Genomic DNA, 57068 nt, shown 5'->3' on the forward strand with positions numbered 1-57068 from the left:
AGCGAGGGCCCGGTCATCGACATCGGCTGCGGCCCGGGCCGGCTGGTCGCGGCGCTGGCCGCGCGCGGGCACCGCGCCCTGGGCATCGACGTGAGCGAGGCGGCCATCGGACACACCCAGCGGCTCGGGGGATCGGCGCTCCGGCGGAGCGTCTTCGAACCTCTGCCGGGCGAGGGACGCTGGGGCACCGCCCTGCTCATCGACGGCAACATCGGGATCGGCGGAGACCCCCGGGCGCTGCTCCGCCGGGTCGCGGCCCTGCTGGCGCCGGGGGGTCTCCTGATCACCGAGGCGGCCGCCCACGACGTGGACGAGCAGGTGCAGGTGCGGCTCGACGACGGCCGGGGGACGGCAGGGGCCACCCCTCACTTCCCCTGGGCCAGGGTCGGCGTGTCCGCCCTCCTCGCCTACGCGCGGTCCGACGGCTGGAAGGCAGCCGATCAGTGGGTGGCCGACAGCCGTCCCTTCCTGGCCCTGCGGCGGGCGCGCACGGTGCGCAGCACGAGCCAGAGGGCCGACACGGCGAACAGCGCGGCCGTGATCAGCAGCCAGTTCCCCAGGAACCTGCCGGACGACATCCCGCTCGCCAGCTCGTAACGCCCGGAGCCGCCCACGATCAGCGGGAACCACACGAGCAGCAGCAGGCCGGACAGGAACAGCGGTACGCGTACGAAGCCGACCAGGCCGGACCGTCGCGCTCGGGGCACCCGCAGCGCCCGGTCCGCCGCCGTGTACAGCGGCACCAGCACCAGGTCGTGGACGAGCGCTGCGCCGACGAACCACACCACGATCAGGAAGGTGTCCCCGTCCAGCAGCCGCACCGCCGCGTAGCCCGCGAGGGCGAACGACGCGGCCATCAGCAGCAGGTGCAGGGGCCCTTCTCCGTACCACCTGCGGAACACCCTCATCACAGCTCTCCGAACGTCAGACGGGTCACCCATTTGGTGTTCATCACGCCGGGGGCGGCGGGCACGATGACGCGCGCCGGGTAGCCGTGGTCCATCGACAGCGTCTCGCCGTTGACGCCCAGCGCCAGCAGCGACCGGCCGTCGCGCACCTGGTTGTCCCGGAGCGCGACGGTCCGGAACGGCCCGCTGCGCTGGAGCGACTCCACCAGCACCCCCGGCGCGTCGTCCCCGTACCCCGCGAGCCCGGCGAGATCGCGCAGCCGCACCCCGCGCCACCACTGGTCGGAGGTCGACCAGCCCTCCACGCACGCGATCGGCAGGGCCGCGCTGAACTGCGCCATGGCTGCGAGCTGTTCCCGCGAGAGACGGATCTCCCCGGCCGGTCCGACCACGGTCAGCCGCCAGCGTTCCCCCGTGTCGGCCGGCACGATGCCGGCCTTCGCGGCCGTCTTGTTGATCTGGAAGCCGTTCGGCCCCGGCCCCGGATCGGCGCCGCCGCGCGGGGTCAGCAGAGCGGTCTTCCGCAGCGGGTCGAAGCTCCGGCCCGCCGAGGTGAGCAGGAGGAGCAGTGACCCGGTGCCCACCATCGCCAGCGCCCCGCGCCGGGAGACGGTCGGCTCGGCAGGGTCAGGTGACGCCAGTTCGTCCTTCTCACCCGGGGGGATCCCGGCGCGCAGCACGCGCAGCGCCCGGGGGAGCTTCAGCGCCGTATGGGCGGCGAACGCGGCGAAGAAGACCCAGGCCCCGTAGAAGTGCAGCGGATAGAACGAACCGGGGAAGACGTACTCCAACTGGATGTTGAGCAGCCCGGTGAGGAACTCGAAGAGGGCGCCGCCCACCAGCAGCAGCAGGGAGAGACGCTCCAGGGCGTGTCCCACCGACCGTGCCGGCGGCAGCCTGAAGAGCTTCGGGACCACCGACCACAGCTTGGCGAGCAGCACCGGCACGAGCACGATGCCGAGCGTGACGTGCACCCCCTGGTTCAGCCGGTACAGCCAGTGGGGGCCCGTCGGCCAGTCGAACAGGTAGAAGCCCAGCCACCCCTTGTCCGGCGTCTTGTCGTTCACGGCGGCCAGACCGGGGTTGTACGCCGCGTACGAGAACAGTCCCGTCACGAACATCAGGGTGAGACCGGCGAGGAGCACCACACCGAGTACCGCCGTGAACCTGACCCCGCGCACCGGGCTCCGCCAGGAGGCGGGTTCCGTGGGCAGGGGCAGGGAGGAGAGATGTGCTGCGGCTTTTCGCCGTGTGTCGCCCATGGACCGACGTTAAGCCGAGGACACCGCTGCGGCCCGGTTGCGACTCCTGACGAAAGTCTGACGTCGCCGTTGTGGCCCCGTGCCTCCCGTCGCGGGATCTGACGGTTCTGTGACGCGGCTGCGTCGCACCGCACCGGAGGCCCGTCCGGTGCGTAGCGTGCCTGCGTGACGACCGAGGAACGCACCGACCCCGTCCGGCCGCTCGATCCTGCCGGACCCGCCCGCCCCACCGTGCCCGTGAGCCGTACGGGCGGCCGCCGGGACCTGACGGCCGCGGCCGGGGGAGTCCTGCTGGTGGCCGTGGCCTGTGCCGTGGGATGGGCCGTCCAGCGGAGCAACGGCAGCCTGCAGGTCCACTGGCCCCCGCTGCTGGCCTCCTGGGACCCTCACATCGGCCCGGGCACCCCCGCCGCGCTCGCCGTGGCGGTGGCGGTCGTCGCGTACGGCCCCCGCGTCGCGGAGCAACTCCCCTGGCGCCGGCTCCTCCTGGCCTCGTGGGCCGCCTCCGTGGCCTGGATCCTCTCGCTGGCCCTCATCGAGGGCTGGTACCGGGGAGTCGCCCGCCGGCTGACCACCAAACACGAGTACCTGCGGGTGATCGACCGCTTCGACGACATCGGATCGGCCCTGCGCGGATTCACCGACCACATCGTGATCGGCCCGCCCGGCAACTGGCCCGCCCATGTGGCCGGACACCCGCCGGGCGCCACGCTCACCTTCGTCGGCCTGGACCGGATCGGCCTCGGGGGCGGGGCCTGGGCGGGGATGTGGTGCATCGTGCTCGGCGGCTCCGCCGCGGTGGCCGTCATGGTCGCGCTGCGCGCCCTGACGGGCGAACAGCTCGCCCGGCGGGCGGCGCCGTTCCTCGTCCTCGCCCCCTTCGCGGTCTGGACAGGAACCTCCGCGGACGGCTACTTCGCCGCGGTCGCCGCATGGTCCGTCGCCCTGCTGGCCCTCGCCGCCACCCGTGGTGTCCGGTTCCCCGCGGCCGCCGCGCTCGGCTCTGGACTCCTGTTCGGGTTCACCTGCTACCTCAGCTACGGCCTGACGCTCGTCGCGGCCCTGTTCGCCGCCGTCCTGGTGATCGCCCGTACGGCGCGCCCCCTCGGCCCGTTCGCCGTCGGCGCCCTGGCCGCTCCGGTGGCCTTCACCCTGGCGGGATTCAACTGGTGGGAGGCCTACCACCTGCTGGTCGAGCGCTACTACCAGGGCGCGGGCGGAGTCCGGCCCTACTCCTACTGGGTGTGGGCGAACCTCGCCTGCACCACCCTTGCCGTGGGCCTCGCAGCCGTCGCCGGGCTGCGCCGTACGGCGGCCGCCGCCCCCGCCGCCGTACGCGCCCTGCCCTCAGGCACCACCACCGCCGTGCAACGGCTGTCCCTCGTCACCCTGACCGCGCTCCTGGCCCTGCTCGTCGCCGACCTGTCCGGGATGAGCAAGGCCGAGACCGAACGCATCTGGCAGCCGTTCATGGTCTGGCTGCTGCCCGCCACCGCCCTGCTGCCCACCCGTGGCCGGCGCGGCTGGCTCACCGCCCAGGCCGCCGTGGCCCTTCTCGTCAACCACCTGCTGTGGACCGGATGGTGAGGCGCGGCCCCGCAGCCAACCCACGCCCGCGACCGCTCAGTCGCGCACGCAGAACTCACGGTCGCTGAGCCACTGGCCGAACCAGTCGCTCAGCGGGACGGTGATGCACCATCCGAGCCCGTTCGGGTCCGGGGCGGGAACGGTCGGCGTGGGCTTGTCGGGCTTGGGCGCCGTCGGCGTCCCGCTCGGGTCGGTGGCGGGCGTGGAGGGCTCGGCGTCCGGCAGCCCACTCAGCATCTCGCGGAACACCCGTGAGGACTCCGGGTTCTCCGCGCACTGCCACACACCGTGCGGGCAGTAGTCCGTGATCGTCTGGTACACCGGTTCGTGCAGGTCGATCCACTCCAGCATGCGGCGCATGTACTCGGGGTTGTCGCCGTTGCGGAAGAGGCCCCACTCGGGGAAGGAGATCGGCTTGCCGTGCTCGGCCGCGAAATCGACCTGCTTCTGCAGGCCGTACGGCTCGTTGACCTGCTCGTCGAAGGTCCGTGCCGGAGGCTGGTCGTAGGAGTCCATCCCGATGATGTCCACGACCTCGTCACCCGGATAGCACTCCGTCCACGGCACGGCGTCCCGTCCCCTGCTCGGTGCGAAGTCGAAGCGGAACTCCTGGCCGGACACCGACCGCATCGCAGTGACGATACGAGTCCAGTACGCCTTCCACGCCACCGGGTCGGGACCGCACCGGTGCGTGTACGTGGTCCCGTTCATCTCCCAGCCGAGGACGATCACGGTGTCCGGCACGCCCAGCAGGACGAGCCGCTCGGCGAGCCTGCGGAAGTGGGCGTCGAACTCTCCCGCGGCGCCTGCCCTCAGCAGACCGCGCACCTCGCTGTCGGAGACGCGCTCCTCGTTCCGCTCCAGCATCGGGGTGTTGAGCACGAACATCCGGTCGTCGGCGGCCCTGCGCCAGGCCGCCCAGGAGGCGAGGAAGCCCGGGCGTCCCTCGATGTTCTCCCACAGGTCGCCCGGGAGGTAGCTGTGCCCGACGCGCAGTTCCGTACCGCCGAGCCAGCGCGACAGCTCTCCCATCCGCTGGACGCCCTCCGGCCCGTAGTGCAGATAGGCGCCGATGGCGGTGGTCCCGTCCGGTGCGGGCACCCCCCGCCCGGAGCCCTTCCCGGCCTGCGTGTCCGAGCCGTCGTGGTCGGTGAGGACCGCGCCGCCCACGAGGAGGCAGAAGGCGGTCGCCCCGATGCCGAAATTGATGAGACGGCGCTGTACCGGCACGGCTCCTCCTTGGATTGCGGCCTGTCTTCGACCTTGTCGACCCTAAGGAGAAAGATTCAACAATGGGCGGTGGGACCGCCCGTGAATAGACCATTAGCGACACGCGGCGGTTCGGAGCGGGCCGTTCGGGTGACCTTTTCGAAGGTGAAGGGAAGTGAGCCGACGCGATTGTCGAAATTCGAATCGACCAGGACCGGTTCGGCCGAGGTCCGGATGCCGTCCAGCCGTGTGAGCATCTCCCGGAAGAGCGCCTTCATCTCCAGTTTCGCCAGATGCGCCCCCAGGCAGTGGTGAGGACCCCCGCCGCCGTATCCGAGGTGCGGATTGGGGGACCGGGTGATGTCGAAGGAATCGGGATCGTCGAAGACGGACGCGTCGCGGTTGGCGGACGCGTAGAGAAGGACGACCTTCTCCCCGGGCAGAAAGGTGTGGCCGCCGATCGCGCATTCGGCCGCCACCGTCCGGCGGAACTGGATGATCGGCGTCGAATGGCGGACGATCTCGTCGACCGCGCCGTCGGCGTGGCGCTCGAAGTCGGACTCCAGGAGCGCGCGCTGCTCCGGATGCGCGCTGAGGAGCACCAGCCCATGGGCGATGGCGTTCCTGGTGGTCTCCACACCGGCCACGAGCAGCAGCGAGAAGAACGCGCCGAGCTGACGCGAGGACAGTGCCCGTCCGCCGACGTCCGCACGGACCAGGGCGGAGATCACGTCGTCCGCCGGGACGCGGCGCCTCTCGCGGGCGATGCCCGCCATCTCCAGCTGCATGCGGGCCAGTGAGCGCAGGCCGCGCCCCGGCACCCGCAGCCGGGCGCGCCCGCGCCTCTGCACCCCGACGTACTCCGAGGCGTGGTCGATGCGCGCCGCGATGGCGGCCCGGTGCCGCGCGGGGATGCCCATCAGGTCGCAGATCACCTCGAACGGCATACGGGCGGGCGCCGAGCGCATGAAGTCGCCCGGGCCCTCGGCGGACATCTCGTCCACCAGCCGCCGGGCGACGGCGCCGATGTTCTCCTCGGCTGCGGCGAGCAGCCTCGGGGTGAAGGCGCGTGAGATGGTCCTGCGCAGCCCGGAGTGCTCGGCGCCGTCCATGTTGACCATGGAGTTGCCGAACACTGCCTTGGCCCAGCGCGCGGGCTCCGGGAAGGTGACCCCGGGCGCGCTGGCGAACACCTGCGGCTGCCTGCTGGCCGCCTTCACGTCCGCGTGCGTCACCAGCGCGTGGAACGGGGTGCGCGACCCCGTACGGGGCGTGAAGCGGACCGGTGCCCCCAGTTCCCTCAGCCGTGCGAAGGCGGACAGACGTTCGGACCTTGGCAGCCGCCAGAAGGCCGGGTCGGCCAGATCGGGGACGGCTGTCACCCGCGTGCTGTCCGTGGGCACCTGTGTCGGCGCGTTCATCACAACCTCCGGGAGCTCGGACCGCCATGCTGGCCCGGCGGGCGCCGCCGGGCGGCCGACACGGCCGGGACGGTCGGAGAATTCCCACGGTCGCCCGATGCCCGGCGGACGAGAACCGTTCGCCGCCCGCCTCGTTGCGCACTCGAGCGAGACACCTCGCAGCAGCGGACAAGAGGGAGGTACACCCACCATGAACCCGACCACGGGCCCGAGCGGGGAGCCGGCGGGTACCGCGCGGCCGGCCCGCCGCGCGGTGCTGCGCACCGTCTTCACCGCGGCCGCCGTCGCCGGGACCGGCGGCGCGCTCGCGCCGGTCCTCGTCCACGGCCCGCAGTCCCCGTCCCCTTCCCCGGGACGCGACGCCGTGGGGCCGGAGCGCTTCTCCGAGCGGTACAAGGGCCGTGAGATCAGCGGCAGCGCCGCGCCCGTCGTGCCGGCCGGCGCGCAGTCCCACGCCCGCGGTGCGGGGGCCTCCGCCGCGGGGCACGGCATCGACGTCCGTGTCGACGGGCGGGCCCTGCACGTGATGCGGCGCGCCGACGGCAGCTACCTCAGCACCGTCAACCACTACGAGTCGTTCCCGACCCTCCTGGAGACGGCGCGCGCGGCGGTCGACGAACTCGGCACCGCCCGGCTCTCCACGGTCTCCCCGCACACCATCTGAGCCCCTAAGGACAAGCACGGGTGTACAGCCGCAAGAACCAGCGCGATCTGACGCGCACGGAGAAGAAACGACTCGTCGACGCGATCCTGGAGCTCAAGCGCTCGGGACGCTACGACGACTTCGTCAGCCTGCACCGCGAGTTCTACGTCACCGATGCCGAGAGCAGGCCACGGCCCGCCCACATGACCCCGTCCTTCTTCCCCTGGCACCGCAAATACCTGCTGGAGTTCGAGGAGGCGCTGCGGGGCGTCGACCCCCGTGTGTCGATCCCGTACTGGGACTGGACGCGGGACCGCACGCCGAGCGCCTCGCTCTGGGCCGAGGACTTCCTCGGCGGCAACGGAAGGCCCGGGGACCGGCAGGTGATGACCGGGCCGTTCGCCTACCGGCGGGGGAACTGGCGCATCAGCGCAGGCGTCACCGACGACCCCTTCCTGCGGCGCAACTTCGGCCGGCCGTCCTCACCCGTCACCCTGCCCGGTGCCGCGGAGGTGGAACGCGCGCTGGGCGACCCCCTCTACGACGTCCCGCCCTGGAACAGCCTCAGCGCCACCGGCTTCCGGAACCGGATCGAGGGCTGGGGCATCAGGGGCGGCAGGGGCGTGGCCAACCACAACCGGGTGCACCGCTGGATCGGCGGGTCGATGGCGGGGGCGGCGTCACCCGACGACCCGGTCTTCTGGCTCCACCACGCGTACATCGACCTGCTCTGGGCGCGCTGGCAGAAGGCCCATCCGCGCTCCCGCTACCTGCCGGCCCGCGCGCTCCCCGCGGACGACCCGCAGGGCGAGTGGGTCTTCCCCCTCGACCGGCCTATGCCGCCCTGGGACGCGGTGCCCTCGGGGCTCATGGACCACACCCGGTTCTACCGCTACGTCTGAGCGCGCGGCTCCGCCGGGAACGGACCGGGCCTCCCCTCCCGCGCGGAGGCGGGGAGGGGAGGCCCGGAAGGTGCTGCGGGGAGATCAGTGGCCGTAGCCGTACTCGCCCTCACCCTTGTCGTCGTGGCTGTCCTCGTGGACCTCCTCGTGGCTGTCCGACACGTTCGCGCAGGTGTTGCCGAACGCCGGGTTCAGAAGGGCGATCACGTTGACCGTGTTGCCGCACACGTTGACCGGGATGTGGACGGGCACCTGGACCACGTTGCCCGAAAGGACACCGGGGGAGTGGGCGGCGACGGCGCCCGCACCGGCGTCGGCGGTCGCCATGCCGGCGCCGCCGGCGATCAGGGCACCGGTACCGGCCATGACGGCGGCCACCTTCGAGATACGCGACATCAGTTCTCCTTGAGAGGTTCGGGACCGGCTGCCGAGCTGCGGCCGGTATGCCTGGACAACGCGGGAGTCGACAGACGGTAACGGATCGACGCAAAAGTCATCATCCCGGCTCAACTCCGGCCGATGAGCGCAAGCCCGGCAGCGGGAAGCTCGCCCACCCGGCCACGCCAGTCCCGTGCGGCGGGGAAGCGGGACTTCACCGTCTCCGCGGCCCGGTCACGCACCGTCACCTGGGCCTCGCGCAGCCGCAGCAGCGGGACCAGTGCGGAACGGGCCAGCAGCAGACGCTGGTTGACGACCGGCACGGGAGCCCAGTTGCCCTTGTACTGCTCCGCGCCGCGCAGCAGACTCAGCACCCCGCGGTCCAGGGCCCCGGCCTCCCGCGCGATCTCGCGGAGCAGCAGCGAGGACACGTCCACCTTCCGTTCCCTGAGCCGGGGATCGGCCCCGTAGAGGTACCCCCCGGCCAGCCGGGCCGACCGGAAGGACAGGTCGGCCGCCACCACCTCCCCGTCGAGGAGGAACTCCCGGACCGACGCCTCGCCGTCGCGCACCATCCGGCGGGTGGAGCGCACCAGGTGGGCGCAGAAGCGGGGCCGCAGGTGCTCCGGGTTGACCCCCCTGCCGAGCCACTGGAGTTCGTGCAGGCGCAGCAGGGTGCCGATCGCGCCCGCGACCCGGTGCACCGGCGCCGGCCGGCACTCGATGCCCAGGGTGTCGATCCGGCGCAGCTTGGCGCGGGCCCGCTGGGCGCGCGAGCCGGTCATCCGGCCGATGAGCGCCTCGATCGGCTCCGCGGGCAGTTCCATGCACGTCGAGTCCGTGAGGCTGCTCCGGGCGCCGGACCAGGCATCGAACAGCAGGTTCGCCGAGGCGTCGGGACGTACCTCACGCAGGTCCACGACGGCGTGGGCGGCGGCCCGGTGGAGACCGCGCTCCAGCGCGGTGACGGCCGCGGCGGCGTCCTCGCCGTCCACCAGGATGTCGAAGAAGTCGGAGATCGAGCCGCCCATCGGCACCAGCAGCGGCATCGGGCGGTGCGCGAGCATCAGCGGGGCCGCGCCGATCAGCCGCCCGTCCCGGCGTGCCAGCAGGACCCTGAGCCGGCCGGAGGTCCCGTACGAGAGCCACCAGGAGTGGAGCCACGCGTGGCTCTGGAACGGGGTGGCGGTGGGGCAGCGGCGGTGCAGCGCGTCCCACTCCGCCGCGAGGTCCGCGAAGTCCGGCAGGTCCCGGCAGAGGGTGACGGTGAGCCGCCCGCGACGGTCGGTGTTCATCGCACGAGCTCCCTCTCCTCGGCGGTGCCGCCCTGGGACGGGCCGGGTACCTGAGCCGTGACGTCCCGGCGTCCGGGGCGGGGGCGGACGAGCAGGACCAGCCCGCCGAGCAGACCGCCCGCGCTGGCGCCCACGGCCGTTCCGAGCGGCACCGACGGGGACACGGGGTCGACCGGCGGCACGGCGTGCGAGAACTTGATCAGCTTCACCCCGGTCTCCTTCGCGACGTGGCCACTGCTGACGACCACGGCCTCGGCCACCGCGTTGGCGATGTCCGCGGCACGGTCCCGGTCCGCCGACGTCCCGGTGACCGCGATCATCGGAGAGTCGGGGGAGGTCTCGGACCGTACGTGGGTACGCAGTTCGCGCACGGGCTCCCCGGCGGCCCCCCTGGCGTACGTGAGCGTGGCGTCGCTCGTGGCCAGCCGCCCGTACGACTGCGCGTACCCCAGCGCCGCGGCCGGGTCGATGTCCTTGCCGGCGGTGACCACGGCGTAGCTGGTGGCCGCGTACCGGGGCGTGGCGAGCATTCCGTACGAGAACCCGCAGGCGGCTCCGAGCAGGACGCAGGCGGGCAGGGGCCACCAACGGGGAAGCGGGGATGCGGGGCGCAGCCTGCGGAACCGTCCGGGGACGGCCGGCTGCTGCTCGGGCGACTCGGTCATGGGTGTGCTCTCTCGGTCGGGGTGACTGGGGCGGTGCCGACGGCTCGTGCGTAGACGTCCATGAGGCGCCGGCTGCTGAGCCTGATGTCGTAGTGGTCGACGGCGGGGGGCGGGGGCAGCCGGCGCGGGCCGTCCTCCATGCGGCGCCGCAGAGCGGCGGTCAGCTCACCGGTGGGGTCCTGCGCGCCGGAGCCGATGCGGGTGGTGCCCGGCACCCGGGCCGCGGGGAGGTCCTCGATGGCGGGGCAGGCCGCGTACACCACGGGCAGCCCCGCGGCCAGGGCCTCGACCACCGCGAGGCCGAAGGACTCCTCGCGCGACGCGGAGACGAACGTGTCGAGTGCGCTGAGCACCTCGGGGATGCCGGGTGCGGTACCCGGGGCACCGCACTCGCCGAGGAACCTCACCCGGTCGGCCGCACCGAGCCGCGCGGCCAGGGCCCGGAGCGGCCCGCCCTCCGGTCCGTCGCCCGCCAGGACCAGCCAGGCGCCGGGGAGGGCGGCGACGGCCCGGATCAGCACGTCGAAGCGCTTGCCGGGGACCAGCCTGCCCACACCCCCCACCACGAACGCCGAGCCGGGCAGGCCCAGCAGCGCCCGCGTGGAGCGCCGCCGCTCGGCGTCGAAGCGGAAGGCCTCCACGTCGATGCCGTTGGGCACGGTGTGGATCCGGGCGGCCGGGACCCCCCAGGCGCGGAGCCTGCCCGCGACGGTGTCCGACACGGCGACCGTCGCCGCGCCGAGCCGCTCGGTGCGCAGATAGAGCTCCCGGGTGCCGCGGGTGAGCGGCCGCCCCTCGATCTCCGCGCGCCCCAGCGAGTGCTCCGTCGACACGACGGTGGTCCCGGCGAGGCGCGCCGCGATCCTGCCGTAGACACACGCCCGGTACAGGTGTGTGTGCACGAGGTCGTACGAGCCGCCGCGGATGAGCCGGGCGAGCCTCGGCACGGCGCCGAGGTCCCGGTTGCTCCTCATCCCCAGGTCCCGTACACGGACGCCGTCGGCGCGCAGCCCTTCCGCCACCGCCCCCGGATTGGTGAGCGTCACGACGTCGCAGCGCACCGGCAGATGACGCAGCAGCAGACGCAACTGCTGCTCCGCCCCGCCGACCCCGAGGCCGGTGATGACGTGCAGCGCCCTCACTCCGCCTCACCCGGCCCGCAGGAACGGTGCCGCAGCCGGTGCCGCACCTCCTTGGCCCGGAGACGGGCACCTCGGTCGGCCTGGCTGACGTGCGTGCGCGGGAGGGCGAGCGGCCCCGCCAGGGAGCCGGGCACGAGAGCGCACCCGTAGGCGTAGCCGGCGTCCCGGACGGACTCGGCCACCCGCCGGTCGGCCGTGCCGTACGGGTAGCAGAAGCCGGCCGGCGGCTGACCGAGGATGCGGCGCAGCGCGTCCCGGCTGCCGTGCGTCTCCTCGCGCAGCTCGTCGCCGGGGAGCGCCGTCAGGTCCTGGTGGAGCAGGCCGTGCGAGCCGACCTCCATGCCCGCCGCGGCGACGGTACGGATGCCCTCCTCGGTCAGCAGCGGTCTGCGCGGGCCCAGGGGATCCCAGGTGTTGGAACCGCCCGGACGCCCCGGCAGGACGAACACCGTCGCGGTGCAGCCGTGGGCGAGCAGCACCGGGAGCGCCTCGTCGACGAAGTCGGCGTACCCGTCGTCGAACGTCAGCCCGACCAGCCCGCGCCGGCCGGCGGCCCGCGCGCGCAGCAGCGCGGCGATCCCCACGCCGGTCAGCCCCCGGCGCCGCAGCCAGGTCAGCTGCTCGTCCAGGCGGTCGGCGGAGACGGTGATGCCGTACGGGTCGTCCGTGGGGTCGCTGACCGAGTGATAGGTCAGGATCCACGGCCAGGACCCGCGGAGGAGTGTCCTGGCGCGGGGCGGTGAGGTGTCAGCGGCCATGGGGGAACCTCCGTCGGATGAGGGCCAGCAGGTGCACGGCTTCGGGCGCTCGGAGCGCGAGCCCGGTGAGAAGGAACGCCGTCGGGACGACCACGCAGCCGGCCGCCAGACCGGCCGGAGCTCCCGGCACCAGGTCGGTGGTCAGCCGGCAGGCGGTCACCGCGACCGCCGCTGCGGCGGCCGGGCGGGCGAGGGAGAGGACGACGGCCCCGGAACGTACGGCGACCGCCCGGGAGCCCAGCCCCAGGAGCATCAGCAGGGCGGCCGTGCTGATGCCGACGGCGTTGGCGGCGGCGATGCCGTCGACGCCGAACGGGCCGGTCAGGAGCAGTCCGGCGACGGTGGTGACGACGAGGCCGGCGCCCATCGCGCCGAGCGGGTACCAGGTGGGCCGGCCCGCCGAGAAGAACGGCCGGCACAGGGCGCCGACCAGGGTGTGGCCGAGCAGACCGAGCGCGTAGACGCGCATCACCCCGGCGGTGGCGGCCGTGTCCGCCGCGTTGAAGGCACCCCGCTGGAAGAGGACTTCGACGATCTGGGGCGCACAGCCGAGGACCGTCGCCGCGCCGAGCAGCACCACGGTTCCGGCCAGGGCGAGATCCCGCTCCACCCGCCGCCGGGCGCCCTCCCCGTCCCCCTCGGCCATGGCCCGGGCGACGACGGGGAAGGTCACGGTGCAGATCATCATGGACAGCACCATCGGCAGCTGCGCCACCTTCTGCGCGTAGTTGAGGTGGGAGATCGCCCCGTCCGGCAGCGACGAGGCGAGGAACCGCTCGACCAGGACCTGCGCCTGACGGCACACCACGAACAGGACGACCGGTGCCAGGACCGTGGCACCGAGCAGCGCCGGGCCACGCTCCCGCGGCGCCTTCCGCCCCCGCCTCCACGGCACGAGCCGTACGAACGTGGGCAGCAGGGTCAGGATCATCAGCAGGCTGCCGGCGGCGACCCCGGCGGCCGCGGCGCGGACCCCCCAGAGGGAGTGCAGCGCCAGGGTCGTGCCGATGATGCCGATGTTGTACGCGATGTAGACACCGGCCGGGGCCATGAAGCGGCCGTGCGCCCGCAGCGCCGCGCTGAAGTACCCCGTGATGCCGAAGGTGAGGACCGTGACGGCCGTCAGGCGCGTGCAGTCCACCGCCAGCCGGGGATCGTCGAGTCCCGGCGCCAAGACGCCGACGGCCCAGGGGGCGCCCCACACCAGCAGGCCGCCGGCGCAGGCCAGCGCGGCGAACAGCCGGGGGAGGGTGCCGGCCACCAGCGCGCGTACCGGATCCTCCCCGTGGCCTCCGGCGGCCCGCCGGGCCAGCGCCAGGCTGAACGCCGGTACGAGCAGCAGGGCCATGCCGTCCTCGATCAGCAGCGTGGCCGCCATCTCCGGCACGGTCCAGGCGATCAGGAAGGCGTCGCTGGCGTGACTGGCGCCGAAGAGCCTGGCGACGGCCTGGTCCCGTACGAGCCCCAGCAGGGCGGCGACCACGGTCAGTCCGGCGGCTCCGCCCGCCGCACGGGCCAGGAAGCGCCCGGACCGTACCGTGCTGTCGGGCGGGGACGCCGCCGTGACCGTCTCCTCCGGGGCCCGGCCCGTGGCGGTCCCGCTCACGCGGCGCTCGTCCTCTCCGGTCCGGCCAGGGCCCACCACGCGGCGAGGCCGAGCACGATCCCGGTCAGGACGGTGGAGGGGCCGCCGATGTCCGCGTAGAGGAAGTCCACCGTCTGCCAGGTCATCAGCCCGACGGCGGCGAGACCGCAGTCGACGGCCGAGGCGCCCCGGGCCCGGGTGGACACGAGCCGGCGCACCCCGCCGACCAGGAGCGCGGCCCAGGACCCCACCAGTGCGACGAAGCCGACGAGCCCCTGCTCGCTCAGGACGAGGAGGTACATGTTGTGGGGGGAGAGCAGGGGCTGCCTGCGGAACTCCTGCCCGGCGCCCGCCGTGTCGCTGCCGGAGGAGAGCCCGATCGAGGCGTGACCGTCCCGGTGCGCCGGGAAGCCCTTCAGGCCGACGCCCGTCGCCGGCTGCTCGCGCCACATGCCGGCCGCGGCCGCCCACATGGTGTAGCGGTCGTTGACGGAACGGTCGGGCGCGCTGGTCACCTCGGTGATGCTGGTGAGCCGCTGCGAGATCATCTCGGACCCGACGCCGAAGCCGCCGACGAGCACGACCCCGGCTGCGACCAGCACCGCCAGGGCGCGGACGGCCTGCCGGAGGCCCGTCAGCGCGATCACGGAGAGGACCGCCGCGGCCGTCGCGATCCACACCCCGCGGCTGAAGGACAGCGTGAGCGGGACGACCAGCAGCGCGGCGGTCGCCCCGGCCAGGAGCATCGGACGGCGGGGTGTGCCGGCCGGGGCGCGGAGGGCGTACGCGACGGCCACGACCAGCCCGTAGCCGACGACCGTGGCCATGCCCATCACATCGCCGGGGCCGAACGTGCCGACGGCGCGGATGTCCTCACCCATGTAGGAGGCGCCGGAGCCCGTGACGTACTGGTGCACGCCCGTCGCGCCCTCGATCACCCCCAGGAGGACGAGTGCGCCCGCGACGGCCCGGAAGCCCTGAGCGTCCCGGACGAGGAGAAGGACCGCGGCCGGCACCAGGACGAAGATCTGCAGGTACCGCACGAACCCCGGCAGAGCCGCCACGGGATCCGAGGCGGTGACCGTGGCCAGGGCCAGGCCGACCGCCGGCAGTCCGAGCACGACCGCCGCCGCCGGTGTGAGGGGGCGGCGCCGCAGGTACAGCAGGAGGCCCGCGCAGACGAGCACGGCCGCGCCCGAGAGGAGATCGGCCGCCGGTACGCCGAACACGGTCCCGGTCCCGCTCCCGTCGGCCGGCACGGCCACGAGCAGGACGGTCACGATCAGCGGAAGCACCGGCCACCGGCGGCCCCACCCGCTCGGGGGTGTCTTCTCGCGGGAGGCCGGTACGGCGGGCGCCGCGGTCAGGGTGAGGGTCACGGGTCAGCTGCCTCCGAGCCGGAACACCGAGCCGGCCGTGCGCGCCAGCACGCACATGTCCTGCCACAGCGACCACGTCTCGATGTACCGGTTGTCGAAGCGGGCCCGGTCCTCGATCGAGGTGTCACCGCGCAGACCGTGCACCTGTGCCAGCCCCGTGATGCCGACGGGCATCCGGTGCCGCATCCGGTAGCCCGGGTGCATCCGGCTGAACTGCTGCACGAAGTACGGTCGTTCAGGGCGGGGGCCGACCAGGCTCATGTCGCCGCGCACGACGTTCCACAACTGCGGGAGCTCATCGAGCGACGTCCTGCGGAGCAGTCGGCCGGCGCGGCTCATGCGCCCGTCCGCCGACACGTTCCAGCGGGTGGCCGACTCGTGTTCGTCGGCGGGTCTGAGGGTGCGGAACTTCAGCAGGACGAACGGCCGCCCGGACTCCCCGATGCGCTCCTGACGGAAGATGACGCCCGGGCCGTCGCACACCCGCACGGCGAGTGCGCACGCCGCCATGACCGGGGACGCCGCGACCAGGGCGACCGCCGCCAGGACGGCGTCCATGGCCCGCTTCACCCGGTGCGCCACCGGACGCGCCGGTCCGGCGTGCAGCGAGTGGGCCGCGAAACCCCATACGTGGTCCGGTCGGGGCGTGGTCCGGGACCGCGCGACCGTTGCCTGGTCGGTGATCAGCCAGACCCGGCAGCCGTGCCGCGTGAACAGCGCGAAGAGCTCTTCCCCGTCCGGCACGGTCTCGGGCGGGACCGTGAAGACGGCGTGCCGGACGGAGTTCTGCACGACCGCACGCCCGGCGTCCTGCACCGATGCGAGCGCAGGCAGCGGTGCCTCGCCGGCGGGCACGTCCGCCGGCTCGCCCTGATCCGCTCCGGAGCCCACGACACGGCCCACCGGCCGCATCCCGTACCGCGGGCGTTCCTGGAGGACGGCGACGACCCGGTCGGCGACCGGACCGTCGCCCACCACCAGGGTGGAGTGCGGATGCCGTGCCGCCGACCACCTCCGGCACCGGTGCACGACGGCCCTCGCCCCGAAGCCGACGAGGATCTGCACACCGGCCGCGCAGCCGAGCGCCGTCCAGCCGGCCGTGTGGCGCGGGTCGTACGCGGACACCGCCTCGGCGACGACGTACCACTGCACCGCTGCCAGCCCGGCGAGCGCGGGCAGTTCCGCGAGGGCGGAGGGGGACAGCCCGGTCCGGTAGAGACCCCGGTAGGCGTTGAGGAGCAACTGGACGGCGGCCTGCACGAGGACGACGACCGGTGGCCACGGTCCCGGGGCGACCAGGGCCACGGCCAGGCCGAGCGCGAGCATGTCGCAGGCCATGAGCGCCGCCGGGGCCCGGCGGCGCGTGACGCTACCGGCGGCCCGTGCGGCCGGAGCACCCTCCGTGCCGTTGCGCGGAGGGCGGATCGCGGAAGCCGCACGCCGTACGGCAGTTGCCTGGGCGGCTCGGGGGACAGGTGCACTCTCCGTCGTCATCGCTGGGTGCGCTTCCTCGTCGTGGGGCGGGACTGGCCGACAAGTTCCTGGTAGAGGCGTTGGACCGCTCCGGCGGTCCTCGTCACGTCGAAGACGGACCGGGTGCGGCTCTGTGCCGTACGGCCCAGATCCGCCCGAAGCGCCGGGTCGCTCAGCAGCCTGGTCAGTGCCGCCGCGAGGGCCGACGGGTCCTCGGGCGGCACGAGGCAGTGGGGCAGGTGTCCGGGGGGCAGGCTCTCCCTGGCCCCGTCGACGTCGGTCAGCAGGACGGGGGTGCCGCAGGCCATGGCTTCGAGGGGGGCCAGCGCCATCCCCTCCCAGCGTGAGGGGAGCACCAGCAGGTCCGCCGCGTGGATCCAGGGCCGTACGTCCGCGCTCGCCCCGGTGAACAGCACACCGGGGGGCGCCGTGCGCCGGAGTTCGTCCCCGTACGGCCCGTCGCCGACCAGGACCAGCCGGGCACCTCCCACCGCCGCCGTGCGCCAGGCCCGCAGCAGCACGTCCTGGCCCTTCTGCCGGCTCAGGCGCCCGACGCACACGACGAGCGGCACCCCGGCCGGCATTCCGCCGGGCAGGGGGAGCGAGGCACGGGCCGACGCGGCGGCGTCCCCGGCGGTGGGCCGGAACCGGCCGAGATCGATGCCGTTGTGGATCACCGACCAGCGTGCACTGATGCCGGCGCGCTGGCCCGTGCGGCGTTCCGACTCGCTGACACAGAGGATCCGGTCGCTCCACCGCGCCCCGAACCGCTCCCAGGCCGCGGCCAGCCCGGCCGCCCTGCCCTCCAGCGCCTCGAACGACCACGCGTGCGGCTGGAACACCGTGGGAACCGTGCCGCGCACGGCCAGCCGCCCGGCGAGCCCCGCCTTCGCGCTGTGCACGTGGATCACGTCGGGAGCGCAGGTCCGGACGAGCCGGTTCGCCGTGAGCACCTCCCGGCCGAGGCGGGGGCCCGGAGCCCGGTCCGCCGGCCAGGCGCACACTCTGGCCCCTGCGGTGGCTGCCCCGGCGGCCAGCGGCCCGTCCGGCGGGCAGGCCACGACGGGCCGCAGTCCGGCCCGGACCTGAGCCGCCACGAGGTCGGTCACGACTCGTGCGACTCCTCCCTCCACCGGCTGGACCAGGTGAAGGACTGTCAGGCGACTTTCATCGGAGCAACTCTTCTGCAGCACGCACGGCTCTCTTTCGCAAGCCCCCGAAGAGCCGGTTCGGGAAAACACCGGCGGCAAGGAATGTGGTGGCGGAGATCAAGCGGTAAAACCGAAATGCACTTTGACAGACCACGCGTACGAAAACGCGGAGGACTCGCGCACGTGTCCCCATGGATTGCCTGCCCGTCAGGCCTCCTACCACCGGTTCCGTGTATGCGGATTCAGGCGTCCCGCCTCCGGCCACGCTAATCCTGCGGCGTGTCAGACCGCTGCGGCCGACTATGTCCGCGGTCGTACCGCATGATGACCTGCCGTGCGCATCCGGCCGTGTCCCGGGGAATCGGATGCGTCTCACCGCAATGGACCGAAAATGCCGAAGAGTTGCACGGCGAAATTCCCGGAGCCGTTCCGCCGCGGCCTTTTCCCGGCCCCGCCGCGTCCGTCCGCGCGCCGCCCGCGCCGCCCGTCCCGTCGGGGCGGACCGCTCCGCACCGGGCGCGGCTCCGGGCAGGCCCCGTACCCGGGAGGGCCCCCGACGAGGCAGTATCGGGTACGTCTCGTGATGATCGTCCGCCCGGTGGCGGTCCGCGAACGGCCGATGAGGGACAGAGGAGAAACGATGGTTCACGAACGGGCCGGTCAGCCGGCGCAGCCCGGAGACCTGGTGGACGTGGCACGGCTGGTGACGGCCTACTACACGGTCCACCCCGACCCGGCCGAGCCCGGCCAGCGTGTGGCGTTCGGGACCTCGGGCCATCGCGGATCGGCGCTCGCGGCGGCCTTCAACGACGACCACATCGCCGCCACCACCCAGGCCATCTGCGACTACCGCACCCGGCAGGGCACCGACGGGCCGCTGTTCCTGGGTGCCGACACCCACGCACTGTCCGAACCCGCCCGGATCACGGCCGTCGAGGTCCTGGCGGCCAACGGCGCCACCGTCCTGATCGACAGCGACGACGGGTACACGCCCACCCCGGCCGTGTCCCACGCGATCCTCACCTACAACAGGGACCGCACGGCCGGCCTCGCAGACGGCATCGTCGTCACCCCGTCGCACAACCCGCCTGCCGACGGCGGGTTCAAGTACAACCCGCCGCACGGCGGCCCCGCCGGTTCGGACGCCACCTCCTGGATCCAGGACCGGGCCAACTCCCTGATCGAGGGCGGGCTGAAGGAGGTCCGGAGGATCCCCTACGCCCGGGCGCTCGCCGCCGACAGCACCGGCCGGCACGACTTCCTCACCGGCTACGTCGACGACCTCCCGGCCGTCCTCGACCTGGACGCCGTACGCGACGCCGGGATCCGCATCGGTGCGGACCCCCTGGGCGGCGCCTCCGTCGGGTACTGGGGCCGGATCGCCGAACGCCACCGCCTCGACCTCACGGTGGTCAATCCGCTCGCCGACCCCACCTGGCGGTTCATGACGCTGGACTGGGACGGGAAGATCCGGATGGACTGCTCGTCCCCGTACGCCATGGCGTCACTGATCGAGCAGCGTGACACGTACACCATCGCCACCGGCAACGACGCCGATGCCGACCGGCACGGCATCGTCACGCCCGACGGCGGACTGATGAACCCCAACCACTATCTGGCCGTCGCGATCCGCTATCTCTACTCCCACCGGGAGGGCTGGCCGGCCGGTACCGGCATCGGGAAGACCCTGGTCTCCTCCTCCATGATCGACCGTGTCGCCGAGGACCTCGGACGCCGGCTCGTGGAGGTGCCGGTGGGCTTCAAATGGTTCGTCGACGGACTGTTCGGCGGCACCCTCGGCTTCGGCGGCGAGGAGTCGGCCGGGGCGTCCTTCCTGCGCCGTGACGGCCGGGTGTGGACCACCGACAAGGACGGCATCCTGCTCGCCCTCCTGGCGTCGGAGATCACCGCCGTCACGGGCTCGACCCCCTCACAGCACTACGGCGAACTCACCGCCCGGTTCGGCGATCCGGCCTACGCCCGGATCGACGCCCCGGCGACCCGGGAGCAGAAGGCGGTCCTCGCCCGGCTCTCCCCGGAACAGGTCACGGCCGACACGCTGGCCGGAGAGCCGATCACCGCCGTGCTCACCGAGGCACCGGGCAACGGAGCCGCCGTCGGAGGGCTCAAGGTCTGCACCGACAGCGCCTGGTTCGCGGCCCGGCCCTCCGGCACGGAGGACGTCTACAAGGTGTACGCGGAGAGCTTCCAGGGGGCCGGACACCTGGCCAGGGTCCAGGACGAGGCCCGGTCCCTGGTCTCCGACGCACTGGGTGCCACGGACTGAACGACGGAGGGAGGGCGGGCCGGGAGACGCCCGGCCCGCGCTCTCCGGGGCTCCGTGACGCGGCGGCGGTCACGCCTCGGGCACGGTCCGGCCGATCTGCCGGATGAAGGCGGCGTTGTCGGGGGTCCTGCGGATCCTGTCCAGCAGCGTTTCGAGGGCGCCCTGACCATCCCTCGACCGCAGGGCACGCCTCAGGCCCCGCACGGCGGCGAGTTCCGCCGCGGGCTGCAGGAGTTCCTCCCGACGGGTCCCGGAGGGGTTGATGTCGACGGCGGGGAAGACCCGCCGGTCCGCCAGCGACCGGTCGAGGCGGAGTTCCATGTTGCCGGTGCCCTTGAGCTCCTCGAAGAAGTAGTCGTCGGCGCGCGAGCCGGTGTCGACCAGCACGGTCGCCAGGATGGTGAGCGAACCGCCCTCCTCGGCCAGCCGTGCCGCTCCGAACAGCTTCTTGGGGCCCGACAGCGCCGCGGCGTCCACGCCCCCGCTCAGGGTGCGCCCTCCGGCACCGGCGCTGTTGTTGTGGGCGCGGCACAGCCGGGTGAGTGAATCCAGCAGGAGCACGACGTCCTGGCCCTGCTCGACGAGGCGCTTGGCGCGTTCCAGGGCGAGTTCGGCGAGCGCGATGTGCTCCTTGGCCGGCCGGTCGAACGTGGAGGAGTACACCTCGCCCCGCACGGAGCGGCGCATGTCGGTGACCTCTTCGGGGCGTTCGTCCAGGAGGACCACCATCAGGTGGCACTCGGGGTGGTTGACCGCCACCGCCGCGGCGATCTGCTGCAGCAACACGGTCTTGCCGGTCCTCGGCGGTGCGACGATCAGTCCGCGCTGGCCCTTGCCGACAGGCGCGACCAGGTCGATGAGGCGCGGCGCGGGGCCGCCGCCGGGCGTCTCCAGGCGCAGCCTCTCCCGCGGGTGCAGCGGGGTGAGGTCACGGAAGTGCGGACGGCTGTGGAGTTCGTGAGCCGGGCGGCCGTTGACCGACTCGACGAGGGAGAGGGTGCGCGGGCGCTCGCAGAGCCCTTCGAGGACATCGCCCTTGCGCAGGCCGTGCCGGCGGATCAACGCGGGCGGCACCTGGACGTCGTGGGAGGAGGGACGGCCTCCAACGGTACGCAGGACGCCGTGTCCGTTGTTCGTGGTGTCGAGGACGCCGGCGGTGCGGACGGGCTGGTTCTGTGGTGCCACGGGGCGTTCGAGTGTGCTGGTCATGGTGGGTCCTTTCGCGGACATGGCGAACGAGAGGTCCGGAGAGGGCGAGGCGGCGGAATCACGCCTCGTGCGAAGGGCCTGGACAGCCCGGACCGGACGAAGAGAAGTGGTGCAAGAAGCTGGATCGCCGGTCCTCCGAGGACGGGCACAACAGCGGGGAGAAGCATCGGCGCCCGATGAGGGCGTCCACGAATGCTGATCGCACCGTACCACGCATGGAGGAAAGGAGGAAGGGGGTGGCCTTTCCCCGCTGTGATTCAGCCTCCGGCCGTGGCGAGTCCGCGGCGCAGGTCGAGCAGCATCACGTCATGGAGGGCGGCGGCTGTCCCCCAGGGCCGCGCCTCGCCGATCTTGCGGTAGCCCCGTGCCCGGTAGGCGGCCGACGCCGCCGTGCCGCGCGGGTGGACGTTCAGCAGGATCCGCTCGGCCTCGACGCCGACGAGCAGCGTCCCGTGCAGGGACCGCGCGACGCCTCGCCCGCGCCACGGCCCGCGCACCGCGAGTTCCATCAGACCGAAGGTGCGGTGTCCGTCCTCCCGCCGCATCTCCTCGGGCACCCGCTCGGTCAGTTCGTCCCACCGGCCCGTTCCGGGGGCGAGCGACCAGCCGTACGCCATGCCGACGGGCTCACCGTCCTGGCGGCGGGCCATGGCGCGGCACGGAAGGCGCGCTTGCGGCTCTGCGAGGGGGAACGGCGGAAGGCGGCGGCCGCGTCGTCCTCGCTCTCGCCGTAGGGAGGCCCGGCGAACGCCTCGGCGTAGATCAGCCGGAACGCGGCCTCGGTCCGTAGGGCGCCCGGTCCGTCCATGCGCTCCGTCGTGATGCTTCCCTGCCGTGCCGAGTGATCCCCCTCGAACGGTCCTGCGGGACGAGCCCACCCCTGTCCGCCCCGCGCCGCCGCGCCCCCGCAGCCCGGTACGGCGTCCGACGGCCGGCTCTCAGCCGTCGCCGCGGAACGCCCGCAGGATCTGTTCGGCGGCCAGCGTGGCCGTCAGCTCGCCGTCACGGACGCGTCGTTCGACATCCGGGGTGAGCGTGCGCACCGCCGGGTGGCTGCGCAGGCTCTCCAGCAGTTCGTCGCGCACCATCGTCCAGGTCCAGTCCACCTGCTGGTCACGGCGTTTGGCCGCCAGCCGTCCGGTGGAGTCCAGGAGCGCACGGTGCTGCTCCAGCCGCTCCCACAGGGTGTCCAGACCGGTCGACTCCCTGGCACTGCACGTCAGCACCGGGGGAGTCCACGCGGCGTCCACCGGGTGCATCAGGCGCAACGCGCCCGCCAGTTCGCGGGCGGCCGACCGGGCGTCGCGTTCGTGCGGGCCGTCGGCCTTGTTCACGGCGATCACGTCGGCCAGCTCCAGGACCCCCTTCTTGATGCCCTGGAGCTGGTCGCCGGTCCGGGCCAGCGTCAGCAGGAGGAAGGTGTCGACCATGTCGGCGACCGCCGTCTCCGACTGGCCGACACCCACCGTCTCCACCAGCACGACGTCGTAACCGGCCGCCTCCATCACCACGACGGACTCCCGGGTCGCCTTGGCCACCCCGCCCAGCGTGCCCGCAGTGGGGGAGGGGCGGACGAAGGCCCGCGCGTCCACCGCCAGCCGCTCCATCCGGGTCTTGTCACCCAGGATCGAACCGCCCGTCCGGCTGGAAGAGGGGTCCACGGCCAGCACGGCGACCCGGTGCCCCAGACCGGTCAGCAGGGTGCCGAGCGCGTCGATGAACGTGGACTTCCCCACGCCCGGCACCCCGCTGATCCCGATGCGCCTGGCCTGTCCGGCGTGCGGCAGCAGTTCGCTCAGCAACCGCTGTGCCAGCACCCGGTGGTCGGGGCGGGCCGACTCCACGAGTGTGATCGCCCGCGCGACGAACGCGCGCTTCCCGTCCAGCACACCCTTGGCGTAGGCGTCGATGTCGATGTTCGCGGCCACCGTCAGCGGCTCACAGCTCGTGGCCGAGCGCGGAGGCGAGCCGCGCGACCAGGTCGTGAGCGGCGTCCGGGATCACAGTGCCGGGCGGGAACACCGCCGCGGCGCCCGCCTCGTGCAGCGCCTCGATGTCCTGGGGCGGGATCACCCCGCCCACCACGATCATGATGTCCTCGCGGCCCTCGGCCGCCAGTTCCTCGCGCAGCGCGGGTACGAGGGTGAGGTGGCCGGCGGCGAGGGAGGAGACGCCGACGATGTGCACGTCGGCCTCGACGGCCTGGCGGGCGACCTCGGCCGGGGTCTGGAACAGCGGGCCGACGTCGACGTCGAAGCCGAGGTCGGCGAAGGCGGTCGCGATCACCTTCTGGCCGCGGTCGTGGCCGTCCTGCCCCATCTTGGCGACGAGGATGCGCGGACGCCGCCCCTCGCCCTCCTCGAAGGCGTCGACGAGTGCGCGGGTGCGGTCCACGGACGGGGACTCTCCTGCCTCTTTGCGGTACACCCCGGAGATCGTACGGATCTGGCCCGCGTGCCTGCCGTAGACCTTCTCCAGCGCGTCCGAGATCTCCCCGACCGTGGCCATCGCCCGGGCGGCGTCCACCGCGAGTTCCAGCAGGTTGCCCTCGCCGCCGGCGGCGCGGGTGAGTGCGCGCAGCGCGTCCTGGCAGGCGGTCTCGTCGCGCTCCGCGCGCAGCCGGCGCAGCTTCTCGATCTGCTGGGTGCGTACGGAGGAGTTGTCGACCTTGAGGACGTCGATCTTCTCGTCGGTCTCCACCCGGTACTTGTTGACCCCGATGACGGGCTGGCGTCCGGCGTCGATGCGGGCCTGGGTGCGGGCGGCGGCCTCCTCGATCCTGAGCTTGGGGATGCCGGCGTCGATGGCCTTGGCCATACCGCCGGCGGCCTCGACCTCCTGGATGTGCTGCCACGCCCGCTGCGCCAGGTCGTGCGTCAGCCGCTCGACGTACGCGCTGCCGCCCCAGGGGTCGATCACACGTGTCGTGCCGGACTCCTGCTGGAGCAGGAGCTGGGTGTTGCGGGCGATGCGCGCGGAGAAGTCGGTCGGCAGGGCGAGGGCCTCGTCGAGCGCGTTGGTGTGCAGGGACTGGGTGTGGCCCTGGGTGGCGGCCATCGCCTCGACACAGGTGCGGGTGACGTTGTTGAACACGTCCTGTGCGGTCAGCGACCAGCCGGACGTCTGTGAATGGGTTCGCAGCGAGAGCGACTTGGAGTTCTTCGGGTCGAACTGCTTCACCAGCTTCGCCCAGAGCAGCCGGGCCGCACGGAGCTTCGCGATCTCCATGAAGAAGTTCATGCCGATCGCCCAGAAGAACGAGAGGCGGGGGGCGAACGCGTCGACGTCCAGGCCCGCTTCCTGTCCGGCCCGCAGGTACTCGACTCCGTCGGCCAGGGTGTACGCCAGCTCCAGGTCGGCCGTCGCACCCGCCTCCTGGATGTGGTACCCGGAGATGGAGATGGAGTTGTAGCGCGGCATCTTCTGCGAGGTGTACGCGAAGATGTCGGAGATGATCCGCATCGAGGGGCCGGGCGGGTAGATGTAGGTGTTGCGGACCATGAACTCCTTGAGGATGTCGTTCTGGATGGTCCCGGCCAGCTTCTCGGGCGGTACGCCCTGTTCCTCGGCGGCCACGATGTACAGGGCGAGCACGGGGAGCACCGCGCCGTTCATGGTCATCGAGACCGACATCTTGTCCAGGGGGATGCCGTCGAAGAGCTGGCGCATGTCGTAGATCGAGTCGATGGCGACGCCGGCCATGCCGACGTCGCCCGTCACGCGCGGGTGGTCGCTGTCGTAGCCGCGGTGGGTGGGCAGGTCGAACGCGACGGACAGGCCCTTCTGGCCGGCGGCGAGGTTGCGCCGGTAGAAGGCGTTGGACTCCTCGGCCGTGGAGAATCCGGCGTACTGACGGATCGTCCAGGGCTGGTTGACGTACATCGTCGGGTACGGGCCGCGCAGGTACGGGGCGATGCCCGGGCGGGTGTCCAGGAAGTCGAGCCCCTCCAGATCCCGCCCGGTGTACAACGGCTTGACGTCGATGCCCTCGGGCGTCTCCCAGAGCAGCGCGTCCTCGGAGCGGCCGGACGACTCCTTCACCGCCGCCTGCCAGCGGTCCTCGGAGACTTCCACGGGTGAGCCCCCGGTCAGGGAGACCTCGGAGAAGTCCGGCACAGGGTTCAGGGGGGACCCGGTGGTCCCGGGGGTCTGCATCACGCCACTCCCATGCGGTCGAGTTCGGAGGAGAGGACGGCGACCACGTCGCAGCCGGCGAACACATGGACGTCGGCTCCTGGGTACTCGCCCGGCCGCCCTGCGAGGAAAATCCGTTGCGCGCCTGCTCCCCGGAGGGCGGCGGCGACGGTCTCGGCTTGTTCGGCGTAGAGCGTGTCCGTCGAGCACAGGCAGGCGATCGACGCCCCGCCCGCGGTGAACGCGGCGGCAGCGGTCGACGCGTCCACCGGGACGGGGGCGTGGACGGGCTCGATGCCGCCGGCCAGGAAGAGGTTCGCGGCGAACGAGGCCCGTGCGGTGTGCACCGCCGCCGGTCCCAGCGCGGCGAGGAAGACCTTGGGGCGGCTCCCGGTGGACGCCAGGTGCCGGTCCGACCTGGCCCGCAGCGCCTCGAAGGCCTCGTCCCGCCGGACCTGGGGCAGCCCGCCGGCCGCCGCGGCTGAGGGTGCAAACTCGCGTTCCACGGGCCGCTCGGCGAGGTCGGGGAACTCGCTGACCCCGGTCACCGGCTCCTTGCGCCGGGCCAGGTCCTTGCTCCTGGCCGCCCAGGTGGCGGCGAGCCGCTCCCCGACCATGCCGGAGCGAAGGGCAGCGGCCTGGCCGCCCGCCCGCTCGATCTCCTGGAAGAACGCCCAGGAGGCGGCGGCGAGTTCCTCCGTGAGCCGCTCGACGTACCACGAACCACCCGCCGGGTCCGTCACCCTGGCCAGGTGGGACTCCTCCATCAGGATCGTCGAGGTGTTACGGGCGATCCGCCGGGCGAACGCGTCCGGCAGGCCCAGGGCATGATCGAACGGCAGTACGGTGACGGAATCGGCGCCGCCGACGCCCGCGCCGAGACAGGCGAGTGTCGTGCGCAGCATGTTCACCCACGGATCGCGGCGCGTCATCATCACCGGCGAGGTCACGGCGTGCTGCCGCTGCGCCCCCGCCTCCGGGGCCCCGCAGGCCTCGGCGACGCGGGCCCACAGCCGGCGCGCCGCCCGGAACTTCGCGATCGTCAGGAACTGGTCTGCCGTGGCCGCGTAGCGGAACTCCAGCTGCGCGCAGGCCTCCTCGACGGAGAGCCCCGCGCCGGTCAGCGCCCTGAGGTAGGCGACGCCGGTGGCCAGCGAGAGCCCCAGTTCCTCGGCGGCGGAACCGCCGGCCTCGTGGTACGGCAGCGCATCCACGGCCAGGGCCCGCAGCCCGGGGTACTCACGCGAGCACAGCAGGGCCCAGTGCACGGCCTCGGCCTCGTCGGTCTCGGCACCCGTACGCGCCCTCTGCCCGAGCGGATCCACCCCGAGGGTGCCGCGCGCGGCCTCCTTCGCGATGCCCCTGGCCTCGTGGAGCCGGAGCAACTCCCGTACGGCGGGGCCGGGATCGGAGCCCGCGTCCAGGGCGAGGGGCGCCAGGTCGAGAAGGACGCCGTCCAGCGCGCGGTCGAGACCGGCGACCGGGACCCCGCCGGGCCCGCCCACGGAGAGCCAGAGCGACGTGACGCCGTTCTCCAGGTCGCCGAGCAGGGCCTCGTTCAGGCGTACGGGATCGGCCAGCGCGTGGCGCTGGCGCACGTCCCAGCCGTCCGTGGTGTTCCCCGTGGCCCTGCTGCCCCGGGTGAAGGGCGCGAAGCCGGGCAGACCGGGGTCCGCCGACGCGTCGGCGGAGGTGTACAGCGGGCGGGCGGTGAGCCCGTCCCCGAGTGCGGTGGACAGCGCTTCCTCGGCGGCCGGTCCCGTGACTTCCTTGCCGGACCTGCGCAGTACGCCTACGACGAGGCTCTGCCACTGATCGTGGGAAGGGTCGGGGAACTCGGCGGCCAGAGAGAGCCCGTCAGCAGGCAGGACCGTCATGCTCAGATGCTAGGTCAGCACTCTGATGAGCAGCAGGTCCACCGGCTGTGACCTTGCCCTCTCCGAAATGTGCGGGATTCTCAGGGGTGGAGCGGCCTTGTCCCGGGGCACGGCCGGGGCGGAGCCCGACGCCGGGAGGGGCGTTCGGCGTCGGGCCTCCCCGGAGTCAGCCGCCGACGTAGGCCGCGAGGTGCTCGCCGGTCAGGGTGGAGCGACCGGCGACGAGGTCGGCGGGTGTGCCCTCGAAGACGACCCGGCCGCCGTCGTGACCGGCGCCCGGTCCGAGGTCGATGATCCAGTCGGCATGGGCCATGACCGCCTGGTGGTGCTCGACGACGATGACGGACTTGCCGGAGTCCACCAGTCGGTCCAGCAGCGCGAGCAACTGCTGGACATCGGCGAGGTGGAGACCCGCGGTCGGCTCGTCGAGGACGTAGACGCCGCCCTTGTCCGCCATGTGGGTGGCCAGCTTGAGCCTCTGGCGTTCACCGCCGGACAACGTGGTGAGCGGCTGGCCGAGGCTGAGGTAGCCGAGGCCGACGTCGGACAGCCGGCCGAGGATGCGGTGCGCCGCCGGTGTCTGCGCCTCGCCGGAGCCGAAGAACTCCTCGGCCTCGGTCACCGGCATCCCGAGCACCTCGCTGATGTCACGGCCGCCGAAGCGGTACTCCAGCACCGAGGGCTGGAACCGCTTGCCCTCGCAGTCCTCGCAGACGCTGGCGACACCGGCCATCATCGCCAGATCGGTGTAGATGACGCCGGCACCGTTGCAATGGGGGCACGCCCCCTCGGAGTTGGCGCTGAAAAGCGCCGGCTTCACGCCGTTGGCCTTGGCGAACGCCTTGCGGATCGGGTCGAGCAGCCCGGTGTACGTCGCCGGGTTGCTGCGCCGCGACCCCCGGATCGCGCCCTGGTCGACCGAGACCACGTTCTCGCCGGGAGGGATCGATCCGTGCACGAGGGAGCTCTTGCCGGATCCGGCGACGCCGGTGACGACGGTCAGCACCCCGAGCGGGACGTCGACGTCGACGTCCCGCAGGTTGTGCGCGTTCGCACCGCGGATCTCCAGGGTCCCGGTGGGCTTGCGCACCGAGTCCTTGAGGGCGGCCCGGTCGTCGAAGTGGCGGCCGGTGACGGTTCCGCCGGCCCGCAGCCCCTCGACGGTGCCCTCGAAGCAGACGGTGCCGCCCCCGGTGCCCGCACCGGGGCCGAGGTCGACGATGTGGTCGGCGATCGAGATCGTCTCCGGCTTGTGCTCCACGACGAGCACCGTGTTGCCCTTGTCCCGCAGTCGCAGCAGGAGGGTGTTCATCCGCTGGATGTCGTGGGGGTGCAGGCCGATGGTGGGCTCGTCGAAGACGTAGGTGACATCGGTGAGTGAGGAGCCGAGGTGACGGATCATCTTGACGCGCTGGCCCTCGCCCCCCGACAGCGTGCCCGCCGGCCGGTCGAGCGAGAGATAGCCCAGGCCGATCTCCACGAAGGAGTCGAGGGTCCGGCGCAGCGCCCCGAGCAGCGGGGCCACCGACGGCTCGTCCACCCCCCGGACCCATTCCGCCAGATCGCTGATCTGCATCGCGCAGGCGTCGGCGATGCTGATGCCCTTGATCTTCGAGGACCGCGCCGCCTCGCTCAGCCGGGTTCCGTCGCACTCGGGACAGGTGGTGAAGGTGACCGCCCGCTCCACGAAGGCCCGGATGTGCGGCTGCATCGCCTCCTTGTCCTTGGACAGGAACGACTTCTGGATCTTGGGGATCAGCCCTTCGTAGGTGAGGTTGACACCGTTGACCTTCACCTTGACCGGTTCCCCGTACAGGAAGTCCTGGAGCTCCTTCCTGGTGTACCTGCGGATCGGCTTGTCCGGGTCGACGAAGCCCGACTGCGCGTAGACCTGCACGGTCCACTGGCTGTCCGACTTCCAGCCGGGAATGGTGAACGCGCCCTCGGCGAGCGACTTCGAGTCGTCGTAGAGCTGTGTGAGATCGATGTCGGAGACCGTGCCCCGGCCCTCGCAGCGGGCGCACATGCCACCGGTGCGGCTGAAGGTCGCCTTCACCGTCTTCTTGTTCCCGCGCTCGACGGTGATCGCCCCGCTCGCCCGGACCGAGGGCACGTTGAAGGCGAAGGCGCCGGGCGGACCGATGTGCGGTGAGCCGAGGCGGCTGAAGAGGATGCGCAGCATCGCGTTGGCATCGGTGGCGGTGCCTACCGTGGAGCGCGGGTCCGCGCCCAGTCGCTGCTGGTCGACGATGATCGCCGTAGTCAGCCCTTCGAGCACGTCGGCCTCGGGCCGCGCAGGCGTCGGCATGAAGCCCTGGACGAAGGCGCTGTAGGTCTCGTTGATCATCCGCTGCGACTCCGCGGCGATCGTGCTGAAGACCAGTGAGCTCTTGCCCGACCCGGAGACGCCGGTGAACACCGTGAGCCGGCGCTTGGGGATCTCGACGCTGACGTCCTTGAGGTTGTTCACGCGCGCCCCGTGCACACGGATCAGATCGTGGCTGTCGGAAACGTGCGGCGCGGACGACTCCGTGCTCTTCCTCGTGGCCATGCTCGTCGTCTCTCCATCTGTTCGCGGACGCGCTCTCGCGGCATCCGTCGCTGTCACCGGTGGTCGCGGCAACGGTCGTTGTCCATCGGACCGGTCGTCCCGGCCGGGGGCGGAACCAGCGTCGAGTGCGGCGCAGCCGCGGCACGCCGGCGGGCGGCGCGGACCCCTGGATCCCCCGCGCATCACGCTACGGGGGGAAGGAGGCTTCCGCTTCTTCATTCCTGATCGGCCGGGGGAGAGGCGGCGGCGTCGCACGAGGCGCACATCGGCCCCTCGCTGCACGGAATTTTCACAGTGCGTCACGGATTGTCCGAAGTTATGCTGCTGTCGACCCAGAACCGCAGGGGAAGGACGTACCGTGGCCGTGGGACCCGTGGAGTACCTCGTCGTCACCTTTCCCGGCGGAAGCTTCGCCGAGGCGATCGCGCCCGTACTGGCCGAAGCCGTCGCCTCCGAGGCCGTACGCATCCTCGATCTCGCCTTCGCCCGAAGAGCCGGAGGCGGAGCCCCCGAGCCGGTCGGGCTGCGGGAGATGGACCCCCGGGGGCTCGTGTCGTTCGCACCGCCGGAGGACCTGCCCGCGGGAATGCCGCGGATCACGGATCTCGACGTCCTCGGGAGCCTGCCGGAAGAGGGTTCTGCCGCACTGATCGTGTGGGAGGACCTCTGGTCGGTGCCTCTCACCCGAGCGGTCCAGGACGCGGGAGGCCGGCTCCTGGCCCACGCGAGGGTCCCCGCGGACGGTGGGGACGACGTCATCACGCTCCTGGAGCGGCTCGCCGACCTGAGGCAGCGGGGGGTCCTCACCGAGGCCGAGTTCGCCGCACAGAAGACGAGGATCCTCGCCGACTGACCCCCGCCGGCCGGCACTCCGGTCCCTCCCGTTCCCTTTGTCGATATCCGCATGCCGTGCGACGTTGATTCCGACCTGCAGTCTGTCGGGAAAGAGGCAGTTCATCGTGCAGACCGCCCGGGCCGTCCCCGCCTCCACCGTTGTCAACCTGCGCGATCTGGGCGGTATCGCCCTGGGCCGCCACCGCCGCCTGAGACAGGGGATCGTCCTGCGCTCGGGTCAGCTGAGCGATCTCGCCGAGCACGACATGGCGGTGGCCGCGCTCGGCATCCGCACCGTGGTCGACCTGCGCACCGCCGAGGAGCGCCAGTGGGCGCCCGACCGGCTTCCGGCGGGCGCCAGGCTCTTCGTCGCCGACGTCCTCGGTGACGATCCGGGTGTGGCGCCGGCCCGGCTGCGGGCCCTGCTCAGTGACCCGGACGGAGCAGCCGCCCTGCTCGGGGGAGGGAAGGCCGAGGAACTCTTCGCGCAGACCTACCGGAGGATGGTCCTCTCCCCGGGGGCGGCGGCTGCCTACCGCGCCTTCCTGGACACGGTCGCGGATCCACGGGCGAGACCGCTGCTCTTCCACTGCGCGACGGGCAAGGACCGGACGGGCTGGGCCACCGCCCTGCTCCTGATGATGGCGGGCGCGTCCCGCGAGGTCGTACGCGCGGAGTTCCTCGCCGTGAACCGGGCGGTTCGCGCCGCCTACGGCCCGGCCGTACGGCGTTTCCTCGACGAGGGCGGGGACCCGGACATCGCCTCCGCGGTCATCGAGGCCAGGCCCCGGTACCTGGAGGCGGCACTGGACGCCATGGACGAGCGCTGGGGCGGACTTGACGGATACCTGGACAAGGCGCTGCGCCTGCCTGCCGCCGTGGCCGAGCGCCTGCGGGCCGACCTGGCGGTACCGGCCTGACGGTCCCGTCCCGCGGGACGGGTCCCACGGCCCCGCACGCGGACCGGCCCGGTACCGCGTCGGGGGACGTGGTACCGGGCCGGGCGGCCGCCGCACGGCTCAGATCTTCAGCAGCTGTTCACTGAGGTCGCGGTAGCGCTGGAGCGCTATCCGCAGCTCCTCGGTCTGGGCCTCGGTGTCCTGCTCCTGCCAGCTCGCGCGCAGGACGCGCCTGCGTTCCGTGAGGGCTTCGGTCAGGCCCGACACGATCTCGTCGAACGTGCTGTCCGCCTCCTCGACGGCCCGGCGGGGGCTCTCGACGAAGTCCGTGACGGCCTGCTGCATACGCTGCGAGAGCGTGTCCTGGTGGTCGCGGGAGACCAGGGGGCCCTCGGTGCCGGAGGTCCCGTGACGACCGGTCCGCTCGGCCGCCTTCGGGGCGGGAGCCGTGCGCGGGGCGGGCGGGACGCTCAGGTCGTCGGGGCCGCCGCTCTTCGGCTTCAGGTCCTTGCCGTCCCCGGAGGTGATGCCGGCTGTCCCTGCGGACGTCCTGTCCGAGGCCGTTCCGGGCGTCCTGCCCGGTGTCTCGCCAGGCGTTCTGCCCGACGTCGTTCCGGGCGTCGTCGACGGCGTGGTCTCCGGAGTGCCGTTGTGGCGCGGCTCCTTGGCGGAGGTCTGGTCGGTCGTGTGCTCAATCCGGTCGGTCATGCTGTCGCACTGCCTTTCGTCTCGTGTCGGTCCTTCTCGGCCGATGCGTCCGGTGCGTCCGCGAGGAGCACGTCGAAGAGCGCCCGGGACTCGATCAGGGCCTTCCGCATCTCCTCGGTTCCGCCCTGGCCGCGCACGGCGGTGTGCACCCTGCGGTAGCCGTCGACCTGGTGGGCGTGGTGGACGGAGAGGGCGGCCGTCTGCTCCTCGAAGCTGTCGCCGTCCGGGAAGCCCCGGTCACGTGCCAGCTGCGCCAGGAGGGCGTCCGCTGCGACGACCGCGTCCCTGGGGGAGTCGATGAACTGTTCCTGCACCTCGGCCCAGCGTCGGGCGTACCCCTCGCGGGCTTCCGCCGACAGGGGCCGCTCGGACAGGGAACCGTGCTGCTTCACCCGCTCGGAGAGCTCGTGCTCGGCCGCCTTCGTGTCGCCGTCGTGCCGGGCGACCGTGCGGTCGTACTCGGGTCCGAAGCGGCGCTGCAGTCCTCGTCCACCGGTACTGCGGCCGCGGAGGAGGAAGAAGGCGAGCGCTGCCACCAGGACGACGGCAACGATGATCACCACGGTCGTCATGGGCGACGCTCCCGTCGGTTCGCGGTCGGTGCGTCGTGCTGTTCCACTCTCGTCAACCCCTTCCGGGTCGGGCCAGGTTCGGTGTATGGCCGGGCTGTCTGCACCAGCCGTGTACCCACTCGGCACCGTTCAAGGCAGGGAAGCTCCCAGGAACCTGGAGCGCGCCGAAGCGGACGGGTCCGGCCGGACGCCGAGCGGCCCGGGACGAGGTGCGAGAGGTGCACGCCGTGACCGAGCGCAAACCCGCAGGGGTCAGCTTCGAGACATGGGCGGACCGGCAGATCCGCGAGGCCGAGGAGCAGGGCTCCTTCGCCGGCCTGCCGGGTGCGGGCAAGCCGATTTCCGGCCTGGAGAAGCCCTACGACGCGATGTGGTGGATCAAGGCGAAGACGGAACGCGAGGGCCTGTCGGCGCTCCCGCCCACCCTCGCCCTGCGCAAGGCCGCGGAGGGCGCGGGAGGAGACGTCCCGCGCCGTTCCGGCCTCGGGGAACATCGGTACAGCCGTTGGCGCTCAGAACGATCATGGTCGGCCAGCACACCGGCTGGAGACTCCGCCGGGGTGCGCGGAAAGATCGCCGGGCCGGTGCCGGTGCCGGCTACGGTCCGCCTCGTGCCGGTGGACTTTCTGACTGACGAGCAGGGCTGAGGCGCACGGGAAGTCCGCCGAGGAGCCGACCCGCCCCGAGCTGGAGCGCTTCTTTTTCCTGGACGACGTCGACCGGGATCTGATCGCGCTGCGACACTTCACGCACCATCAACTGGGCTTCGCGCTCCAGATGTGCACCGTGCGCTACATCGGCCAGCTTCTCCCGGATGACCCGCTCAATGCCCCCAGGCCGGTGGTCGAGCACCTGGCCGCGCAGCTCGGCATCGAGGACGCGTCGGTGGTGAAGCGGTACACCGAGCGGCCGAAGACGGCGTACGAGCACGCGTGGGAGATCCGGGACGTGCACGAGTACGACGACCCGGAGCGGGGACGGCGGTTCCGCACGTTCCTGCACGGGCGGGCGTGGACCCATGCCGAGGGGCCGAAGGCGCTGTTCGACCATGCGGTGGGCTGGCTGCGCCGCAACCGGTTGCTGTTGCCGGGGGCGAGCGTGCCGGCCCGGCAGGTGCCGGAGGTCCGGACGGTCGCGGACGCGCGGCTGCACGCCACCGTCGCGGGCGCCGCCCGCCGCGTGGATCCCGCGCTGCCCGGCGACCTGGTGGAGACGCCGAAGACGCCGGAGGGCCCGCGGTTCTCTGAACTGGAGCGGCTGCGCCGGCCGCCGACGCGGACGACGGGTACGGCGTTCGCCCGCGCACTGGAACGGACGAGACCGGCGCCCTCCACCTCGGGCGGCTGAAGCAGTCGCACCCTCCGGTGCTTCGGGGCGGGCGGTTCGAGCGTGGTGGGCCGACCGGAAGAGGGGCCATGGTGATGCCGGCTCCGCCCCCTTCCCAGGCGAACTGCTGGGATGGGGCGGCCGGGTCACAGTCCCGGAATGTGACGGCGAACGCGCCGGTGGAGACCCCTTCGCGGTTGCCGCACTTGATGGTACGAGGCGATAGCCCCTCGGACCGTACCGCCGATCGACGGCTGAGCCGGGTCTGGGTCTGTTCGGGCGGGCAGCTCAGGTGCCCGTTGGAGTGTGTCTGACCCGGGTGGCGCGGAGTCGTCGCAGGTGCTGCTGTACGGCGTTCCGGCTGAAGCTCAGGCACTTGACCTGGCTGTCGAGCCGGGCGAATTCGGCGGCGAACAGTGCGACCAGGTCGTCGTCTCCGTCGTCTCCGTCGTCTGGTTCGTCCCCGTCCATCGGGTTCAGCTGCTTGTCGCGGAGCAGCGGCAGGATCAGCCTGGTCGGCAGTCCTGATCTGACCAGGCTGCTCACCAGCGTTGCCTGTTCGACGTCCGCCTCCTGGTAGTGCCGGTAGCCGCTCGGTGCGCGCTGCGGTGTCAGCAGCCCCCGCTCCTCGTAGTACCGCAGCATCCGGATCGGAATCTGGGTACGCCTGGACAGCTCGCCGATCCGCATGAACCGCTCCTTGACTCTCACATGAATGAGAGACTTTACGGTGCTGGCCATGACACCTCAACCCTCCGGGCCCACAGTAGAAGCGCTGCCCCGGCTACCCTGGCGAGCACTACTTCTCCTCTCCGGCGCGGCCTTCGCCACTGTCACCACCGAACTGCTGCCCGCGAGCCTCCTGCTGCAGCTCAGCGACGGCCTCGATATCACGCCCGCGACCGCCGGCGGACTGGTCGGCGCCTGGGCACTGACGATCGCCGTCGCCAGCGTCCCGCTGGCGCGGCTGACCGCACGGGTACCGCGCCGACGGCTCTTCCTCGTCATCCTGCTGCTGCTCGCCCTGGCGACCACCGGCACCGCGCTCGCCCCCTCGTACGGATGGGCACTCGCCGGCCGGATCACCGCCGCCGCAGCGCACGGCCTCTTCTGGTCCCTGCTCGTGCCGACGGTGGCCACGCTCGTCCCGCCGGCGCGGATCGGCCGGGCGGTCTCGGTCGTGCTGGCCGGGCCCGCAATGGCCAGCATCGTCGGCATTCCGCTGGGCGCCACCGTCGGCGCCGCGCTCGGCTGGCGGGTCTCCTTCGCCGCGTTGGCGGCGCTGCTCGCACTGGCGGCCCTGGGCATCCGTACCCTGCCGCTGCCGGACGCGCCCCAGCAGGCAGTACGGCAGGAAGGCCGTGACCCGGCGCTGTGGACCGTGCTCGGCGTCGCGCTGGCTGGAGGCCTCGTCATCACGGGCCATTTCCTGCTCTATACCTACATCGCGCCGCTGCTCCAACAGTTCGGCGGGTACGACAACGCCACCAGCGGCATACTGCTGTTCGTCTTCGGGGCAGCCGGAGTGGTCGGAACCCTCGGGGCCGGATCGCTCTCTGACCGGTTCCCACGGCAGGCGCTCGGCTGGGTCAGTGCAGCCTTCGCCGGCAGCGCCGCCTCACTGCTCCTACTCGATCTCCATCTCGCCGTGGCAGTCGTGGTGATCGCCGGCTGGGGTGTACTCATCGGGTTGCTGCCGCCGGTCTTCCAGATGCACCTGCTGCGGATCGCCTCCCCCGGCCGGGAGGCTACCTCCGGAGCGATCGGCATCACCGTGCTCAACCTCGGGATCGCCACCGGGGCGACGCTCGGCGGGGCGGTACTCGACAACTGGCAGGCCGGTGCCCTACCCGCCGTCGCGGCCATCACCATCGCCATCGCCACCGTCGGGCTGGTGGTCAACGGTCTCCGGGGCCAGGGCACCGCCGGTGGTGCCGGAGCCGAGCACACCGCCGATGCCGTCCCGGACGGTGACGACCCCCGAAGCGCAGCGGCGCCGGATCGCAGCACCGCCGAAGCCGGCGAGGTGCGGCCGTGACGGCAGCCGTACCCGGGAGCGCGGCCGATGCCGCCGCATCCGTCCCCGCCCTGATGCGCGTCAGTGTCATGGAGCGGTTCGGCGAACCGCAGGTGCTGCGTACGGTCCGGCTTCCACGACCCGCACGAGCATCCGGACACGCCCTGGTCCGGGTACATGCGGCCTCGGTGAACTACGGCGAGACGAAGATCCGTCGGGGACTCGTACCGGAACTCGGGCCGCCACCGTTGGTGCTCGGCTCGGACCTCTCCGGCACCGTTGTCGAGGCCGAGCCGGGCGGCCGTTTCCGGGTCGGTGACGAGGTCTACGGCATCCACTTCATCGGCACCTACGCCGAGTACGTCTCAGTGCCGGAGGCGAGTCTGGCGACCAAACCCGTGACCGTGGACCATGTAAGCGCGGCAGCGCTGCCGGTCGCGGCGCGCACTGCACTCGTCGCCGTCTTCGAGTACGCAGCCCTGCGCGTCGGGCAGCGGATCCTGATCCACGCCGCGGCCGGCGGTGTCGGCCACCTCGCGGCGCAGTTCGCCCGGCACCGAGGCGCCTACGTCTTCGGCACGGCCCGGACCGCGCACCACCCGTTCCTCCGCGACCTCGGGGTGAACGAACCGATCGACTACACCAGGGTGGACTTCCGGAGCGTGGTCCGCGACGTCGACGTCGTCCTCGACCTCGTCGGCGGCGAGTACGGACGACGCTCCCTCGACTGCCTCCGCCCCGGCGGCCTCCTGCTCGGCGCGGCACTGGACCCAGGCGTGACCGAGGAGGACGCCGACCGCCGGGGCCGGCAGTACCGCCGGCTGGGCGGGGCGCAGATGGCCCAGCCCCTCGACGTGGTACGTGACCTCGTTGACGCGGGACAGCTCAAGGTCCACGTGGAGCGGACCTATCCACTGTCCGAACTACCCGCCGCGCATGCCCGCGCCGAAACTGGCCGGGTTACCGGGAAGCTCGTCATCACCATCGACGAGGAGCCGGCGGCCGGCTGGCCGACGCCGCCGTAGTTCGGCTCCCGGGCGGTGCCGCTACGTCTCGGTCCCCAGCTTTCGCGCACCGACACAACTGCGCACAGCCCCCGCGGGGTCAGGTAGCCCCGGCGCATCACTGCGCCGGGGCCGTGTTTCACCAGCGCCGCAGGCGCGGTCACCTGAACCGGCCGCCTGCCGTCAAACAATCGTTTGCCGACAGGCGGCCGACGTGCCCGATGGACCCGCGCAGTCCGGGGGTTCGCGGCGGCGCGAACCCCGTCAGATCCGATGGTGACTGCTGACAGGGTTTGACGACAGATGAGGTCCCATCCTCCGTAAGGAAGGGGCCCCTCGGTGGCGAACCTGGTCTACGAGCGGGTCTCGACAGACCAGCAGTCGACCGCCCGGCGGAACCTCGTCCGTGACGAGGCCGGGATTGAGGACCCGGTCGTCTTCGAGGAGGACCCGGGCACCTCCACCCGTCCAGCGGCCGAAGTTCAGCGAGCCACTCACCTGCGCGAGGCCGGGCGACACCGTGCACATCTCCGAGATGTTCCGCCTCGTACGAGGCACCGGCCACATCCTCGACGTGCTCGACGTCTTCCACCGTGACCGTCTCGCCCTGCGCATGCACGACGGCGCGTGCTCCGCGATGGACCTCACCGCCCGCCACCCGCCACCGAAGAGTTGCTGTCCACCGTGAAGTCCATGGTGCAGACCCTCGCCGCCGCCGGCGAACTCCAGCGAACGCCTCCCCGGGACCATGATCAGGCCACGGTCGGAGGCGGAGGTCCGGCGCATCCTGACCGGGGTCAACGAGAGGATCCGCGAGGCCTTGGCCGGACCGCCGGCGGGGCCACCGCTGAATCTCACGCCCTTCGACATCGACGCGATCGTGGGTCAGTGGCACGCCGAGCGGCGCGGGCGCTGAGAGCGATGTGAGGTGCGCGACCGGTGTGCGTGATACTCCCTTCATGAGATCGAGCGTCACGGGCCGGCGCGGCCGGGTCCGGATCAGGCGGGCCGTCGCGCGGGACGCCAAGCGGCTCACCCGTCTGGTCACCGGGTCGCGTGCCTACGAGGGCCCCTACGCGCCCATGGTGGAGGGCTACAGGGTCGGCCCGGACTACGTCGAGGCCCACGCCGTGTACGTGGCCGTCGACGACGACGGCCGGGTGCTCGGGTTCTACGCTCTCGTGCTGTCCCCGCCGGAACTCGACCTCATGTTCGTCGCCGACGACGCGCAGGGCCGGGGCATCGGACGGCTGCTCGTCGCGCATCTGCGCGAGGAGGCACGCCGCGCAGGCCTGGACTCCGTACGCGTGGTCGCGCACCCGCCGGCCGAGGGCTTCTACCGTGCCGTGGGCGCCGAACGCACCGGCACCGTCGCGGCCCGCCCTCCCGCCGTGATGTGGGACCGGCCCGAACTGGTCCTCCCGGTCGACGGGACCCCCTGAGCCGTACGGCCCGGCAGGATGCCTGCCGGGCCGTACGCGGGAGCGCCGGGGACCGTTACGACCAGCCGCCCTACGGCCGGGTGATGAGCTCCATCCCGTGACCGCTCGGGTCGGGGAAGTACACCCCGCGCCCGCCGTCGTTGTGGTTGATCTCGCCGGGGTGCTTCCGGTGGGGATCCGCGTAGTAGGCGATCCCCTGCGCCCGGATCCGCTCGAAGGCGACGTCGAACTCCGCCTCGGAGACGAGGAACGCGTAGTGCTGCGCGGTGATCGACTCGGCGGGAACGGTCGCGAAGTCCAGCGTGACGCTGTTCGCGAGGACGACCGGGATGAAGGGGCCCCACTCCGTTCCGACGGTGAGGCCCAGGAGATTCGCCAGGAACTCGGCGGACTCCCTGTTGTCCCGGCAATGAACGATCGTGTGGTTCAACTCGACTGACACTGTGGAATGCCTCCAACGGGCATCTCACGGGCTACCTCCACGCCTCACCCGGACGGTGACCGACGCGCGATGCCGTACGTCGATCCTAGGCGAGTTGTCACGGTGCGTCGAGGCCATGGCCCATGGCCGAGGGCCGCTCCCGCCCCTCCGGGCCGCTGCTGTGGTGGATTCCCCGACGACTGCCACCATGGAGAGCACCGGCGGGCGCGCCGCCCCGCGGCTACCCGCGGACGCGCGGACGCCACAGGATTCACGACGGCATCGCGGGGCACCAGTACCACCTCTACGAGGTGGGGGAGGCAGCGATGGGTCAGATACCCACGGGCGACGGTGGGAACGGCAGAGACGGTGCGGGGACCAACCCGCTCAGCGGGCGGCAGGAGACCGAGGAGGAGCGTGCGGACCGGCAGTGGGGCGAACTGCTGCAGGAACTCCGCGTCGCGCAGACCGGGGTCCAGATCCTGTTCGGCTTCCTGCTCGCGGTGGTCTTCCAGCCCCGCTTCGCCGACCTCTCCACCGTCGACCGGAACATCTACGTCGTGACCGTCATGCTCGGCTCGGCCACCGCGGCCGCGCTGATCGGGCCCGTGTCGTACCACCGGCTGCTCACAGGCCGCAGGATGAAGCCCCGGACGGTCTCCTGGGCCTCCCGCCTGACCAAGCTGGGGCTCGGCCTTCTCTTCTGCACCATGTGCAGCACGCTGCTGCTCATCCTGCGGGTGGCGCTGCACAACGTGGTGGCGCTGTGGCTGGTCGGCGTCATGGCCCTGTGGTTCCTGGTCTGCTGGTTCGTTTTCCCGCTGTGGGCCATCGCCCGGGACGACGGCCGCCGGCCCGGGGAGGACGACGGGGCGGCGGACGACCGCTCCCCGCGCTCCTGACCGCCGGTCCCCGTCGCCCGGCCGTCAGTCCTCGTCGGCGTCCTCCGGGCTGCGTACGTCCGTCACGGTGAAGAGTCCGCCGTCCGGGTCCCGGAGCGTCGCCTCGCTCCCGTGCTGCACGTCGCGCCGCTCCATGAGGGTCCCTCCGTTCCCTTCCGCGGCGAGGACCGTCGCGCCCACGTCGGCCACCGGGAACTGGACCTGCCAGTGCGGCCGCACCTGCGGGTCCGGCGCGGCTTCCACGGCGCCGGAACTGATCCGGGCCAGAGGACGCCCGTTGCAGCGCACGAGGACCTCCTCCTTGACGTAGGCCACCTCGCACCCGCCGGGCTCCCCGCTCTCCCAGCCGAGGACCTCGCCGTAGAAGATCGCGGCGTCGAAGGCGTCCCTCGTGCGCAGCCGGAGCCAGGCGTGCGCCCGGTTCCCGGACGGGGCGAGGGTGGCCGCGCGGCCCGTCCACTCCCAGACGCCGAAGGACGCGCCGTCCCGGTCGGCAGCCAGGACGGCGCGCCCCTGCCCGACGGTCAGCGGGCCCACGCCCACGGTCCCGCTGCGCTCGCGGATGCGGTCGGAGACGACGTCCGCGTCCAGGACCGAGAAGTACGGCATCCAGGCGACGGCCACCTGGTAGGCGGACGCCACCGCGCCGATACCCGCGACGGGCACGCCCTCGGAGCGGGCCATCACGAACTCCCGGCCCAAGGGGCCGGGGCGGAAGGTCCAGCCGAGAACGGCGCCGTAGAAGCGCTGCGCGTCATCCAGGTCGCGGGTCACCAGGTGGACCCAGCACGGGGCGCTCGCACCGCTCAGCACCGCCGGTTCCGGCGCGGTCCGCGGATCGCCAGTAGTCATGGTCCCACTGCCTTCGTCGTTCTGCGGCATGACTTCTTCGGTGCCGCGGGGCCAGGACCAGCCTCATGCGCGTCGGCGACTCCCGCAACACGCGGAAGCCGCGATCACACCCCGCCCCTCGGCGGCGCGTTCGTGATGTCGAGGAACACGTGCTCTGCCTCCGGCCAGCTCCGGGCGATCGACCGCTTGATCCGTACGGACACCCGCTCGACCTCTTCGCTGTCGATGCCGGGCGCGAGGTCGACCCGGGCCGCCACCAGCACGGAGTCGAGGCCCAGACCCATGGTGAACAGGGCAGCGACGTTGTCGATCTCGTCCTGGGAGGTGAGGAACTCCTCCACCCCCTGGCGCAGATCCGGGTCCGCGGACTCCCCGATCAGCCGGTCGCGGGCGTCCTTGCCGAGCCGGAAGGCGACGTAGACCAGCAGCAGACCGATCCCCAGGGAGGCCGAGCCCTCCCACACGACGTCTCCCGTGACCAGGTGCAGCACCATCCCCGCCATGGCCAGCAGCACACCCAGCACGGCCGTGCTGTCCTCGGCGATCACCGTGCGCAACGCCGGGTCACGGGCCGCGCCCTTCTCCCGGCGGAGCTGGAGAAGCGCCCGGACGAGCGAGCCGCCCTCGGCGAGGAAGGCCACACCGAGGACGATCAGGCCGACCGTGTACCCCTCGGGTGACTCCTGCTCGTCGCTGCCCAGCGCCTCGAAGCCCTGGAAGAACGAGAAGCAGCCGCCGACCACGAAGATGCCGACGGCGGCGAGCAGCGACCAGAAGTAGCGCTCCTTGCCGTACCCGAAGGGATGGCGGGCGTCGGGAGGACGGTGACTGCGCCGCAGGGCGGCCAGCAGGAAGACCTCGTTCACGCTGTCCGCCACCGAGTGGGCGGCCTCGGACAGGAGGGCGGGGGACCCCGAGAGGAGCCCGCCCACGGTCTTCGCCGCCGCGATCACGAGATTGGCCGCGAGAGCGACCAGGACGGTGACACGGGTCCTGCGGTCGGACTCCGGCTGGTTCATATGCCCCCCGGTTTCATGATCCTCCGATCGACGGTGGGACGGGAACGGCCCGGGCACGGCGGGCGGTGCGCTCCGGGCGTCAGTCACGCCGGTCGTCGTCCTCCTGCGGCGGGATCACCTCGTTACCGCGGTCGCTGAGTTCGTACGGGGTCATCGCCCGGCCGTCCTCGGGGAAGCGGTCCGGGTGGTGCCTGCCGCTCTCCTGGATCTCCGTCCGGTGGTCCGGACGCGGCGGCTGCTCCTCGGGGCGCGGGGGCGGTGACTCCTTGTCCCGGCGCCGCATCCCGAACCAGAAGCCACCGATCAGCAGGATCACCACGGCAAGACCGGCGATGCCGACGATCACACCCACCGCGCCCGGTCCGTCGTCGGCCAGGATGACGGCGAGCGAGTCCCTTGCTCCGTTTGTTACGTCCATGCTTGGCGCATACCCCGCGGAATCGATCACAGACAGCCGCTGACACGAATTCATGTTTTATGAGGACGTCACGGTAAAAGCGTTTCACATGGTTCATTTCTCTCCGGACAGTGCGATGTGAACCGGCGCCGGCCCCATGTTTCCCCGGCGTGGGCCGGGTACGCGAGCGTTCGCGGACCTGCCCGTTTCCCGGCCGCCGCTCGTGTCGCCGACACGGGGCCGTGGGGTGAGCCTTGAGAGAGTCCCCGGACTGCTGGAGGGAACGCGATGGGATCAGGAACTCCGCCCGGAGCACCGGAAGGAGCCCGGCGGCGGTCTCCGGGCAGAGGGAGAGACCCCGGTGGCGCGGGAGACACGGGCCGTGGCGGCGCGCCCCCGCGTGCCGTCGGTGACGTCCCGGGAGGACCGCTGATGCGCACCTCCCGAGGGATCTCCGTCCGCCCAGTCTCCGGGGTCCTCGCTCCTGAGGAAGGCCCCCCGTCACACGATCGGCCCCAGCGGGAGGGCACCGGGCAGCGCTCGGGCGTCCCCAGTGAAAGGAATACCAGGGTGAACAGCACGCAGGAGCAGACGCAGGAGCACCAGGAGAGCGGCGACGTCGTGGTGGCGGTGACCGGCTGCCCGAAGGAGGACGCGCGCACGGTGTTCGACGTACTGCGCCGTTCGTTCCTCTCCGACCGTCCGGCGAGCGACACGCCCGAGGACGCCTCGGACACCCGCCCCACCGTGTGGACGGCGACCGTCGACGTCTCCGAGGCGAAGACCGCTCCCGGGCCCGCTCAGCTCTCCGCGCCGGTGATGGTCGAGGCGCAGGGCGGCTACTGGGCGGTCGACCGCCTCCGCAAGCACCTGGCGGACGCGTTCACCGTCCGGCTCGTCGGAACGGCGGCGGGCGACCAGGAACAGGAGATCCGCCTGCGGCTGGAGAGCCACCGTCCCTCCTGACGACCGCACCACCCCTCCCGGAAGGTACGCGCACATGAATGCCACCCCGGGGACCGTCGACGAGGGGGCGGCGCCCGCGCCGCTCCCTGACGACCGTTCCACCTTCACGCTCCACGTCAACGGCACCGCACGGACACTGACGCTCGATCACCGCACCACCGTGCTGGACGCGCTGCGCGAGCACCTCGGACTCACCGGCGCCAAGAAGGGCTGCGACCACGGACAGTGCGGGGCGTGCACCGTCCTCGTCGACGGCCGGCGCGCCAACAGCTGCCTCCTGCTCGCCGTCGCGCAGCAGGGCGCCCACGTCACCACCGTCGAAGGACTGGCCGAGGGCGACGGGCTGCACCCCGTGCAGGCCGCCTTCCTGGAGCGGGACGCGCTCCAGTGCGGCTACTGCACCCCCGGGCAGATCTGCTCCGCCGTCGGCATGCTCGGTGAGGCCGAGGACGGCTTCCCCTCCCACGTCACACCGCCGGGGGCTCTCACCGCCGACGGGCCGGCCCCGCTCGGCGCGGAGGAGATCAGGGAGCGGATGAGCGGCAACCTCTGCCGGTGCGGCGCCTACCCGCACATCGTCGAGGCGATCGAGGACGTGGCCCCGTGAAACCCTTCGCCTATCTGCGCCCCGGCTCCGTGGCCGAAGCCGTCCGCGCGGGTGCCGGACACCCCGGCGCCCGGTTCCTGGGAGGCGGGACCAACCTCGTCGACCTGATGAAACTCGGGGTGGAGTCGCCGGCCCTGCTCATCGACGTCAGCCGTCTGCCCCTGGACCGGGTGGCGCGGACGGACGACGGCGGCCTGCGGATCGGGGCGACCGTGCGCAACAGCGACCTCGCGGCGCACCCCGACGTGCGGAGCACCTACCCCGCCCTCACGCAGGCCCTGCTGGCCGGTGCCTCGGGGCAGCTCCGCAACACCGCCACCACCGGCGGGAATCTGCTCCAGCGCACCCGGTGCCCGTACTTCCAGGACATCTCCAAGCCCTGCAACAAGCGGTCACCCGGCTCGGGCTGCCCGGCCCGCGAGGGCGCCCACCGCGACCTCGCGGTGCTCGGCCACTCCCCGGACTGCGTGGCCACCAACCCCTCGGACATGGCGGTCGCCCTGGCCGCGCTCGACGCCACCGTGCAGCTGCACGGACCCGAGGGGGAGCGGACCGTGCCCGTGACCGACTTCCACCGGCTGCCCGGCGACAACCCCGACCAGGACACGGTGATCCGCCCCGGCGAGCTGATCACCGAAGTGGTGCTGCCACCGCCTCCCGCAGGCGCCGTCTCGCTGTACCGGAAGGCCCGGGACCGCGCCTCGTACGCCTTCGCCCTGGCCTCCGTCGCAGTCGTGCTCAGCGTGCGCGACGGCCGCGTCGACCGGGTCGCGCTCGCCTTCGGCGGGCTCGCGCACCGGCCTTGGCGCGCCCGGGTGGCCGAGGACGTGCTGCGCGGGGCCCACGCCACCGAGGACGCCTTCGCGCGCGCGGTGGAGGCCGAACTCGCGGCCGCGAGGCCCCTGCGCGACAACGGCTTCAAGGTGGACCTGGCCCGCCGGCTGGCCGTCGGCGCCCTCACCGAACTCAACGACCGGCCCGCATCCGCCTGACCCGCACCAGAACCGAGGACTTCCGTCATGAGCGAGACCCCCTGGGCGCTCGGCGCGCCCGTCGTCCGCCGCGAGGGCCGGGACAAGGTCACCGGCACCGCCCGCTACGCCGCGGAACACACCACGCCCGGCTGTCTGTACGGCTGGATCGTCCCCGCCACCGTCGCGAGCGGGCGCGTCACCGCGATCCGCACCGCCGACGCCCTCGCCGTGCCGGGGGTGCACACCGTCCTGACCCATGACAACGCGCCGCGGCTGGAGGAGCCCGACGACCCGATCCTCGCCCTCCTCCAGGACGACCGGGTGCCGCACCGGGGCTGGCCCGTCGCCCTCGTCCTGGCCGGGACATCGGAGTCCGCGCGGGCCGGGGCGGCGGCCGTGCACGTGGAGTACGCCACCACCGGCCACGACGTCGTCCTCACCGGCGACCACCCCGGCCTCTACACGCCCGAGGAGGCCAACGGCGGCCACCCGGGGCTGCGCGAACGCGGTGACGCGATGCGCGCGTTCGAGGCCGCTCCCGTGGGCATCGACGCCGTCTACACCATGCGGGCGCTGCACAACCACCCCATGGAACCGCACGCCTCCACTGCCCGGTGGGACGACGGGCGCCTGACCGTCCACGACTCCAGCCAGGGTTCGACCGCCGTACGCAACAGCCTCGCCCAGGCCCTCGGCATCGACCGGGACCGCGTCACCGTCGTCTCCGAGCACGTCGGCGGCGGCTTCGGCTCCAAGGGCACTCCGCGTCCCCAGTCCGTCCTCGCCGCCATGGCGGCGCGGCACACCGGGCTCCCGGTCCAGCTCGCCCTGCCCCGGCGGTACATGGCGGCGATCGTCGGGCACCGCGCACCCACACTGCAGCGCGTGCGGCTGGGCGCCGGCCGGGACGGCGTCCTGTCGAGCGTCTCCCACGAGATCGTCACGCACACCTCCCGCATCAAGGAGTTCGTCGAGCAGGCCGCCGTACCCGCCCGCATCATGTACGCCTCGCCCCACAGCCGTACGGAGCACCGGGTCGCGGCCCTCGACGTGCCCAGCCCGTCGTGGATGCGCGCACCGGGGGAGGCCTCGGGCATGTACGCCCTGGAGTCGGCCATGGACGAACTGGCGTGCGCCCTCGGGATCGACCCGGTCGAACTGCGCCTGCGCAACGAACCTCAGGCCGAACCCGACAGCGGGCGCCCGTTCAGCAGCCGCAACCTCGCGGCGTGCCTGACCGAGGGCGCACGGCTCTTCGGCTGGTCCGGCCGGGACCCGCAGCCCGCCACCCGGCAGGAGGGCCCCTGGCTGCTCGGCACCGGGGTCGCGTCGGCCACGTACCCCGTGCTCGTCTCGAAGTCGGCGGCGTCCGCGCACGCCGCGGCGGACGGTTCGTACCGCGTCGGGGTGAACGCCACCGACATCGGCACCGGCGCCCGCACCGTCCTGGCGCAGATCGCCGCCTCGGTCCTGGGAACGGCCCCCGAGAACGTACGGGTCGACATCGGCAGCAGCGACCTGCCCACCGCGTCCGTCGCGGGCGGCTCGTCGGGCACCGCCTCCTGGGGCTCCGCCGTCCACAAGGCGGCCACCGGACTGGTGCGGCGGATCGCCGCGCACACGGGACCGCTCCCGCCGGAGGGCCTCACCGTCACCGCCGACACCGGGGAGGAGACCGCGCAGGAGTCCCCGTACTCCCGGCACGCCTTCGGCGCGCACTTCGCCGAGGTGGCCGTCGACTCCCTCACCGGTGAGGTGCGCGTGCGCAGGCTGCTCGGCGTGTACGCCGCCGGACGCATCCTCAACTCCCGTACGGCGCGCTCCCAGTTCATCGGGGGCATGGTGATGGGCCTCGGCATGGCCCTCACCGAGAGCAGCACCATGGACCCGGCCTTCGGCGACTTCACCGAGAGCGACCTGGCCTCGTACCACGTGCCGTCCTGCGCGGACGTCCCCGACATCCAGGCGCACTGGATCGACGAGGACGACCCGCACCTCAATCCGATGGGCAGCAAGGGCATCGGCGAGATCGGCATCGTGGGGACCGCGGCCGCGATCGGGAACGCCGTACGCCACGCCACCGGCGCCCGGCTGCGCGAACTGCCCCTCACCCCCGACCGGCTGCTGCCCTACCTGCCGTGACACCCCGTGGCCGTGCCCCTCGGTTGCGCAACCGGCCCCCCGGGGTCACCCTGATGAGTGACCCAGAAGTGATTACTGCTCACGCTTCGTGTTCGGGGGTCGTTGGTTCAGACGGGGTGAAGCACGTGAGCCCTCGCAGTGAGGAGCCTCGACGATGACCGTTCCACTCGACCGGCACTATCTGGTCGAACTGCAGGTGTCGGCAGAGCGCATTTCCCAGCTGCGGCGCATAGTCGCCGCACACCTTCGTCACTGGAGTCTCGACCTGCACGTCCGGCCGGTGTGCCGGGCGGCGGAAGAGCTCCTGACGAACGTCCAGCGACACGTCGGCGACGACCAGCACTGTGTCGTCGAACTCCGCTGGAACGGCCGGCACCTGACGGTGTCCGTGGCCGACGACGACTCCCGGATGCCCCGGCTCCTCGACGGCGGTGGCGGCGGCCTGAGCCGCGTCATGGCCCTCAGCGACAGCTGGGGCACCTGCCGCACCGCCGACGGCAAGGTCGTGTGGTTCACGCGCTACGCCGAGGCTCCCTGCACCACGGGACTGCTGCCGCGTACGCCGCTCCCCGGCGGCCTCACGTTCCTCGGAGGCCCGGCCCAGGACGGCGCGAGGACCGGCGGGACCACGCCGGTGGCCGAACTGGTGTGAGCACGGCCCGGTGACGGCCCGGCCGGTGCGGACGGCGTGCTCCCGGCACGCATGATCCGCTCCGGCCGGGTACGTGTGCGTGGGGGCCCGAGTCGCGCGCCGCCCCAGGGCGCGGGACGGTCGGACAACAGAGCAAGGAGGCACTGCCATGCCCATCGCGACGGTCAACCCCGCGAACGGCGAGACACTCAGGACATTCGACGCCCTGGACGAGCAGGAGACCGAGCGCAGGCTCGCCGCCGCGCACCGGGCGTTCCGCGACCACCGCACCACCGGCTTCGCCGAGCGGGCCCGCCTGCTGAACCGTGCGGCCGACCTCCTCGACGAGGACCAGCAGGACATCGCCCGCACCATGACCACCGAGATGGGCAAGCCGGTCAAGGCGGCCCGCGCCGAGGCCGCCAAGTGCGCCAAGGCGATGCGCTGGTACGCCGCCAACGCCGAACGCCTGCTCGCGGACGAGCACCCCGACGACACCGACGTGAAGGACTCCGGCGCCGCGCGGGCCCGGGTCCACTACCGGCCGCTCGGCGTCGTCCTCGCCGTGATGCCGTGGAACTTCCCGCTCTGGCAGGTCATGCGCTTCGCCGCGCCCGCCCTCATGGCGGGCAACACCGGCCTGCTCAAGCACGCGTCGAACGTGCCGCAGACGGCCCTCTACATCGAGGACCTCTTCACGAGGGCCGGATTCCCCGCCGGCTGCTTCCAGACGCTCCTCATCGGCTCGGGCGCCGTGGAGGCGGTCCTGCGCGACCCCCGCGTCGCCGCGGCGACACTCACCGGCAGCGAACCGGCCGGCCGCGCCGTCGCCTCCGTCGCCGGTGACGAGGTGAAGAAGACCGTGCTGGAACTCGGCGGCAGCGACCCCTACCTCGTGCTGCCCTCGGCCGACGTCGAGAAGGCCGCCGCGACCGCCGTGACCGCCCGCGTCCAGAACAACGGCCAGTCCTGCATCGCGGCCAAGCGCTTCATCGTCCACACGGACGTGTACGACGCGTTCGCCGAACGGTTCACCGCGGGGATGCGCGCCCTCGCCGTCGGCGACCCGCTGGAGGAGTCCACCGACGTGGGACCGCTCTCCAGCGAACAGGGCCGAGCCGACCTGGAGGAGCTCGTCGACGACGCCCTCGCCGAGGGCGCCACCGCGCTGTGCGGCGGCGGCCGGCCCGAGGGGCTGGACCGCGGCTGGTTCTACGAGCCCACCGTGCTCACCGGGATCACCCCCGGCATGCGCATCCACCGCGAGGAGACCTTCGGCCCGGTGGCGACGCTCTACCGGGTCGCGGACCTGGACGAGGCCGTGGAACTGGCCAACGACACCCCCTTCGGGCTCAGCTCCAACGTCTGGACGCGTGACCAGGGAGAGATGGACCGCTGCGTACGCGACCTGGAGGCCGGCGGAGTCTTCTTCAACGGCATGACGGCCTCCCACCCCGCGCTGCCGTTCGGCGGGGTGAAGCGCTCCGGCTACGGGCGGGAACTGGCGGGCCACGGCATCCGCGAGTTCTGCAACGCCACCACCGTCTGGTACGGCCCCGACCCGGACGCACGCTGAGCCCCGCCCAGGAGACGCCCCATGACCGACGCCCGCACCCCGCCCGCCCCGTCCACGCTGACCGACACCGAGGTCGCGGCGCTCGACGCGCACTGGCGGGCCGCCAACTACCTGGCGGTCGGCCAGATCTACCTGATGGCCAACCCGCTCCTGGAGGAGCCGCTTGCCCCCGGACACATCAAGCCCCGGCTGCTCGGCCACTGGGGCACCTCACCCGGGCTGAACCTGGTCCACACCCATCTCAACCGGGTGATCAAGGAACGGAACCGGCAGGCGCTCTGCGTCTGGGGGCCCGGCCACGGCGGCCCCGCCGTCCTCGCCAACTCCTGGCTGGAGGGCAGCTACGCGGAGACGTATCCCGATGTCGGCCGCGACCGCGCCGGCATGGGCGCCCTGTTCAAGCAGTTCTCCTTCCCCGGCGGCGTGCCCAGCCACGTCGCCCCGGAGACCCCCGGGTCCATCCACGAGGGCGGCGAGCTGGGCTACGCGCTCACCCATGCCTACGGCGCGGCCTTCGACCACCCGGACCTCCTCGTCGCCTGCGTCGTCGGGGACGGCGAGGCGGAGACCGGGCCGCTCGCCGCGTCCTGGCACTCCAACAAGTTCCTCGATCCCGTGCACGACGGCGCCGTACTCCCGATCCTCCATCTCAACGGATACAAGATCGCGAACCCGACGGTGCTCGCACGGCTGCCCGATGACGAACTCGACGCGCTCCTGCGCGGATACGGCCACGACCCGATCCACGTCGAGGGGGACGAGCCCGCAGCCGTCCACCGCGCCATGGCCGCCGCCCTGGACCTCGCCCTGGACCGCATCGGGGAGTACCAGAGCGCGGCCCGCTCAGGCGGCGCGTCCGCGCGTCCCCGCTGGCCGATGATCGTGCTGCGCACCCCCAAGGGCTGGACCGGTCCCGAGGAGGTCGACGGACTGCCCGTCGAGAACACCTGGCGCGCCCACCAGGTCCCGCTGCCCGGCGTCCGGGACAACCCCGACCACCTGCGCCAGCTCGAGGAGTGGATGCGGTCCTACCGGCCCGGTGAACTCTTCGACGCAGACGGACGGCCCACCGCGCAGGTGCTGGAGTACGTCCCCGAGGGTCCGGCCCGGCTCGGCTCGACGCCGTACGCCAACGGCGGGCTGCTCCTGCGGGACCTGCCGCTCCCTCCCCTGGAGCGCCACGCAGTGCGGGTCGACAGGCCGGGGACGGTCCTGCACGAACCCACCCGGATCCTGGGCGGGCTGCTCCAGGACGTCATGGCGGCCACCGCCGGACGGAGGGACTTCCGGGTCGTGGGCCCCGACGAGACCGAGTCCAACCGCCTGGGCGCGCTCTACGGGGCGACCGGCAAGGCATGGCAGGCGGAGGTCCTCCCGACGGACGAGCACCTGGCCCGCGACGGCCGGGTGATGGAGGTCCTCTCCGAACACCTCTGCCAGGGATGGCTGGAGGGGTACCTCCTCACCGGACGGCACGGCCTGTTCTCCTCGTACGAGGCCTTCGCCCACATCGTCGACTCCATGGTCAACCAGCACATCAAGTGGCTGCGCACCTCGCGCCGGCTGCACTGGCGGGCGCCCGTCGCCTCGCTGAACTACCTGCTCACCTCGCACGTCTGGCGTCAGGACCACAACGGCTTCTCGCACCAGGACCCCGGGTTCGTCGACCACATCCTCAACAAGAGCCCGGAGGTCGTCCGGGTCTATCTGCCGCCGGACACCAACACGCTGCTGTCCACCGCCGACCACGTGCTGCGCAGCCGCGACTACGTCAATGTGATCGTCGCCGGCAAGCAGCCGGGCTTCGACTGGCTCACGCTCGACGAGGCACGCGCGCACTGTGCCCGGGGTGCCGGGGTGTGGGAGTGGGCCGGCACCGAGGACGGCAGCCGTGAGCCCGACGTCGTGCTCGCGTGCGCCGGGGACGTACCCACGCTGGAGACGATGGCGGCGGCCGGGCTGCTGCGGCGTCACCTCCCGGAGCTGGCCGTGCGCGTGGTCAACGTCGTCGACATGACCCGGCTGCTGCCGCACGAGGAGCACCCGCACGGCATGCCGGACGCGGAGTTCGACTCCGTGTTCACGCGGGACAAGCCGGTGATCTTCGCCTACCACGGCTATCCCTGGCTGGTGCACCGGCTCGCCTACCGGCGCGCGGTCCACGACCACCTCCACGTCCGGGGCTACAAGGAGGAGGGGACCACCACCACGCCCTTCGACATGGTGGTCCGCAACGACCTGGACCGCTACCGGCTGGTCATGGACGTGGTCGACCGGGTGCCCGGTCTGGGGGTCCGCGCCGTGGCGGTGCGGCAGGCGATGGCGGATGCCCGCACCCGTCATCACGCCTGGATCAGGGAGCACGGTACGGACCTGCCCGAGGTGGCCGACTGGGCCTGGGAAGGCTGACCGGTTCCCTCCCGGACGCACCGCGGCCGGCCTGCGAGGCAGCAGGCCGGCCGCGGTGCGTCCGGGACGTTCAGCTCACGATCGTGCGCACGACCGGCGACACGGCCCCGCCGCCGACGATCCGGAGGGCGTTCTCGCCCTTCATGCCCAGCTTCACGCGCAGGCTGTACTCACCGCTGCGGAGGGTCTTCATCGTGGCGGGCAGCGACACCCAGCGCGTGCCCTGCTTCTGCTGCAGGGTGACGGGGGTGCCGGAACCGACGTTGCGGGCGGAGCCGTGGATGCGGAACTCCTCCCAGGCCGCGACGGTGTGTGCGGTCGCGTGGGCGGAGAGGGCCGGCCGGGAGGCCAGGTCCTGAGCGCGCTCCCCGGACGGCGGCGCGGGGACACCGGACGACGCCGCTGCCCCGCCCACCGCGCCGGCCAGTACCACCGCCGTGAGCAGGGCTGCCGCCGAAGCGCGCCTGAATCGGTCCATGAATGGCTCTCCTTCGTGCACGACGTGATCGGCGAGATCAACGAGGTGAGATCGACTTCGGAGCGCCAAACCTAGACATCATTCACATAATCCTCACGTAGGGACACGCGGTCAGAAGCGAAGGACCGCCGCGAGCCGGCCGTGGCCCGTGAGGGAGCCGTCGGCGACGAAGGCCACCTCGCAGCCGTTGTCCAGCGCCGCTTCGACGAGCTCGTCGACGATGTCCTCGCGCACCTGGCCGTCCGCGGCCGGGGTGACGTCGGCGCCCACCGGCTCCAGGTGCCCGTCGGTGACCCTGACCGTCTGCTCGAAGTGCTCCTCGACCGCCAGCAGGCCGGCCCGTCCCTCCCGTACGGCCTGCCACACCTCGTCGAGCCCGCCCGCGAACGATCGGCTGCTGTGGGCGTTGTCGAGCCTTTCCCGGATGCGGGCGGCCGCCTGCCGGTGCCGGTCGGCCAGGGCCGGTTCCAGCTCCCTGAGGAGCTCGGGCGCGGTCGTGTCCGCGGTCGTGCCCTTCGCGACCCTCCCGACGGCGGACTTCGCGCTCTCGCCCACCTCGTCGAGCAGGGCGAGGGCGGGCGGGAGCCCGACCACGAACAGCGGGCGCGGGTCCGCCGCCAGGACCGCGCGCAGCTTCTCGTCGACCGTGCGCAGGAAGTTGCGCGCGTCCTCGCTGCTGTAGGTGCTCGGGGTGTCGCCGATCCGCTCCTCGCGCTGCGGGTTGGGCTCCTCGTGCGGGGCGGTGAGCGGGAAGCCGTCGCGCTCCTCGGGGCGCAGTCCGTCGTTCGTGCCCGAGAAGAGGGAGGCGTGCTCCGCGGACAGGGCGAGCACCCAGAACAGCTGGGCCCCGGCCTTGGCCGCCACGAGGTTGCGGGTCAGGTAGCTGTCGCTCAGGACCACTCGTGCGGGGGCGGTGCGGGGGAGTTGCCAGATCTGGTACTCGTCGGTGTCCGCGAGAATCACGAGGGACTCCAGGGCGCGGCGCTGGTCCACCTCGGCCACCGCGCGGTCGAGCTGTGCCTTCACCGCGGCCCGGGCCTCGGCGCTCACGCGGGGATCGGCGTCCAGTCGGCTGCCGGCCTCGGCCACGAGGTTCCGCAGCCGCACGGCGTCCTGGGCGTTGTCCGGTGCCCGGCGGTGGGTCGGCATCGTCAGGGACACGGCCGGATAGGGCCTGGTCGCGCGAAGTCTCTGCAACAGGTCCGGCGTCAGGGCGTCCGTATCCATCGTTCCCTCCCGGAGGGCTCTGGGTCCGCGGTGCTGGAGCCGCCCCTGGTCGCGGGGCGGATCGTTCGACGAGTCAATTCATACCTTTTGATCCTAATATGAGCGAATTATTCCTTTCCTTTCCGGAGGTGCGTGCGATGTCCACGCTCACTGTGTGGAAGTTCCAGACGGCCGAGGGTGCGGAGAACGTGGAGACGGAGCTGAAGTCCCTCCAGAAGGAGGGGCTGGTCAAGATCCTCGACGCCGCCGTCGTGACCTGGCCGGCCGAGCGCTCCAAGCCGAAGACGAAGCAACTGCTCAACCTCGTCGGCGCGGGCGCGCTGAGCGGGACGTTCTGGGGCATGCTCTTCGGTCTCATCTTCCTGATGCCGCTGCTGGGCGCGGCCATCGGCGCCGCGGCCGGGGCGCTCGGCGGGAGGCTCGCCGACGTGGGCATCGACGACGAGTTCATCGCCGAGGTCAAGGAGAAGGTGACGCCCGGGACGTCCGCGTTGTTCCTGCTGACCATGGACGAGGTCCCCGGCCGCATCAGCGAGTCGCTGCCCGGCGGGGGAGCCGAACTGCTGCACAGCAACCTCGACACGGAGCGCGAGGCCAAGCTCCGCGAGATCTTCGGCGACGAGGCGGAGTGACCGGGGAGGGCGCGCTCCCGGCGGGTCCCGCGCCGCACGCGGAGGGCCGCCGGTGAGCGCGTCCGAGGCCGTCACCGACGCGCTGCGCGACCTCCACCGCCGCTTCGCCGGACTGCGCGAGGCCGGCCGGCCGACTACATCCCGGAGCTGGCCCGGTCCGATCCCGACGACTTCGGACTTGCCCTGGTCAGCATGGACGGGCACACCTACAGCGCGGGCACGGCGGACACGCCCTTCACCCTGCAGTCGGTGTCGAAACCCTTCGTCTACGCCCTCGCGCTGGCCGCGCTCGGCCTCGACGAGGTGGGCCGCTGGGTGGGTGCCGAACCGAGCGGTGAGGCGTTCAACGCCATCAGCCTGGAACCCCGCACCGGCCGGCCCGCCAACGCGATGGTCAACGCCGGCGCGATCGTCACCACCGCACTCGTCCCCGACAGCCGTGAGGTACCCGCCTTCCAGCGCATCCTGACCTGCCTCAGCCGGTTCGCCGGGCGGAAGCTCGACGTCGACGAGGACGTGTACGCCTCCGAGGCGGCGACCGGCGACCGCAACCGGGCGCTCGCCTATCTGATCCGCAGCACGGGGACGCTGCCCGTCGATCCGGTCGCCGCGGTGGACACCTACTTCCGGCAGTGCGCCGTCCGGGCCACCGCCGTCGATCTCGCGGTGATGGCGGCCACCCTGGCGCACGGCGGGGTCAATCCGGTCACCGGGGAGCGGGTCGTGTCCCCCGAGGTCGCGGCGCAGGCCCTCGCGGTCATGGCCACCTGCGGGATGTACGACGCCTCCGGCGACTGGCTGCTGAAGGTCGGGCTGCCCGCCAAGAGCGGGGTGTCGGGCGGCCTGATCGCCGCCGGTCCGGCCCGCTTCGGCCTGGCCGCCTACAGTCCGCCGCTGGACACCGCGGGGATCTCCGTGCGCGGTCACGCGGCGTTCGGAGCGCTCTCGGAACGGCTGGGGCTCCACCTCATGAGGAATCCCGCGCTGCCGGGCTCCACCGTCACGCTCGTCACCACCGCCGACGTCCTCCCCTCGTCGCCGCCGGGACGACGGGAGCGCGCGCTGCGGGAACGCGTGGGGGTCGTGGCGGCGCAGGGCTCCCTCGACTTCACCGCCGCCGAGCGTGTGCTGTACGCCCTGGACGAGTCGGGGCCCGAGCGGGCCGTCTCGGTGGTGCTCGACCTGCGCGAGGTGACCGGCGTCGATGCCGTCGCCCTCGAACTTCTGCACGCAGGCCTGTCCCGGCTCGCGCGGGAGGGCCGGCGTGCGGCGGTGGTCGACCCCGGTGGCCGGCTGGGACCGCCGGATCTGGTCCGGGAGCGGACCGGCCAGGACCTGCCGCGCTTCGGCACCCGCGAGGAGGCCGCCACGCACTGCGCGGAGGTCATGGCCGGACCTGGCTGAGTCCTACCAGATGGCCTCGACCCACTCGGGGTGGTCGATGAACGGGTTCCGGTTGTGCTGGAACTGCTCGAATATGACCTCGTTGCGGTTCTGCTCGAAGCTGTCCGGCGGGTCCTCCTGGCTCCACTGCTTCAGCACCGAGAGCCGCCCTATGTTCGGGGCCGATCCGTTGCTCACGCTGTCGTTGGGCTCCAGGTCGGCGAAGGCGTCGTCGCCCTCGTACCGCACCGCCATGTAGAGGATCATCCGGGCGACGTCGCCCTTGACCGCGTCGCGCGGTTCGAAGGAGTCGCCGTCGGTGTAGTTGCCGGGCGCCCCGGACACCGCGCTGCCGCCGTTGTCGAAGTCCTTGTTGCCGCGGATGGAGTTGACCTGGACGTCCGTGGGGCGCAGGTGGTGGATGTCGGTGCCGGGTCCGGTCGAGGTGCCGAAGTCCCCGTGGGACTTGGCCCAGACGTGCTCGCGGTTCCAGTTGCCGGTGTTGCCCCCGTTGCTGCTCTTGGACTGTGAGCGGCCGGTGTAGAGGAGGATCACGTTCGAGGAGTTGGCCGGATCCTCGTCGGTGGCCTTCAGGGCGTCCCACACCTGGCTGTAGGAGAGCTTGGTCTGGTCGCTGATGATCGTGTGCAGCGAGCTCTTGAGCGCGGTGCCGGTCTTGCCCAGGGCGTCCTGGTAGTAGGTGTCGTCGAGCGCGGTGGCCGACGACGGGGAGCCGGCGGCCGTGGGGGTGGCGGCGGGCGCGGTGGCCGCGACGCCGGTGAGAACGGCGATCGAGGCGGCGGTCGCGAGTAGTGGACGCGCGTAGAAACGGCGACGAACGGACATGTGGGGTGTCCTCTCCGGGGCGGCGGGACGGTGTCGTGGTGGCCGGATGCTGTCTGCTCGGTCGGGAGCCTTCCACACGCACGGTGCCGGTCGTGTGAACGTTGCGTATTCATCATGTGCAAGTCAAGTGACAGCTTCTCCGGCCCCGCCGGGACAACGGATGCGCGCGTGCCGCCCGGGCGCGAGAATGACCGCAAGGACGAGGAGGCGGTATGAGCGAAGAGCCCGAATTCGTATCCGCGCCGGAGGTACGGGGGGTGACCCCCGACCGTCTGCTGCACACCGGCGGCAACGATCAGCCCACCGCGGAGGATCTGGTGCTCGCCTCCGGGCGGGACCTGACCCCCGAGAGCCTCGCATGGGCACAGCGCAGGCTGTCCGAGGAAGGCCGGTCGGCCATGGACAAGCGGCTCCCTTAGAGGCCGGCGGCATCCCGTGGCGGGGAGCGTGCGGGGCGCTCCCCGCCACTCGGCTAGCCTGAACGCAATATGAACCGTTTGACGACGTCACAGGGCGAATTCGATCTCGCCCGCTTTCCCGAGAACCCGCGCGACCCGCTCCGTGCGTGGGACGCCGCCGACGAGTACCTGCTGCGCCGGCTGGAGGGGGCGGAGGGGAGCGAGCCGGTCCCGGTCTCCGGCACCGTCGCCGTCGTCGGGGACCGCTGGGGTGCGCTCACCACGGTGCTGGCCGCGCACGGCCCCGTACAGATCACCGATTCGTACCTCGCCCGGCGGGCCACGCTGGCCAACCTCGCGCGCAACGGCCTGGCACCGGATCCGGTGCGCCTGCTCTCCGTGCGTGACACACCGCCGGAACGCATCGACCTGCTGCTCGTACGGGTGCCCAAGAGCCTCGCGCTCCTGGAGGACCAGCTCCACCGGCTCGCGCCCGCCGTGCACGCCGGCACCGTCGTCATCGGCACCGGCATGGTGAAGGAGATCCACACCTCGACCCTCAAGCTGTTCGAGCGGATCATCGGCCCCAC

52 protein-coding genes and 2 pseudogenes (2 of these 54 cut by a window edge) are annotated in these 57068 nt (G+C 72.3%); 26 read left to right on the forward strand and 28 right to left on the reverse strand.

Going from position 1 to position 57068, the window contains the following annotated elements; genetic code table 11:
* Window positions 1-597, forward strand: partial view of a class I SAM-dependent methyltransferase gene (locus ACFC51_RS18840; RefSeq protein WP_376370548.1) — the 3' portion only. It extends 186 nt beyond the left edge of the window; 597 of the gene's 783 nt are visible here — the last part of the coding sequence; the start codon falls outside the window, past its left edge; its stop codon occupies window positions 595-597.
* Between the two features lie 310 nt (window positions 598-907).
* Here the strand turns inward: ACFC51_RS18840 and ACFC51_RS18845 are convergent, their stop codons facing one another.
* The gene (locus ACFC51_RS18845; protein WP_376529726.1) at window positions 908-2170 is read right to left on the reverse strand and encodes a molybdopterin-dependent oxidoreductase; all 1263 of its coding nucleotides are present in this window, start codon (window positions 2168-2170) and stop codon (window positions 908-910) included.
* A 165-nt stretch (window positions 2171-2335) separates the two neighbouring features.
* On the opposite strand from ACFC51_RS18845, the gene ACFC51_RS18850 reads away from it, so the two are divergent.
* A complete protein-coding gene (locus ACFC51_RS18850; protein WP_376529727.1) occupies window positions 2336-3757 on the forward strand; it encodes a hypothetical protein in 1422 nt (473 codons plus the stop codon).
* Window positions 3758-3793: 36 nt separating this feature from the next.
* Here the strand turns inward: ACFC51_RS18850 and ACFC51_RS18855 are convergent, their stop codons facing one another.
* Entirely contained in the window at window positions 3794-4987 is a 1194-nt protein-coding gene (locus ACFC51_RS18855; protein ID WP_376529729.1) for a glycoside hydrolase family 26 protein, read from the reverse strand.
* 56 nt (window positions 4988-5043) lie between these two features.
* Window positions 5044-6387, reverse strand: a complete 1344-nt coding sequence (locus ACFC51_RS18860) for a cytochrome P450 (protein WP_376370541.1) — start codon at window positions 6385-6387, stop codon at window positions 5044-5046.
* A 190-nt stretch (window positions 6388-6577) separates the two neighbouring features.
* Here ACFC51_RS18860 and ACFC51_RS18865 point away from each other — a divergent pair, with 190 nt between their 5' ends.
* Together ACFC51_RS18865 and ACFC51_RS18870 are read left to right on the forward strand one after the other, a co-directional pair.
* Window positions 6578-7051 carry a tyrosinase family oxidase copper chaperone gene (locus tag ACFC51_RS18865; RefSeq protein WP_376370540.1) on the forward strand — a complete coding sequence of 158 codons (474 nt, stop codon included), beginning with the start codon at window positions 6578-6580 and terminating at the stop codon, window positions 7049-7051.
* Between the two features lie 20 nt (window positions 7052-7071).
* Window positions 7072-7932, forward strand: coding sequence for a tyrosinase family protein (locus ACFC51_RS18870; protein ID WP_376370538.1), 861 nt, complete (start codon window positions 7072-7074; stop codon window positions 7930-7932).
* Between the two features lie 84 nt (window positions 7933-8016).
* Here the strand turns inward: ACFC51_RS18870 and ACFC51_RS18875 are convergent, their stop codons facing one another.
* From ACFC51_RS18875 to ACFC51_RS18915, 9 genes are all read right to left on the reverse strand, one after another.
* Window positions 8017-8328 (reverse strand): chaplin, encoded by a 312-nt coding sequence (locus ACFC51_RS18875; protein ID WP_329225453.1) that lies wholly within the window; start codon window positions 8326-8328, stop codon window positions 8017-8019.
* Window positions 8329-8438: 110 nt separating this feature from the next.
* Entirely contained in the window at window positions 8439-9605 is a 1167-nt protein-coding gene (locus ACFC51_RS18880; protein WP_376370536.1) for a GNAT family N-acetyltransferase, read from the reverse strand.
* Complete coding sequence (locus ACFC51_RS18885) at window positions 9602-10270, reverse strand: lipopolysaccharide biosynthesis protein (RefSeq protein WP_376529731.1); 669 nt, start codon at window positions 10268-10270, stop codon at window positions 9602-9604. The genes ACFC51_RS18880 and ACFC51_RS18885 overlap by 4 nt, the downstream gene beginning before the upstream one ends.
* Window positions 10267-11412: a glycosyltransferase gene (locus ACFC51_RS18890; protein ID WP_376529733.1), complete on the reverse strand. Its 1146-nt coding sequence runs from the start codon at window positions 11410-11412 to the stop codon at window positions 10267-10269. The genes ACFC51_RS18885 and ACFC51_RS18890 overlap by 4 nt, the downstream gene beginning before the upstream one ends.
* A complete protein-coding gene (locus ACFC51_RS18895; RefSeq protein ID WP_376529734.1) occupies window positions 11409-12170 on the reverse strand; it encodes a polysaccharide deacetylase family protein in 762 nt (253 codons plus the stop codon). Before ACFC51_RS18895 ends, ACFC51_RS18890 begins: the two co-directional genes overlap by 4 nt.
* Window positions 12160-13776 (reverse strand): lipid II flippase MurJ, encoded by a 1617-nt coding sequence (locus ACFC51_RS18900; RefSeq protein WP_376529736.1) that lies wholly within the window; start codon window positions 13774-13776, stop codon window positions 12160-12162. Before ACFC51_RS18900 ends, ACFC51_RS18895 begins: the two co-directional genes overlap by 11 nt.
* On the reverse strand, window positions 13773-15134 hold the full coding sequence (locus ACFC51_RS18905; RefSeq protein WP_376529738.1) for an O-antigen ligase family protein: 1362 nt from the start codon (window positions 15132-15134) through the stop codon (window positions 13773-13775). Before ACFC51_RS18905 ends, ACFC51_RS18900 begins: the two co-directional genes overlap by 4 nt.
* 3 nt (window positions 15135-15137) lie before the next feature.
* A complete protein-coding gene (locus ACFC51_RS18910; RefSeq protein WP_376370527.1) occupies window positions 15138-16628 on the reverse strand; it encodes a sugar transferase in 1491 nt (496 codons plus the stop codon).
* Entirely contained in the window at window positions 16625-17800 is a 1176-nt protein-coding gene (locus tag ACFC51_RS18915) for a glycosyltransferase family 4 protein (RefSeq protein ID WP_376370526.1), read from the reverse strand. Before ACFC51_RS18915 ends, ACFC51_RS18910 begins: the two co-directional genes overlap by 4 nt.
* 598 nt (window positions 17801-18398) lie before the next feature.
* Here ACFC51_RS18915 and pgm point away from each other — a divergent pair.
* Window positions 18399-20045, forward strand: a complete 1647-nt coding sequence (gene pgm, locus ACFC51_RS18920) for a phosphoglucomutase (alpha-D-glucose-1,6-bisphosphate-dependent) (RefSeq protein ID WP_376370524.1) — start codon at window positions 18399-18401, stop codon at window positions 20043-20045.
* A 69-nt stretch (window positions 20046-20114) separates the two neighbouring features.
* On the opposite strand, the gene rho is transcribed toward pgm, so the two are convergent.
* From rho to ACFC51_RS18950, 6 genes and pseudogenes are all read right to left on the reverse strand, one after another.
* A complete protein-coding gene (gene rho, locus ACFC51_RS18925; protein ID WP_376529740.1) occupies window positions 20115-21254 on the reverse strand; it encodes a transcription termination factor Rho in 1140 nt (379 codons plus the stop codon).
* Window positions 21255-21511: 257 nt separating this feature from the next.
* Window positions 21512-22062 (reverse strand): annotated as a pseudogene (locus ACFC51_RS18930) (GNAT family N-acetyltransferase).
* Window positions 22063-22192: 130 nt separating this feature from the next.
* On the reverse strand, window positions 22193-23182 hold the full coding sequence (gene meaB, locus ACFC51_RS18935) for a methylmalonyl Co-A mutase-associated GTPase MeaB (RefSeq protein WP_376370521.1): 990 nt from the start codon (window positions 23180-23182) through the stop codon (window positions 22193-22195).
* 10 nt (window positions 23183-23192) lie between these two features.
* Window positions 23193-25409 (reverse strand): methylmalonyl-CoA mutase, encoded by a 2217-nt coding sequence (scpA, locus tag ACFC51_RS18940; protein WP_376370520.1) that lies wholly within the window; start codon window positions 25407-25409, stop codon window positions 23193-23195.
* Window positions 25409-27265: a methylmalonyl-CoA mutase family protein gene (locus ACFC51_RS18945; protein ID WP_376529742.1), complete on the reverse strand. Its 1857-nt coding sequence runs from the start codon at window positions 27263-27265 to the stop codon at window positions 25409-25411. Before ACFC51_RS18945 ends, scpA begins: the two co-directional genes overlap by 1 nt.
* A 166-nt stretch (window positions 27266-27431) precedes the next feature.
* Entirely contained in the window at window positions 27432-29816 is a 2385-nt protein-coding gene (locus ACFC51_RS18950) for an ATP-binding cassette domain-containing protein (protein ID WP_376370517.1), read from the reverse strand.
* A gap of 358 nt (window positions 29817-30174) precedes the next feature.
* On the opposite strand from ACFC51_RS18950, the gene ACFC51_RS18955 reads away from it, so the two are divergent.
* Both ACFC51_RS18955 and ACFC51_RS18960 read left to right on the forward strand, forming a co-directional pair.
* Window positions 30175-30669, forward strand: a complete 495-nt coding sequence (locus tag ACFC51_RS18955) for a DUF6325 family protein (protein WP_376370515.1) — start codon at window positions 30175-30177, stop codon at window positions 30667-30669.
* A 106-nt stretch (window positions 30670-30775) separates the two neighbouring features.
* Entirely contained in the window at window positions 30776-31570 is a 795-nt protein-coding gene (locus tag ACFC51_RS18960; protein WP_376370513.1) for a tyrosine-protein phosphatase, read from the forward strand.
* A gap of 99 nt (window positions 31571-31669) precedes the next feature.
* Here ACFC51_RS18960 and ACFC51_RS18965 read toward each other — a convergent pair whose 3' ends face one another.
* Complete coding sequence (locus ACFC51_RS18965) at window positions 31670-32257, reverse strand: hypothetical protein (RefSeq protein WP_376370512.1); 588 nt, start codon at window positions 32255-32257, stop codon at window positions 31670-31672.
* A complete protein-coding gene (locus ACFC51_RS18970) occupies window positions 32254-32829 on the reverse strand; it encodes a hypothetical protein (RefSeq protein ID WP_376370511.1) in 576 nt (191 codons plus the stop codon). Before ACFC51_RS18970 ends, ACFC51_RS18965 begins: the two co-directional genes overlap by 4 nt.
* A gap of 227 nt (window positions 32830-33056) precedes the next feature.
* On the opposite strand from ACFC51_RS18970, the gene ACFC51_RS18975 reads away from it, so the two are divergent.
* Window positions 33057-33476: a DUF1992 domain-containing protein gene (locus ACFC51_RS18975; protein WP_376529744.1), complete on the forward strand. Its 420-nt coding sequence runs from the start codon at window positions 33057-33059 to the stop codon at window positions 33474-33476.
* Window positions 33477-33516: 40 nt separating this feature from the next.
* A complete protein-coding gene (locus ACFC51_RS18980; RefSeq protein ID WP_376530062.1) occupies window positions 33517-34176 on the forward strand; it encodes a DUF4158 domain-containing protein in 660 nt (219 codons plus the stop codon).
* A gap of 267 nt (window positions 34177-34443) precedes the next feature.
* On the opposite strand, the gene ACFC51_RS18985 is transcribed toward ACFC51_RS18980, so the two are convergent.
* Entirely contained in the window at window positions 34444-34896 is a 453-nt protein-coding gene (locus tag ACFC51_RS18985) for a MerR family transcriptional regulator (protein ID WP_376370509.1), read from the reverse strand.
* On the opposite strand from ACFC51_RS18985, the gene ACFC51_RS18990 reads away from it, so the two are divergent.
* The 5 genes from ACFC51_RS18990 (at window position 34895) to ACFC51_RS19010 (ending at window position 38618) form a co-directional block, all read left to right on the forward strand.
* Complete coding sequence (locus tag ACFC51_RS18990) at window positions 34895-36193, forward strand: MFS transporter (protein ID WP_376370508.1); 1299 nt, start codon at window positions 34895-34897, stop codon at window positions 36191-36193. The two genes, ACFC51_RS18985 and ACFC51_RS18990, sit on opposite strands and share 2 nt — an antisense overlap.
* Complete coding sequence (locus ACFC51_RS18995) at window positions 36190-37197, forward strand: NADP-dependent oxidoreductase (protein ID WP_376529746.1); 1008 nt, start codon at window positions 36190-36192, stop codon at window positions 37195-37197. Before ACFC51_RS18990 ends, ACFC51_RS18995 begins: the two co-directional genes overlap by 4 nt.
* A 499-nt stretch (window positions 37198-37696) precedes the next feature.
* Window positions 37697-37864, forward strand: coding sequence for a hypothetical protein (locus ACFC51_RS19000; protein ID WP_376529748.1), 168 nt, complete (start codon window positions 37697-37699; stop codon window positions 37862-37864).
* Between the two features lie 60 nt (window positions 37865-37924).
* Window positions 37925-38092, forward strand: coding sequence for a hypothetical protein (locus ACFC51_RS19005; protein ID WP_376529750.1), 168 nt, complete (start codon window positions 37925-37927; stop codon window positions 38090-38092).
* A gap of 43 nt (window positions 38093-38135) precedes the next feature.
* Window positions 38136-38618, forward strand: a complete 483-nt coding sequence (locus ACFC51_RS19010) for a GNAT family N-acetyltransferase (RefSeq protein WP_376529752.1) — start codon at window positions 38136-38138, stop codon at window positions 38616-38618.
* A 70-nt stretch (window positions 38619-38688) separates the two neighbouring features.
* Here ACFC51_RS19010 and ACFC51_RS19015 read toward each other — a convergent pair whose 3' ends face one another.
* Window positions 38689-39060 (reverse strand): VOC family protein, encoded by a 372-nt coding sequence (locus ACFC51_RS19015; RefSeq protein ID WP_376529754.1) that lies wholly within the window; start codon window positions 39058-39060, stop codon window positions 38689-38691.
* 305 nt (window positions 39061-39365) lie between these two features.
* On the opposite strand from ACFC51_RS19015, the gene ACFC51_RS19020 reads away from it, so the two are divergent.
* On the forward strand, window positions 39366-39941 hold the full coding sequence (locus ACFC51_RS19020; RefSeq protein WP_376370607.1) for a DUF6328 family protein: 576 nt from the start codon (window positions 39366-39368) through the stop codon (window positions 39939-39941).
* Between the two features lie 24 nt (window positions 39942-39965).
* On the opposite strand, the gene ACFC51_RS19025 is transcribed toward ACFC51_RS19020, so the two are convergent.
* The 3 genes from ACFC51_RS19025 to ACFC51_RS19035 all read right to left on the reverse strand — a co-directional run bounded on the left by ACFC51_RS19025 (window position 39966) and on the right by ACFC51_RS19035 (window position 42230).
* On the reverse strand, window positions 39966-40793 hold the full coding sequence (locus ACFC51_RS19025) for a VOC family protein (RefSeq protein WP_376370502.1): 828 nt from the start codon (window positions 40791-40793) through the stop codon (window positions 39966-39968).
* Between the two features lie 104 nt (window positions 40794-40897).
* Window positions 40898-41812 (reverse strand): cation diffusion facilitator family transporter, encoded by a 915-nt coding sequence (locus tag ACFC51_RS19030; RefSeq protein ID WP_376529756.1) that lies wholly within the window; start codon window positions 41810-41812, stop codon window positions 40898-40900.
* Window positions 41813-41891: 79 nt separating this feature from the next.
* On the reverse strand, window positions 41892-42230 hold the full coding sequence (locus tag ACFC51_RS19035) for a DUF6479 family protein (protein WP_376370499.1): 339 nt from the start codon (window positions 42228-42230) through the stop codon (window positions 41892-41894).
* Window positions 42231-42779: 549 nt separating this feature from the next.
* Here ACFC51_RS19035 and ACFC51_RS19040 point away from each other — a divergent pair.
* The 7 genes from ACFC51_RS19040 to ACFC51_RS19070 all read left to right on the forward strand — a co-directional run bounded on the left by ACFC51_RS19040 (window position 42780) and on the right by ACFC51_RS19070 (window position 51514).
* Window positions 42780-43175, forward strand: a complete 396-nt coding sequence (locus tag ACFC51_RS19040) for a hypothetical protein (RefSeq protein ID WP_376370497.1) — start codon at window positions 42780-42782, stop codon at window positions 43173-43175.
* Window positions 43176-43209: 34 nt separating this feature from the next.
* A complete protein-coding gene (locus ACFC51_RS19045; protein ID WP_376370495.1) occupies window positions 43210-43782 on the forward strand; it encodes a 2Fe-2S iron-sulfur cluster-binding protein in 573 nt (190 codons plus the stop codon).
* A complete protein-coding gene (locus tag ACFC51_RS19050; RefSeq protein ID WP_376370493.1) occupies window positions 43779-44774 on the forward strand; it encodes an FAD binding domain-containing protein in 996 nt (331 codons plus the stop codon). The genes ACFC51_RS19045 and ACFC51_RS19050 overlap by 4 nt, the downstream gene beginning before the upstream one ends.
* A 27-nt stretch (window positions 44775-44801) precedes the next feature.
* Window positions 44802-46898, forward strand: a complete 2097-nt coding sequence (locus ACFC51_RS19055) for a xanthine dehydrogenase family protein molybdopterin-binding subunit (protein ID WP_376529758.1) — start codon at window positions 44802-44804, stop codon at window positions 46896-46898.
* Window positions 46899-47052: 154 nt separating this feature from the next.
* Window positions 47053-47550, forward strand: coding sequence for an ATP-binding protein (locus ACFC51_RS19060; protein ID WP_376370491.1), 498 nt, complete (start codon window positions 47053-47055; stop codon window positions 47548-47550).
* A 148-nt stretch (window positions 47551-47698) separates the two neighbouring features.
* On the forward strand, window positions 47699-49105 hold the full coding sequence (locus ACFC51_RS19065) for an NADP-dependent succinic semialdehyde dehydrogenase (protein ID WP_376529760.1): 1407 nt from the start codon (window positions 47699-47701) through the stop codon (window positions 49103-49105).
* A 21-nt stretch (window positions 49106-49126) separates the two neighbouring features.
* Window positions 49127-51514, forward strand: coding sequence for a phosphoketolase (locus ACFC51_RS19070; protein ID WP_376529762.1), 2388 nt, complete (start codon window positions 49127-49129; stop codon window positions 51512-51514).
* Window positions 51515-51584: 70 nt separating this feature from the next.
* Here ACFC51_RS19070 and ACFC51_RS19075 read toward each other — a convergent pair whose 3' ends face one another.
* Both ACFC51_RS19075 and ACFC51_RS19080 read right to left on the reverse strand, forming a co-directional pair.
* On the reverse strand, window positions 51585-51992 hold the full coding sequence (locus tag ACFC51_RS19075) for a hypothetical protein (RefSeq protein WP_376529764.1): 408 nt from the start codon (window positions 51990-51992) through the stop codon (window positions 51585-51587).
* Window positions 51993-52103: 111 nt separating this feature from the next.
* Entirely contained in the window at window positions 52104-53219 is a 1116-nt protein-coding gene (locus ACFC51_RS19080) for a chemotaxis protein (RefSeq protein WP_376380304.1), read from the reverse strand.
* Between the two features lie 137 nt (window positions 53220-53356).
* Here ACFC51_RS19080 and ACFC51_RS19085 point away from each other — a divergent pair, with 137 nt between their 5' ends.
* Both ACFC51_RS19085 and glsA read left to right on the forward strand, forming a co-directional pair.
* A complete protein-coding gene (locus ACFC51_RS19085) occupies window positions 53357-53851 on the forward strand; it encodes a DUF1269 domain-containing protein (protein WP_376380302.1) in 495 nt (164 codons plus the stop codon).
* Window positions 53852-53903: 52 nt separating this feature from the next.
* A pseudogene (gene glsA / locus ACFC51_RS19090) lies at window positions 53904-55255 on the forward strand (glutaminase A).
* Window positions 55256-55258: 3 nt separating this feature from the next.
* Here glsA and ACFC51_RS19095 read toward each other — a convergent pair.
* On the reverse strand, window positions 55259-56080 hold the full coding sequence (locus ACFC51_RS19095; RefSeq protein WP_376380296.1) for an endonuclease I family protein: 822 nt from the start codon (window positions 56078-56080) through the stop codon (window positions 55259-55261).
* A 212-nt stretch (window positions 56081-56292) separates the two neighbouring features.
* On the opposite strand from ACFC51_RS19095, the gene ACFC51_RS19100 reads away from it, so the two are divergent.
* Together ACFC51_RS19100 and ACFC51_RS19105 are read left to right on the forward strand one after the other, a co-directional pair.
* Entirely contained in the window at window positions 56293-56499 is a 207-nt protein-coding gene (locus ACFC51_RS19100; protein ID WP_376380293.1) for a hypothetical protein, read from the forward strand.
* 69 nt (window positions 56500-56568) lie between these two features.
* Window positions 56569-57068 carry the 5' portion of a methyltransferase gene (locus ACFC51_RS19105; protein WP_376380290.1) on the forward strand. The gene runs 658 nt beyond the window's last position, so the window shows 500 of its 1158 coding nt (coding positions 1-500); it begins with the start codon at window positions 56569-56571; the stop codon falls past the right edge of the window.

The organism is Streptomyces sp. NPDC055962, assembly GCF_042270185.1.
Classification (GTDB): domain Bacteria; phylum Actinomycetota; class Actinomycetes; order Streptomycetales; family Streptomycetaceae; genus Streptomyces.

Excerpts from the sequence above, each read along its gene's own strand:
- ACFC51_RS18845 (WP_376529726.1), bottom strand. The coding sequence starts at position 2,170 with ATGGGCGACACACGGCGAAAAGCCGCAGCACATCTCTCCTCCCTGCCC.
- ACFC51_RS18860 (WP_376370541.1), bottom strand. The coding sequence starts at position 6,387 with ATGAACGCGCCGACACAGGTGCCCACGGACAGCACGCGGGTGACAGCC.
- ACFC51_RS18865 (WP_376370540.1), top strand. The coding sequence starts at position 6,578 with ATGAACCCGACCACGGGCCCGAGCGGGGAGCCGGCGGGTACCGCGCGG.
- ACFC51_RS18875 (WP_329225453.1), bottom strand. The coding sequence starts at position 8,328 with ATGTCGCGTATCTCGAAGGTGGCCGCCGTCATGGCCGGTACCGGTGCC.
- ACFC51_RS18880 (WP_376370536.1), bottom strand. The coding sequence starts at position 9,605 with ATGAACACCGACCGTCGCGGGCGGCTCACCGTCACCCTCTGCCGGGAC.
- ACFC51_RS18885 (WP_376529731.1), bottom strand. The coding sequence starts at position 10,270 with ATGACCGAGTCGCCCGAGCAGCAGCCGGCCGTCCCCGGACGGTTCCGC.
- ACFC51_RS18895 (WP_376529734.1), bottom strand. The coding sequence starts at position 12,170 with ATGGCCGCTGACACCTCACCGCCCCGCGCCAGGACACTCCTCCGCGGG.
- ACFC51_RS18910 (WP_376370527.1), bottom strand. The coding sequence starts at position 16,628 with ATGACGACGGAGAGTGCACCTGTCCCCCGAGCCGCCCAGGCAACTGCC.
- pgm (WP_376370524.1), top strand. The coding sequence starts at position 18,399 with ATGGTTCACGAACGGGCCGGTCAGCCGGCGCAGCCCGGAGACCTGGTG.
- rho (WP_376529740.1), bottom strand. The coding sequence starts at position 21,254 with ATGACCAGCACACTCGAACGCCCCGTGGCACCACAGAACCAGCCCGTC.
- scpA (WP_376370520.1), bottom strand. The coding sequence starts at position 25,409 with ATGCAGACCCCCGGGACCACCGGGTCCCCCCTGAACCCTGTGCCGGAC.
- ACFC51_RS18945 (WP_376529742.1), bottom strand. The coding sequence starts at position 27,265 with ATGACGGTCCTGCCTGCTGACGGGCTCTCTCTGGCCGCCGAGTTCCCC.
- ACFC51_RS18950 (WP_376370517.1), bottom strand. The coding sequence starts at position 29,816 with ATGGCCACGAGGAAGAGCACGGAGTCGTCCGCGCCGCACGTTTCCGAC.
- ACFC51_RS18965 (WP_376370512.1), bottom strand. The coding sequence starts at position 32,257 with ATGACCGACCGGATTGAGCACACGACCGACCAGACCTCCGCCAAGGAG.
- ACFC51_RS18970 (WP_376370511.1), bottom strand. The coding sequence starts at position 32,829 with ATGACGACCGTGGTGATCATCGTTGCCGTCGTCCTGGTGGCAGCGCTC.
- ACFC51_RS18990 (WP_376370508.1), top strand. The coding sequence starts at position 34,895 with ATGACACCTCAACCCTCCGGGCCCACAGTAGAAGCGCTGCCCCGGCTA.
- ACFC51_RS18985 (WP_376370509.1), bottom strand. The coding sequence starts at position 34,896 with ATGGCCAGCACCGTAAAGTCTCTCATTCATGTGAGAGTCAAGGAGCGG.
- ACFC51_RS19005 (WP_376529750.1), top strand. The coding sequence starts at position 37,925 with ATGATCAGGCCACGGTCGGAGGCGGAGGTCCGGCGCATCCTGACCGGG.
- ACFC51_RS19010 (WP_376529752.1), top strand. The coding sequence starts at position 38,136 with ATGAGATCGAGCGTCACGGGCCGGCGCGGCCGGGTCCGGATCAGGCGG.
- ACFC51_RS19020 (WP_376370607.1), top strand. The coding sequence starts at position 39,366 with ATGGGTCAGATACCCACGGGCGACGGTGGGAACGGCAGAGACGGTGCG.
- ACFC51_RS19025 (WP_376370502.1), bottom strand. The coding sequence starts at position 40,793 with ATGACTACTGGCGATCCGCGGACCGCGCCGGAACCGGCGGTGCTGAGC.
- ACFC51_RS19030 (WP_376529756.1), bottom strand. The coding sequence starts at position 41,812 with ATGAACCAGCCGGAGTCCGACCGCAGGACCCGTGTCACCGTCCTGGTC.
- ACFC51_RS19035 (WP_376370499.1), bottom strand. The coding sequence starts at position 42,230 with ATGGACGTAACAAACGGAGCAAGGGACTCGCTCGCCGTCATCCTGGCC.
- ACFC51_RS19045 (WP_376370495.1), top strand. The coding sequence starts at position 43,210 with ATGAATGCCACCCCGGGGACCGTCGACGAGGGGGCGGCGCCCGCGCCG.
- ACFC51_RS19055 (WP_376529758.1), top strand. The coding sequence starts at position 44,802 with ATGAGCGAGACCCCCTGGGCGCTCGGCGCGCCCGTCGTCCGCCGCGAG.
- ACFC51_RS19060 (WP_376370491.1), top strand. The coding sequence starts at position 47,053 with ATGACCGTTCCACTCGACCGGCACTATCTGGTCGAACTGCAGGTGTCG.
- ACFC51_RS19065 (WP_376529760.1), top strand. The coding sequence starts at position 47,699 with ATGCCCATCGCGACGGTCAACCCCGCGAACGGCGAGACACTCAGGACA.
- ACFC51_RS19070 (WP_376529762.1), top strand. The coding sequence starts at position 49,127 with ATGACCGACGCCCGCACCCCGCCCGCCCCGTCCACGCTGACCGACACC.
- ACFC51_RS19075 (WP_376529764.1), bottom strand. The coding sequence starts at position 51,992 with ATGGACCGATTCAGGCGCGCTTCGGCGGCAGCCCTGCTCACGGCGGTG.
- ACFC51_RS19080 (WP_376380304.1), bottom strand. The coding sequence starts at position 53,219 with ATGGATACGGACGCCCTGACGCCGGACCTGTTGCAGAGACTTCGCGCG.
- ACFC51_RS19085 (WP_376380302.1), top strand. The coding sequence starts at position 53,357 with ATGTCCACGCTCACTGTGTGGAAGTTCCAGACGGCCGAGGGTGCGGAG.
- ACFC51_RS19095 (WP_376380296.1), bottom strand. The coding sequence starts at position 56,080 with ATGTCCGTTCGTCGCCGTTTCTACGCGCGTCCACTACTCGCGACCGCC.
- ACFC51_RS19100 (WP_376380293.1), top strand. The coding sequence starts at position 56,293 with ATGAGCGAAGAGCCCGAATTCGTATCCGCGCCGGAGGTACGGGGGGTG.